We start from the raw sequence: 57,671 nt of genomic DNA, 5'->3' as shown, positions 1-57,671 counted from the left end.
GAAGTGAACCGCCTGGACCTGGAATCGATGACGTTTCATAACAAAGTGCGGGAGGGTTACTTGCAAATTCTCCGTCAGTTTCCGGAACGTATCGTACGGGTGGATGCGGAGCGGGAGTTGGACAAGGTACTCGAAGATATTGGGCAAATGCTGAACCAAAAGCTACCTAGGCGAGTATGATATAATAGATACATTCCTTCTACAGATGTTTATATATAAATAAAGGAATTTTTCAATCGCTTGTCAAATATTTAAGATAGGAAGACGGATAACATTCCTTTGGCAAAGGAGGCTGGATGCATGAAGTTGGTTATCGCCGTTGTGCAGGATAAGGACAGCAACCGTTTGTCGAACGCACTGATTAAAGAGGGCTTTCGCGCAACCAAGCTAGCGAGCACGGGAGGATTCCTACGCGCCGGGAACACGACCTTTATGATCGGTACGGAAGATGAGCGTGTCAACGAAGCGCTGCAAGTCATTAAAGCGAACTGCAAAATCCGAGAGCAAATGGTCACCCCGGTATCCCCGATGGGGGGAACGACGGATTCGTATATTCCTTTCCCTGTCGAAGTTCAGGTTGGCGGGGCGGCGGTATTCGTGCTTCCGATCGAGCGGTTCGAACATTTCTAGAAACGAGGTCGAGCCGAGTGAAAATCAACCCGGGTTGGCGCCCTTTCGGTAATGAGGTCGTCCGCAACGAGAATACGTCATCCCAGCAGCTTCAAAAAATGTCGTTCTCCGATACGATGCAGCACCAGGAAGAAAGAGCAACCCGGGAGCAGCTTCAGCGCATCCTGCAGCAAATTGACCTGCAAGGTCAACGGCTGGCCAAGTCGATGACGGTACGCGAGCTTCGACAGTATAAGCTGCTCGTGAAGCAGTTTCTGGAGGAGACGGCACGACGGGGAGTTCAGCTTCGCGATACGCGAGGTTGGGACCGCAGAGGCCGAACGAAGCGGTACAAGCTACTGGAGGAAATCGATGCCGAGTTGCTCGGCCTGGCGGACGAGCTGGTGGAAAGCGAACAGGGACGCATTGAGCTGCTGCAAAAAATCGGTGAAATTCGCGGAATGCTGATTAATTTATTTTTTTAGCGAAGCAGCCGATCTGGAAAGGAAATGCAGACCGTCATGTCTTTTCAATCGATTACAGGGCAGGAGCGAGTCAAACGAATGCTGCAAAACAGCCTTCGGACCGACAAAGTTTCGCACGCGTATATATTTACGGGGGCGCCCGGGACCGGGCGGAGAGCAATGGCCCGGGCGTTCGCCCAAGCTATCTATTGCAAGGTGCTGCCGGACGATGCCTGCGGGGAATGCCTGGATTGCCGCAAGGTAGAGCATGGAAATCATCCTGATCTGCATTGGATCGTACCGGACGGCGCCTCCATCAAAATCGACCAGATTCGCGAGCTGCAAAAGCAGTTTGCTTATCGGGCCTCCGCCTCTAACATTAAAATGTATATATTGGAGGATGCCGATAAGCTGACTGTTCAGGCGGCGAACAGTCTGCTGAAATTTTTGGAGGAACCGACCTCGCAGGTTGTGGCTATTCTGATTACGGATAACGGACAAGCCCTTCTGCCGACCATCCGGTCGCGGTCCCAGTGGATTCCTTTTCTGCCCATGGGGCGAAGCGGCATGAAGGAGCTGCTTTTGCAGGAAGGACATCCGCCCGTACTGGTTCAAGCGGCGGTGAATTTGGCCGCAGGACCAGAGGCGGCGCGTGAGTTGATTCAAGGAAATGGGTTTGCAGAACTCCGAAATTTGGTGATACAATTAGCTAGGGAGAGTTTGTCCCGATTGCCGTCTGCAATGCTGACCGCTCAGCAGAAGCTGGCAAAGGGCGAATTTTCCGAACAATTGCCGCGCTTCATGGATATGCTGATTTTGTGGCTCAAGGATATGGTGCAGCTCAAGCTCGGCAGCCGCGAAGAATTGGTCTATACGGATCAACTGGACTGGATGTCGCAGCAAGCGTTGTCTTATTCGATGGAGCACTGGATCGCCTGCCTTGAGCAGGCGGTGGAGACGCAAAAACGTTTGCGATCCCATGCCAATCCCCAGCTCGCGCTGGAACATATATTAATGCGGCTCAAGGGGGTGTAAGATTGTTCTCCGTAGTAGGTGTCCGCTTCAAGAAGGCGGGCAAAGTGTATTACTTCGATCCGAGCGATCTGCCGATTGATCAAGATAGTGCTGTCATTGTCGAAACGGCGCGCGGAGTCGAGTACGGCCGGGTAGTTATTGGCCGAAGGACGGTAGGCGAATCGGATGTTGTGCTTCCGCTGAAAAAGGTCATCCGCATCGCGGACCAGCAGGATGCACAGCTTGTTGAGGATAACAAGCAAGCGGCCAAAAATGCGTTTGCTATTTGTCAGGATAAGATTAAGGATCACCAGTTGCGGATGAAGCTGGTCGACGTTGAGTATACATTTGACCGGAACAAAATCATTTTTTACTTTACGGCCGAAGGCCGGGTCGATTTCCGGGAATTAGTCAAGGATCTGGCCAGCATTTTCCGGACGCGGATCGAGCTTCGTCAAATCGGCGTACGGGACGAAGCCAAGATGCTTGGGGGCATCGGGCCTTGTGGACGTATCCTGTGCTGCTCTTCCTTTCTGGGGGATTTCGAGCCGGTTTCGATCAAGATGGCCAAGGACCAGAACCTGTCGCTCAATCCGACGAAAATTTCCGGATTGTGCGGACGATTAATGTGCTGCCTCAAATATGAGCATGATAATTACGAAAGCGCCAAGGACGATCTTCCCCGCGTAGGCAGCGAGGTCATTACGTCGATCGGCAACGGACGCGTGGTGTCGCTGAATGTCGGGGAGCGTACGGCGAAGGTGCAAATTTTCGATTTGAAAAAAGTGATGGATCTTCCTTTGGATGATGTAGTGGAGCAGCACTAAAAGCCAGTCGCTGCTTCTGCAGCTTGAGGTGAGAGAGAAGCGTGGATAAAAGAGATATATTCGTACAAATCGATCAAATGGAAGAACAGATGGGCGCGTTGTATGCCGAGCTTGGCGAAATCAAACGGCAGATTATCGAGCTGCTGGAGGAGAACAAGCGGCTGGGCATCGAGAATCAGCAGCTGCGCAAGCTGTTGAAGAAAGATACCGAACCGATGCTGCCTTTGCTTCAAGCAGCCGGGGCGAGCGTTCCTGTTTCGATCAAAGAAACGACCGGTGAAGGCCACGACAATTTGGCACGCATCTATCACGAAGGCTTTCACATTTGCAACGTCTATTATGGACATTTGCGTACGGAAGGCGACTGCTTGTTCTGTATGTCGTTTTTGAATAAATAACGATGCGCCGTAGAGGAGAATGACTCTTCTACGGTTTTTTTTGAAGAGCAAAGAAAGTTAAACTTACTTTAGACGATGAAGTACATAATAACCGGCAGAAAGAGGTATACGCTTGGAACGAGTCCCGATCTATGAGCGGGAGCGAATCGACGATTTGCTTACGCACGATTTAAAAATCATTCAGAGTGACGAAGTGTTCAGCTTTTCGATGGATGCGGTGCTGATTGCGCGCTTTTGCTCGGTGCCGCCGAGAGGGCGCATTGTCGATCTGTGTTCCGGCAACGGCGTCATTCCGCTACTGTTGACCACCCGGACGAAAGCGCACATTATGGGTGTAGAAATTCAAGCCAGATTGGCAGATATGGCCCAGCGGAACGTGCAGTTGAACGGGCTAGAGGAACGAATCGCCATCCGGCACGGCGATTTGCGTCAATCGCCCGCCGAGCTGGGGAACGGCGTTTTCGATTTGGTGACGGTCAATCCTCCGTATTTGCCTGTTCCGAATGGGGATCAGAACGTGAATGAGCACGTGGCTGCGGCCCGGCATGAGCTGTTCTGCACTTTGGATGATGTGGTTCGGGTGAGCAGTAAGTTGGTGCGCAGCGGCGGCAAAGTCGCCATGGTGCACCGGCCGAGCCGCTTGGTCGAAATTTGCTGCACGATGCGGCAGTACCGGCTGGAGCCGAAACGCATCCGGTTCGTTCATCCCCGGGCCGATGCTGAAGCGAATATGGTACTCATCGAAGCGCTTCGCGACGGGAAACCGGAGGTTCGCATGCTTCCGCCGCTAATTGTTTATAAGAATGAGACGGAATACACGGATGAGCTGATGGAGGTCTATTACGGCCGCCGCGCTGCGCTCGCCGATCCGTCCAATACTTCACTATAGAAGGAATCGATGTCCCGTGAACGTTCAAAAAAGCTACGTCAACGACAGCCGCCGTCAAGGCAGCCTTTATCTGGTAGGCACGCCGATCGGCAATCTGGAGGACATGACCTACCGTGCCGTTCGGATTCTGGGCGAAGTACAGTGGATTGCCGCTGAGGATACCCGGCAAACGCGCAAGCTGCTCACGCATTTCGACATTTCGACCCGGCTCGTCAGTTACCACGAGCACAACAAGCAAGCCAGCGGCCCGGAGCTGATCCGGCTCATGCAGGAAGGCGATTCCATCGCGCTCGTCAGCGACGCCGGCTTGCCTGCGATCTGCGATCCGGGCGCGGATCTGGTCCGCCTCGCCATCGAAGCGGATATCCCTGTTATCCCCATTCCCGGGGCGAACGCCGCGTTGTCCGGGCTGATCATGTCGGGGTTACCTACCGAGCGGTTTACCTTCGTCGGCTTCCTGCCGCGCGATAAAAAGCCTCTCGAACGGGAGCTTGCGTCCTTGAAGCGGGAGCTTGACACGATAATTTGCTACGAGTCTCCGCACCGCTTAATTAAGACGCTAACGGCTATGGCCGAAACGATTGGCGAGACCCGGGAAATCTGCTTGGTCCGCGAGCTGACCAAAAAATACGAGGAAGCCGTCCGCGGCACGATCCGCGAATGCTTGGACCATCTGAACGAGCACCCGCCTCAAGGCGAGTATGTGCTCATCCTCCGCGGCGTCAGCCCGGAAGAAGCCGAGGCAACCGGCGAAGCCTTGTGGTGGGCCTCTTTATCTCCTGCGGAGCATGTCGCCCGCTACGAGGCCGACGGCCTCGACCATAAAGAGGCTTTGCGACGTGCCGCCCAAGACCGCGGCGTCCCGAAGCGTGAATTGTATAACCTGCTTCATCAAGGGAGCTAAAAGGAAATAGTTTACAACGATCGCACCTGCTATATAATAGAAAAAGACAAGATGTTAGACCCAAGGTGAAATCGGGTAATAAGACTTATATGTGTTGCGCGAATCGATGAGAAGGGAACGTAAGCGTCCTAAGAGCAACTTATATGTCGTGCGCGTTATAACGAGCGGTGATGGATATTAAAATCTGGGTATTTGGTGAATTGGTGTTCATAATCGGATAATCGTGCTGCGTTGGTAAAATTTTCGGACCCTCTGCCGTTTGTGGTATCACGCTTGCAGTATCGTGCTTGTGTTCCAGCGTCGGTGATCTTTCAAGTAACCAGCGCTTTGGGCGATGCTGCTTTGCAGCGAGCCTCTCCGACGCACGAGCGGTCGAGTGCGTCCCGGCCCTGCTCGAACAAAAGCTGTCGAGGCTTGCCTCGATGCGGGCATAGCGGGGCGTTCCAACACCAAACGCCGCCGTATGCGCATGCAGCGCTTCGAAAGAGCGCCGACGTAAAGCGTGTCTTCATGCCGAGCCCGCAGGGTTCGCATGAAGACGGACGCGCTCTCTGCACCCAAGCTGCGTCGAAGCGCCTGCGGGGTCCAGGGGCCGCGGCCCCTGGGGTCCCCCTTAGGAAGGGGGATTTAGGGGGATGGCCCCACCGTATAAAAAAAATCCCCGATTCGGACAACCACGAATCAGGGATATAGAGGAGATATGAAAAAGGTTAGAATTACCAAAGTTAAATGTGCTATCTCTATTATAACCTATTTTTTTTATTTTGTCACAGGTATTGGCATTTCAGATAAGCATTCATGGCAAACAATTTTTCCTTTGAAGTAGGAAACATTCTCAGCATTACCGCAGAAGATACAGGCTGGCTCATATTTCTTCAACATGATGCGCTCGCCGTCAACGTAAATTTCCAAAGCGTCTTTTTCGCCAATGCCTAAAGTACGGCGCAATTCGATCGGAATAACGACCCGACCCAATTCATCTACTTTTCTAACAATACCGGTGGATTTCATCATAAAAAAATTCCCCTCTCTAAGAAGTTACATAATGATAAGTTAGTGTCTCAAAAGATTAATCGTCATGTTTCGACATTTCTTTACACATATGATACCAACCATTCCCAAAATAGTCAACCAAAAAATTTGATTTTTCTTTGTTATTTTATGGTATACAAGGGGTGTTATGCAAAATTCATTAAAAACAAACGTTCAAAAGCGAGAAAATCGTTGTTTTTTATAAGACACACCTCACTAAGAAAGGGATTGTCACCAGATCATTGAAGTATAGATAAAAAAAGAAAAAGTAATAATGCAAGTTTATATTCGACATATTTCGACAAAATCCTTCTTGTATTTAAGAAATAATTGTCGAAAAAATAGCCGGAGCCGATAGGAGGATGTTCATGATCACTCCCCTTCAAGAAGAGAAAGTATTTAAGGATCCCGTACACAAATACATCTACGTCCAAGACCAAACGATCTGGGACCTGATCAACACTAAGGAGTTTCAACGCCTCAGACGAATTCGCCAGCTTGGCACCTGCTTTCTGACGTTTCACGGCGCGGAGCACAGCCGGTTTTCGCATTCGCTCGGCGTTTACGAGGTTACCCGCAAAATCATTTCGCAGTTTGAACGCAACAAGTACGAGGACTGGCCGCGAGAGGAGCGGCTTCTGTGCCTCTGCGCCTCGCTGCTGCATGATGTCGGGCACGGGCCGTTCTCCCATTCGATTGAGAAAACGTTCGGGACGCACCACGAGGAATGGTCATGCCGCATCGTTCTGGGAGATACGGAAGTGAACCGCATCCTGCGGCGCGTATCGCCTACGTTTCCACAGCAGGTGGCCGGCGTGATCGCTAAGACGTATAATCAGGAAATCGTCGTCAGCCTCGTCTCGAGTCAGCTTGACGCCGATCGGATGGATTACCTGCTGCGGGATGCCTATTTCACCGGCGTAAATTACGGCACATTCGATTTGGAACGCATCCTGCGCGTCATGCGCCCGTATCAGGGCCATATCGTTGTAAAGGAAAGCGGCATGCATGCGGTGGAGGATTACTTGATGTCCCGGTACCAAATGTATTGGCAGGTCTACTTTCATCCGGTGACCCGCAGCGCCGATGTATTGCTTCACAACATTTTTCAAAGAGCGAAGCACCTTCATGAGGAAGGCTTTGCCTTCCGCTTCTTATTACATCCGCTACCGAACCTGTTCCGGCAAAAAATGACGGTACACGACCATTTTTTAATGGACGAGGCGTTCATGCAGACGGTGCTGATGCAATGGTCCTTTGAAGAGGACCCGGTGCTTTCCGACTTATGTACCCGGTTCCTGCAACGGCAGTTGCTCAAATATGTGACGCTCGAGAAAATCGATGCCTGGCAGATCGAGCGGCTGCGGGATCAAATGCGCAGCTTCGGCATCGATCCGGACTACTACCTTGACATCGATTTTCCTTCCGACCTATCGTATGATGTGTACAGGCCCGGCGAACAGGATGAGAAGCTGCCTATTCTGCTGCTTGACTCGCAGGATACCCTGACGGAAATATCGCGGAAATCGGAAATTGTCCGATCCATCAGCGGCATTCATATGGGGAAATACCATTTGTATTACCCGCGGGAGCTGCTTTTGAATCATGCCGACAAGTTGGATAAAAACCTCCGAAAACTGCTCGATCTTTAACGGTCATGACCTGCTCTTGCAACCAGATCACATAAAAGGAGAACACGATGATAATCGATACACATGCACACTTGAACGCGCCGCAGTTCGATGAAGATCGACAGGAGGTCATCGAGCGCGCACGCGCAAGCGGAATAAGTCGAATCGTTAATGTCGGATTTAACCGGGAGACGATTCCAAGCTCTATCGCTTTGGCGGAACAGTACGATTTTATTTATTCGACCGTAGGCTGGCATCCGACCGATGCGAAGGACATGACGCCGGAGGATCTCGAATGGATCGAGTCGCTGTGCGGACACGAGAAAGTTGTCGCCATCGGGGAAATCGGCCTGGATTATTATTGGGATACGTCTCCCAAAGACGTGCAGGACCGCGTGTTTCGCCAGCAAATTTGGCTTGCGAGGAAGGTTGGCCTGCCAATCGTTATCCATAATCGCGACGCCCATCATGATGTCGTGCAAGCGCTTCGCGAAGAGAAAGCGGCGGAAGTCGGAGGGGTCATGCATTGCTACTCCGGCAGCTGGGAGACGGCAAAAATGTGCCTGGATATGAACTTCTATATTTCGTTCGGCGGTCCCGTCACGTTCAAGAATGCAAAGCAGCCGAAGGAAGTGCTTGAGAAGGTGCCGCTCGACCGTTTATTGATCGAAACCGATGCGCCTTATCTGGCTCCTCACCCGTATCGGGGTAAGCGAAACGAGTCTTCCTATGTGCGCTTGGTCGCCGAGATGGCTGCCGAAATTAAAGGGATATCACTGGAAGAATTGTGTGAGATAACCACAGCAAACGCCGTCCGACTTTTTAAGCTAACGTGAATAAATACACGGATTCGGACAAGCTTATTTTCTTTCGAATCGAGATAATCGAAGAAAAATATATAAAAACATAAGACTTACGAAGAGAAAGATGGTTCTTGTGGGAGATTTAGCTTAAATCGGCTGGAATCGATCCAAAACCATCCTTTTTTTCGAAGTTTGTATACTTTACAACTTTGGTCCTCCCATCGTAAACTCAATAATAACTTCATAACGATTACCAAAATCCAACATCGCTGAGTTTCCGAAAGGGAAACGGGGGAACCGCATCGCGGCAGTTAAGGCGTAGCTTTGACCGTTGTGGTGTTTTTTTAGGGGTGAATCCTCATCGTGCATGCAAAACATGCACTGGGGTAGGGCGACTCTCAAGTCCGAATCCGTCAGCTAACCTCGTAAGCGTTCAGAGAGAGGTAACGATTGTCGTGAGCTTTTATTTCATTTTGGCCAAAATGAAAAAGTCACGGGAAGGTTCCTCTTCTCCGCTGACTTTTTTTGTGTTCTCCCGTTCATTTGGGATATTAACCGGAGCCGGTTTAACCAACACAAGTTAAAGGAGGTGGCCGCCGCAGGCAAGTAAGTTCTGATGGCAGCAGATACAATTGTTGGAATGGAAATCAAACCATTTTACCATAGTCGCGTCAGATTAAATCATGCATAACACTCGGATGGCGGGGCTTTAAGGAGGACCGAACAAGTGGGCGCTGTGAACCATGAGCAACCCCATGTAAGACGATCATCCAGCATGTCCTTCGCATTGCGATGGAAGCATGAAAACTTGCGTATGATATCGATTATTGCCCTCATTTCATTCGCTATGACTTTCATGTTCTTACTGATGTATCACGGTACGGCCACCAAGCGCGTATCAGTCGTTGTAGACGGACAGGAACGTACGTTCCAGACCAGGCAAGGTGTTCTACAGCGCATACTGGATGAGCAAGGCATCGCTGTAGGAGAATACGACCGGGTGTCGCATTCCCTTCAAGCTTCGGTAAAGTCTGGAGATCGTATTATGATCGACAAGGCGAAGCCGTTTCAGTTGACAGCAGATGGAGAGACGAAGACCGTTTATACGACAGGGAAAACGGTGGAGGCCGCACTGGCGGATTTGAAAATCTCGCTCGGCGACCTCGATAAGGTAACTCCCGCTTTGACGACGGAAGTCGCGGACAACGCGCCGATCAAAGTGGTTCGTGTGAAGAAAGAAACGGAAGAAGTAAAAGAACCGATCCCGTTCGAGACGGTGAAGAAGAACGAGCCACAGCTGCTCAAAGGCAAGGAACAGGTTGTTCAAGAGGGGCAAGAGGGCACTCTGCTCAAGAAAAAGGAAAAGCTGTTCGAGGACGGGGCGCTCGTCGCCGAGAATGTCGTCGATCAACAAGTGCAAACGAAAAGCATTAAGAAAATCGTAGCTGTCGGAACAAAAAATCCGGTTGTCATTTTATCCTCTTCTTCTCCGAACGTTGACGAATTGACCAAAAACGGGGTTAAGTTCGGATATAAGCAAGTGATTAACAATGTGAAGCTTACAGCGTACTCGGCTGATGCCGACTCGACAGGAAAGAGCAGCGGGCATCCGCAGTACGGGGTAACTTCTTCAGGCACGAAAGTAACGGAAGGTCGCACAATTGCCGTAGACCCTAAAGTAATCCCGATGGGCTGGTGGGTGTATATCGAAGGAATCGGCTTCCGCCGAGCGGAAGACACTGGCAGCGCGGTAAAAGGGAATGTGATCGACGTATATTTCGACAGCAGCGACTACGCCAATCGTTTCGGTTCGAAGAAGGGCCACACGGTGTATGTCATTGGGCCGAAAAAACCGTCGGTCGATTAAGGATGCGCAATTAGGGCAGACTCATCATATATAGAACGGATGAAGAAGAGGTACAGCGATGTCCCTCTTCTTTTTCTCTTGTTTACGAAAGAAGGTACGTCGAAGAGACATGATTAAGGAAATCATCGTTGTGGAAGGAAAAGACGATACCGTCGCTATTAAGCGTGCGGTGGAAGCAGAGACGATCGAAACGGGCGGCTCCGCCATTAATAAAGAAGTATTGAGACGGATTCGGCTTGCCCAGGAGCGGCGCGGCGTCATCGTATTTACGGACCCGGACCATGCAGGGGAGCGCATCCGTAAAATCATCGCCAAAGAAGTACCGGGCTGCAAGCATGCTTTTTTGACGCAAGAAGCCGCAACGAGCCGCGGAGACATCGGCGTCGAGAACGCCTCCGTCGAAGCGATTCGCGAGGCGCTGGTGAGCGTGCGGACGGATGGGATGAGGGGCGAATCCGCCATCGCTTGGGAAGACCTGATCGAAGCAGGGCTCATCGTTCATCCGGAAGCGGCTTCGAGACGGCTCGCCATGGGTAAGCAGCTTGGGATCGGGTACTGTAACGGCAAACAATTTTACAATCGATGCCGGATGTTTCAAATTTCGCGCGAAGAGTTCGAAGCGGCCCGGCGGCATTTGGATGAAGAAGAGGGTGCAAGCTCATGATGACAGAACATCGCGGACAACGGTCCGGACAAGCTGCCGAGGATATCGCTTCGCCGAAGCGAACCAAGGAGCTCATTCAGAAGTACGGCCTCACGCTCAAAAAAAGCCTGGGGCAAAACTTTTTAATCGATCAAAATATTTTAACCAAAATCGTATCAGCCGCTGAGCTTGATTCGAGCAAAGGGGCCCTGGAAATCGGTCCGGGGATCGGTGCGCTCACTCAACAGCTGGCCAAGACGTCCGGACGGGTCGTAGCGGTCGAAATCGACCAGCGTCTTCTGCCGATGCTGGAAGAAACGCTTAAACCTTATCCTCACGTTTCCGTCGTCCACGGCGATGTACTGAAAACGGATCTTCCCGCGCTGTTCGAAGCTTATTTTCGCGACGTCTCTAAGGTCAGCGTAGTGGCAAACCTGCCGTATTACGTGACGACCCCCATCGTGATGAAGCTGCTGGAAGAAAAGCTTCCGCTGGAGCATATCGTCGTAATGATCCAGAAGGAAGTAGCCGACCGGATGGCGGCGAAGCCTGGGGGCAAAGATTACGGGAGCTTGAGCATCGCCGTACAGTATTATTGCGAGCCGGAAGTCGTCACTATTGTGCCCCACACCGTATTTATCCCGCAGCCGAATGTCGACTCCGCCGTGATTAAGCTTAAGGTACGCGAGCAGCCGCCGGTGGAAGTGGAGGACGAAAGCTTTTTCTTCGATGTCGTTCAAGCCAGCTTCATGCAGCGCCGCAAGACGATTTATAACAACCTGGCCGCCAGGTATTTTACGAAAGAGACGAAGGGGCAGCTGGAGGGAATTCTTCGAAATGCCGGCATCGAGCCGTCGCGTCGCGGGGAAACGCTGTCGATCGAAGAGTATAGCGTGCTCAGCCGACATTTGGCCGCCGCGTTGAAAGGGGATGGCTAGCCGGCTCGGACGATAGCGGGCGGTTGTCCCTGCACCATTTGCCCATATCCGCCATACGATAGTCGAGGAGGCGATGCAGCCATGAAGCAGGGAGACCTGGTCACTCGGAAGTCGTATGGCGGTGACGTTGTATTCAAAATTCATGAATTCCGGCAGCAGCAGGCCATATTACGCGGGGTGGAACTTCGCTTGCTGGCGGATGCCCCATTCCGGGATTTGCAGATGGCCTCGCAGATCGATCCCCTTGAAGCGACGGGAGCGATGCGCCCCAAATGGCTGGAAGCTATGAGACGATCGGGAGCCGGAGCTGCCCCGCAGGCGCAGTCGGACGGATGGCAAAACACGGAGCAGCCTGCGGACTCTTCCAAGCCACGTCCGGCTTACTTTGAATTGCCTGGCAGGGTCCTGCATTTGGACGGCGACCCGAACTACTTGCGCAAATGTATGCTTCTCTACAATGAGCTCCGCGTTCCGGCGGACGGCTACTATGTAGCGGAGGCGAATATGGCCGATGCGCTTTACCGCCTGCTGCCCCAGTTGCAGCCGGATATCGTCGTAATTACGGGTCACGACGGGCTTCTGAAGCATCGCGGGCGAACCTATGGGGATATTACCCAGCTCACCAGCTACAAAAACTCGCATAATTTCGTCAATGCCGTTCGCATAGCCCGTCAGTTCGAAAAAAACCGCGATGCCCTGACGATCGTCGCAGGAGCGTGCCAGTCGCATTTTGAAGCGTTGATGCAAGCCGGGGCCAATTATGCCAGTTCGCCGGCCCGCGTGTTGATTCACGCGCTCGATCCCTTGTGCATTGCGGCAAAGGTAGCTTTTACCCCCATTAAGGATACGGTGAATATCGTCGATGTCATCGGTTTGACACACAGCGGATTGGAAGGGCTGGGCGGTATCGAATCCCGCGGGAGCTATCGCCGGGGTGTTCCCCGAATGGAATACGCGATTCATAAATAAGCGCCGAAAGGTGCTTTTTATTTTTGCCTCGCGTAGAAAGTTTTTACAATTCTGTGAACGGAGCACCCTCGATCTTTTTGGAATACCGCATCACATTAAGGAAAAAATCCGTTGACAACGGGTTTGTATGGCTGATATAATATTCGTCTTAAATTGACATACTACTGTCGTTGCGTTATAATTGTTAAGGAAAGAGGTGGTAGTAGTCAATGGCAAAAAATTCGCTGTTGGAGATCAAACGTAGTTTGGAACCTCATGTCGGACAGAAGATTATGTTAAAAGCGAATGGTGGTCGCCGTAAGACAATCGAACGATCCGGTGTATTGGAGGAAACCTACCCTTCCGTTTTTATTGTCAAGCTGGATCAGGAGCAGCATGCATTCAAGCGTGTTTCTTACAGCTACGCAGACATCCTGACAGAATCCGTCGAAGTTACTGTGCATGGCGATGACGGTGAAGTGCGGATTACGATACATCAATAAGTACATAACGGTTGGCCGTAATTGCGGTCAGCCGTTTTTTTAATGGGAGGTAAGATTCTCACCTTTCCTTGGAAAAGACTGTGACACCGTATGATTTGCTGCGTCAGGCGCATAATAGATATTGTACGGATACCATCATCCTTTGAGGGGGGACGCAATATGGGACGCAGAAGTCGGGGCGTCATGTCGGAATCATTCAAGTACGAGCTGGCCAAAGATTTGGGCTTCTATAAGACGGTTCAACAGGAAGGCTGGGGCGGTATTCGTACGAAGGATGCGGGCAATATGGTCAAGCGCGCGATCCAAATCGCCGAGCAGGCTTTGGCGAATCAGCATTCGGCGGCTGCCCCGGTACGCGAATCGATCGGCAGTCAGCCGGCGCCGATTGGTTCTCACGCCTACGCGCCTTATGGTCAACCGCCTTACGCCGGGCTGCCGCCTGCTTATGCGATTGCCCCAAATCCGGTTCAAACGGGCTACAACTCCTTTGCGCCTTAAGGATGGACATTCATTTCCGGAGAATCCTCAAGCTAGAGCGCCCGTTATGGAGCTTTAGCTTTTTTTTATAGCGCTTTTGGTATAGTATTAGGATGAACGGCATCATGCCTTCGATTAACGCGATGACAGACAGGTGCAAAGAAGGTGTCGACATGAAAGTGTTTGAGAAAGCGCCGGCAAAAATCAATTTGTCGCTGGATGTTTTACATAAGCGTGAAGACGGTTATCATGAGGTCGAAATGGTGATGACCATGGTCGACTTGGCGGACCGTATCGAGATGCAGGAGCTGCCCCGCGATACGATCATTATTTCCAGCCAAGCCGGGTACATCCCGCTCGACGAAAAGAACCTTGCCTTTCAGGCCGCCCGGCTCATTAAAGACCGGTACGACGTAAAACAGGGCGTATACATTCATTTGGACAAAAAGATTCCCGTTGCCGCGGGCCTGGCCGGAGGGAGCAGTGACGCCGCAGCGACGCTGCGCGGCTTGAACCGGCTGTGGAAGCTTGGGATCGGAACGGACGAGCTGCAGAAGCTTGGAGCTGAACTTGGCTCGGACGTGCCCTTTTGCGTGACGGGAGGGACAGCCATTGCGCGCGGCCGCGGAGAGAAGCTGGAGCCGATCGAATCGCCGCCCCAGTGCTGGGTCATTTTGGCCAAGCCACCGATCAATGTGTCCACCTCGGAAATATACGGCAAGCTGAAAGCTGCGGGAATCCGCAAGCATCCATCGACGGAAGGCGTCCTTCGGGCGATTCGCGAGAAACGATTTGATCTTCTGTGCGGCGAGCTGAGCAATGTGCTGGAGGAAGTGACGTTGGACCTGTATCCCGAAGTGCGCCAGCTGAAGGAAGTTATGGTCAAGCTGGGCGCCGAAGGTGTGCTGATGTCGGGCAGCGGTCCGACAGTATTCGGACTCGTGTCCAAGGAAACGAAAATTCCGCGCATTTACAACGGGCTGCGGGGATTTTGCAAGGATGTGTTTGCTGTCCGCCTGCTTACGTAAAGGAGCCATGAATGTCACGTTTGTGTCATCACCTTTGCTTGAATGAATACGTATAAAAATGGTATATTCACAATATATTATTCGGGTTTATAGCTATTTATCCGACGTGTAGGGGGAACGCTCATGAAGAAATTAAAAAGAAGCGCAAGATTGGTCGAGATGACCCAATACTTGCTGATCCGCCCCCATACGCTGATTCCTTTGACGACATTTGCAGACCGATATCATTCCGCCAAATCGTCCATCAGCGAAGATTTGGCCATCATTAAAGAAGTGTTTGAAGAGGAAGGCCTTGGGGAGCTTCTGACGCTTGCAGGTGCAGCCGGCGGCGTCAAGTTCATACCGAAAGTATCGAAATCGCATTCATTGCAATTTATCACCCAGTTATGCCGCCAGTTGGAGCAGCCCGAACGCATCCTGCCGGGCGGGTATTTGTATATGTCCGATATTATGGGGCAGCCGATGATTCTGAATGAAGTGGGCAAAATGTTCGCTTCCGCCTTTTCGGGCAACGATATCGATGTGGTCATGACAGTGGAAACGAAAGGCATTCCGCTGGCCTACGCCACGGCTACTTATTTGAACCTGCCGGTCGTCATCGTGCGCCGCGACAATAAAGTGACGGAGGGTTCCGCTGTCAGCATCAACTACGTATCCGGCTCGAACAAACGCATTCAGACGATGTCTTTGTCCAGACGGGCGCTCAAGGAAGAAGCCAAGGTGCTGATCATCGACGATTTCATGCGGGTGGGCGGAACGATTCACGGTATGATGGATTTGCTGCAGGAGTTTAAAGCCACGGTCAAAGGCGTCGGCGTATTCGTCGAGTCGGGCGAAGTCGAGGAGCATTTGGTCGAGGATTACGTCTCGCTCGCCAAGCTGTCCGCCGTCGATCCGAAAACGCGGCAGATTACGGCTGAGCCGGGCAATTATTTTCAAGAAGAGGTTTCTAATCTAATTGAGGAGTGACAAATACATATGACATTAGAACGTATCTCTACGGACCGGGCGCCTGCCGCTATCGGTCCTTATTCACAAGCGATCAAATTCGGCAATCTGTTATTTACCTCCGGTCAAATCCCGCTCAATCCCGAAGGCCAAATCGTCGAAGGCGGCATTGCCGAGCAGACGCACCAAGTTTTCCTCAATTTGAAGGCGGTATTGGAGGAAGCGGGGGCAACATTCGAGAGCGTGATCAAGGCAACGGTGTTCATCAAGGACATGAATCAGTTCGCTCAGGTCAATGAAATCTATGCAGCCTACTTCGGAGACCACAAACCGGCGCGTTCGACTGTCGAAGTTGCACGATTGCCGAAGGACGTTCTTGTCGAAATCGAGCTTATTGCGGCGTTAAATGTCGAATAATTTCAAATTTATAAAGTATTTATAAAATTGCTCAAAAACTTTAGAGATTTAGCAGGAATTTGCCCTAAAATGTGGAATTTATAGTTCACGTCTCCAAGATGGAAAAAGGTGGTGAATCAGAAGTGCAAATTACAGACGTCAGACTTCGCAGGGTGAACTCCGAGGGCAGGATGAAAGCCATTGCTTCCATTACCATCGATAACGAATTTGTAGTCCATGACATTCGTGTGATTGACGGTAACAACGGCATGTTCGTGGCCATGCCTAGCAAGCGGACCCCGGACGGAGAATTCAGAGATATCGCTCACCCGATTTCCTCTTCAACCCGCGAGAAAATTCAAGCGGCCGTGTTAGCGGAATACGAGCGTGCCGCAACGGAAGAGGAAGTCATCGAAGAAGGAGCTTAATACGATCAATGGAAGAGGGCCAAAAGGCTCTCTTTTCTTTTATAACAGAGCAGGATATATTGGGACTGGCGTTTCACGGACAGAAACCGTATCATAAAAAGAAAATAATACATTGGATCAAAGGGGATGGACGAAACTTGAACATCATGGGGATCGTACTGGCTGCAGGTCAGGGGAAACGGATGAAATCGAAACTATATAAAGTGCTGCACCCGGTATGCGGTAAACCGATGGTCGATCATGTGGTCACCGCATTGGAAAATATACATGCTTCTCGTACAGTCGTCGTCGTCGGTCACGGAGCGGAAGCTGTTCAAGCGTATTTGGGCGACCGGGTCGAGTATGCGCTACAGGACCAGCAGCTTGGGACAGGCCACGCCGTGCTTCAGGCCAAGGATCTGCTGGCAGCGGAGGACGGTTTGACGATTGTCATCTATGGAGATACGCCGCTGATTTCGGATAGCACCCTTGAAGGAATGATCAAGCTGCATCGGGAGAAAGGAGCGGCGGCCACGTTGCTGACGGCGGTTGTTGACGATCCTACCGGCTACGGGCGGATCATCCGGGATGAGCGCGGGCATGTGACGCAAATCGTGGAGCAGAAGGACTGTAACGAGGCGCAGCGCTTGGTCAAGGAGACGAATGTCGGCACCTACTGCTTTGATAATCGGAAGCTGTTTGAAGCGCTGGCCCTTGTGAAAAACGATAATGCGCAGAATGAATACTACATTACGGACGTGATCGGCATCCTGGTCGGTCAGGGGCAAATTGTCGAAGGCTACGTGCTGGAAGACGAGGCGGAGTCGTTCGGCGTCAACGACCGTCTGCAGCTGTCCGTAGCGGAGCAAACGATGCGCGAGCGGATTAACCGCCGCCATATGCTCGCCGGCGTGACGATGATCGATCCGGTAAGCACATATATAGAAGCGGACGTGCAGATCGGAGCGGATACGGTATTGCTGCCGGGAACGGCGCTTCGGGGAAAAAGCGTGATTGGCGAAGACTGTGTCATCGGACCGCAAGCGGATATTACGGATAGTACGATTGGTAGCGGCGTTACCGTTAAATACTCCGTGCTTCAGGATGCGGTCGTCGGCGCCGGATCGTCCGTAGGACCATATGCTTATTTGCGGCCGGGAACGGATCTTGGCCAAAACGTAAAAATCGGCGATTTCGTCGAAATCAAAAATGCCAAGCTCGCAGATGACGTGAAAGTGTCGCATTTAAGCTACGTCGGCGATGCGGTCATCGGCCGGAACGTCAACTTCGGCTGCGGAGCGATTACCGTCAACTATGACGGCTTCAACAAGCAGCTGACCGAAGTGGAGGAGGATGCGTTTATCGGCAGCAACGTCAACCTCATCGCTCCGGTCAAAATCGGCAAAGGAGCCTATGTCGTGGCCGGTTCCACCATTACGCACGAAGTAGGGGACGGCGACGTGGCGATTGCCCGGGAGCATCAGGTGAACAAGCACGGTTACGCTGACAAGCTTCGCTCCAAATTTGCAGCGAAGAAGGCGAAGCAGTAAGAGCGGGGCGGCTTAACGAACGAAGGAACTTGCCGCAAATCTTATGCAGCGATGTTTCGGACCTCCTTTCATTGGGTAAAGTAGTAAGAAGCTAGGGCTTCACCCAAATTGAAGGAGGTTTTCTTATGGCTACATCGCTCAAAGCGGAAGCTCGGACAGGCCGGACGAAAGGCGACCGCAACCGGCTCCGGGCCGAGGGAAAAGTCCCAGGCGTCGTCTACGGAAAAAAAGTGGCGCAGACGTCGATCGCCATCGACCAGAAGGAGCTGCTTGCGCTGCTGAAGACGAATCCGCATGCGGTTATCGATATGGACATTCCGCAATTTGGCAAACAGCCGGTCATGATCAACGAAGTGCAGCGGGATGCGCTGAGCCGCCAGCTGCTGCATGTCGATTTTCATCAAATCAACATGGACGAGCCGGTTCAGACGACGGTTCGGCTGGAATATATCGGAGACCCGGAGGGGGTTAAGGTCGGCGGGATTCTGCAAGTTCAGCACCACGAAATCGAGATCCGCTGCCTGCCGCAGCATATCCCAACCTCCATCGAAGTCGACGTCAGCGGGCTTGAGATCGGACAAAGCATGCTCGTATCCGAGCTCAAGCTGCCGGAGGGCGTCGAAGTGAAGACGGACGTGCATGACGTGATCGCCACGATCCTGACGCCGCAGAAAGAAGCCGAGCCGGAAGTGGAAGCACCTGCCGCCCAAGCCGGGAATGCCGCCGAGACGGCGGAGAAGGCTGAGGCATAATTTAGAGAGAGCGTGTCGGCTTGGATCGATGCGCTTTTTCTTTATGCCCGGCGGACGCTGCACCTGCCGATTATCGCGATATTGGCGCGGGACGTTGTTTTCGGTTATGATAAGTTGAGGGTATCGTCTCACCCTATGGCGTTGAAAGGGGCAGGTCAGGTTGAAGTGGTTTGTGGGTCTCGGCAATCCGGGACGGCAGTACGAAGCGACGCGGCATAATATCGGTTTTATGGCGCTGGACCGTTTTGCCGATAAGCACGGCATCAAAATTACGCAAAGCAAATGCAAGGGACTGCTGGGAGAAGGCCATGTCGCGGGACAGAAGGTGTATTTGCTGAAGCCGCAGACGTACATGAACTTATCGGGGGAGTCGATCCGCGCCTTTATGGATTTCTACAAAGCGGCCATCGAGGATCTTATCGTCGTGTATGACGATCTGGATACATCCTACGGGCAAATCCGGCTGCGCTATCAAGGAAGCGCGGGGGGGCACAACGGGATTAAGTCGACCATCGCCCACTTGGGCACGCAGTCGTTTCAGCGCATTCGAATGGGCATTTCGCGGCCTGCGCCCGGCAGAGACATCGCCGATTACGTGCTGAGCCCGTTCAGCAAAGAAGAATATCAGGAGATGCCCAAGCTGCTCGACAAGACCGTGGATGCCATGGAGCATATCCTGGAGCATCCGTTCGAGAAGACGATGGCCAAATTCAACGGCTGAGCCGTTTCCTTCTCGCCAAGAAAAAGCGTCAGCCTAGAGGCTAATCTCCTCCCATCCCGGCCATAATAAGTAAAAACGGCGCTTGGCATAGGCAAGCGGGAGGAGGAAGTCCGATGGCTCTGAAATATGTTTGTCGTTATTGCCAGACCTTAATCGGAGAAATCCGGCAAGGGGAAGTGAGCGAGTTTCAGCTCGGGTTCCATTTCTTGACCCCTGAGGAGCGGAGAGATATAATATCGTATAACCCGAATGGGGATGTCACCGTCAAGGTGGTTTGCGATTACTGCAAGGAAGCGCTGGATGCCAATCCGGAGCTCTCGCTCCTGGCGAATCCTCTGCAATAGGGGTTGTTCGCATTTCGGCTATCCGGCTTTGTGGTTGAGATCGGCCTAAAGTCCGGTGAATAAGAGGCCGCTGCGCGGGTGGATCGTCCTTCCGATTCGCTGCTTCAGAAGCGATTGCGCCCGCACTGCTGCTTATTCACGGGACTTCTAGGCTTTTTTAGTGTTACGCGGTTGAGAGGGGTGTCCTGTTTTGCAGGCTTTGATTCAGGCGTTCTCCACGGACAACGATTTTCAAAGCGTCGTGTCCGGCCTACGTTCGGGGATGAGAGAACAGTTAATAGCCGGGTTGACCGGTTCTTCACGGCAGGTGATGCTGGCTTCGCTTTACGAGGAGCTGCAGCAGCCTCTATTTGTCGTGACCCACAATATGTTTTCTGCGCAAAAAATGTTCGAAGATTTGGCGGAGCTGCTGCCAGAAGGCCAAGTTCTGCTATTTCCGGCCCAGGAGCTTCTGGCGGCCGAAGCGGCCATCGCAAGTCCGGAAATGCTGGCGCAGCGGATCGACGCGCTGTCCAAGCTGGCAGATAGCTTTCGCGGGATCGTCATCGTGCCGTATGCCGGGATGCGGCGACTGCTGCCGGACCAGACGTCGATTGCGGAAGCCCGGCTTCGCGTCGCCGTCGGCGATACAATTGAGCTGGAGTCGTTCATCGGCCGCATGGTCGAGCTTGGATACGAACGGGTAGAGCGTGTCGAGAACAAAGGGGAGCTGAGCGTTCGCGGAGGCATTATTGATTTTTATCCGCTCACTTCGCCGAACCCGTACCGGATTGAGCTGTTCGATATTGAGGTGGACTCCATTCGGACGTTCGACCCGGCCGATCAGCGATCGATCCATAAATGCTCCGAGCTTGTCATTACGGCCTGTCGTGAGATCGTAGTCGACCGTAAACGGTTACAAGCGGCGGCGCAGCATGCGTATGAGCTGCTTCAGGAACAGATCGGTAAAATGTCGGACCGCGGGGCGAAGGACCGGCTGCTCGAAGGCATCGGCCACGAGATCGAGCTGCTTCGCGAGGGGCAGAATTTTCAAGGGATGTTCAAATACGTCTCTTTGCTGTTCCCGCAGCGTCAGACACTGCTCGATTACATGCCCAAGGACTCCGTTCTTATCGTGGACGAACCGGCTCGGCTGCTGGAGACGGCAAAGCAGCTGGAGAAGGATGAGGCCGAATGGATGACGATGTCGCTGCAGGACGGCAAATGTTTGCCGCAGCTCGTGCTGTCGAAGCCGTACGAGACGCTGTTGCACCGCAGACCGTATCCGACCTTGTACATGTCGCTGTTCCTGCGGCAGGTGCCGCAGACGTCGCCTCAGAACATCGTCAACTTCATGTGCCGCCTGATGCAAAATTTCCACGGGCAGATGAACCTGTTGAAAAGCGAAATGGAGCGTTGGAAAAAGTCCGGCGCGAAGGTGATGATGGTCGCAAGCGGCGCGGAGCGGGTCGACCGCATCAAGCGCGTGCTGGCTGACTACCACATCGACGAGCCGCAAATCGTGGACGGCAATCTGCAGACCGGCTTCGAACTGCCGAGCATTCATCTGGTCGTCATCACCGAAGGCGAGATGTTCACGCAGAAGCAGCGCAAAGCGCGCAAGGTGGACAAAAAGATCGAAAACGCCGAGCGGATTAAAAATTACCAGGAGCTCAAAATCGGCGATTACGTCGTCCACGTCAACCATGGGATCGGTAAATTTGTCGGCATCGGCACGCTTGAGGTCGGCGGCATTCATAAAGATTATCTACACATCATGTACGCCGGCGGCGACAAGCTGTCGGTGCCGATCGACCAGATCGATCATGTGCAGAAATACGTCGGCTCGGAAGAAGGCAGGGAACCGAAGGTCTATAAGCTCGGAGGCGCCGACTGGAACCGCGTGAAAAGCAAGGCTCGCGCGTCCGTACAGGATATTGCCGACGATCTGATCAAGCTGTATGCGGAACGTCAAGCGACGGCGGGATACGCCTTCAACCAAGATTCGAACTACCAGCAGGAATTCGAAGGCATGTTCCCCTACGAGGAAACGTCGGATCAGCTTCGGGCCATTGAAGAAATCAAGATAGACATGGAGAAAGCCAGACCGATGGACCGCTTGCTGTGCGGCGATGTCGGATACGGAAAAACCGAGGTGGCAATCCGCGCGGCGTTCAAGGCGGCGATTGACGGCAAGCAGGTAGCGGTGCTCGTGCCGACGACCATTTTGGCGCAGCAGCATTATGAGACGTTCCGGGAGCGCTTCTCGGGCTATCCGTTTAACATTCAAGTGCTCAGCCGCTTTCGCTCCAAGAAGGAGCAAACCGAAACGATGAAAGGCATCAAGAACGGCACCGTGGACGTGGTGATCGGGACGCACCGGCTGTTGTCCAAGGATGTGCAATTCAAAGATCTGGGACTGCTGATCGTCGACGAAGAGCAGCGCTTCGGCGTATCGCACAAGGAGAAGCTGAAGCGGTTGAAGACGAACGTGGATGTGCTGACGCTGACTGCGACGCCGATCCCCCGTACCCTGCATATGTCCATGCTCGGCGTACGGGACTTGTCGGTCATCGAGACACCGCCGGAAAACCGTTTTCCGGTGCAAACGTATGTCGTCGAATATAGCGCCTCGCTGGTCCGGGAAGCCATCGAACGGGAACTGGCGCGAGAAGGTCAGGTCTATTACCTGTTCAACCGCGTGCAGGGAATTACCCAGATGGCCGATCAAATCTCGATGCTCGTTCCCGACGCCCGGGTGACAGTCGCGTATGGCCAGATGTCCGAGCAGGAGCTGGAGAAAACCATTCTTGACTTCCTCGACGGCGAATACGACGTGCTGGTCAGCACCAGCATCATCGAGACCGGGGTCGATATCCCGAACGTCAATACGCTGGTTGTCCACGACGCCGACAAGATGGGCTTGTCCCAGTTGTATCAGCTTCGCGGCCGGGTCGGGCGCTCCAACCGGATCGCTTACGCTTACTTTACGTACCAGCGCGATAAGGTGCTAACGGAGGTGGCGGAGAAGCGGTTGCAGGCGATAAAAGAGTTTACAGAACTTGGTTCCGGGTTTAAAATTGCGATGAGAGACTTGTCCATCCGCGGTGCGGGCAACCTGCTCGGCGCGGAGCAGCACGGATTTATCGCTTCGGTAGGCTTTGATCTGTATTCGCAAATGCTTGCCGAGGAAATTCAGAAGCGCAAGAAGGAATTGGGCGGCGAAGCCGTGCAGGAGACGAAAGTATGGTCAACGCAGCTCGATATCCAATTGGATGCTTACATTCCCGGTGATTACATCTACGATAGCGTGCAAAAAATCGAGATTTACAAAAAAGTAGCGGCCATTCAAACCTTGGATGAAGCGATGGAGCTTGAGGACGAATTGGTCGACCGATTCGGCGATCTGCCGGAGGCGGTGCAAAATCTGTTGACCGCCGCGCGGCTGAAAGTGTACGGTGCCTTGTACGGTATCGAGATCATTTCGCAGAAGGGGCTCGATTACGAGTTCAAAATTCACTCCGATCAGAATGGCAATCTGGACGGACAGAAGCTGTTCCAGTTGTCGGGGGAATTTGAGAATCGGGTCAAGCTGATCAGCGGACCGCAAATTCACATCGAGCTTAAGGGAAAAGGGTTGAAGCCAGAAGAAACCATCGCTTTGCTGGAAAGGTTTCTGGTACAATACAAGCGTGTGTTGAAATCGAAGGGAGAGCTGCAAAATGTGGCAAAATAAACGGAAACCGTTACGAAGAGGGCTTATGGCTCTTTGTGCGCTCGTATTGGTCGCGGGCGTCGCTGCAGGTTGCGGCAAGAAAAAGGACGAGGCGGCAACGGCTGCTGCCGATAAAGGCAAACCAACCGAGGTGCTTGTGACGTATAAGGACGGACAAGTCACGCGCGGCGAATTCGATACCTTTTTGAATGTGAGCACGTTCTTTAATAAGCAATTTGCGCAATTCAAAGACGACCCTGGCTTTCAACAAAATATGATGAAGCAGCTCGTCACCTTTAAAATTTTGTCCTCCCGCGCGGATGATAAAGCCAAAGAGGAAGCCGAGAAGCAGTTTACCGAACAGTTCGAGAAGATCAAGGGCATCATGAACGCTCAGGAAGGCGGCATGGAGAAACTGCTCAAGGATGCGAAGCTGGAGCAGAAAGACGTCGAAGAGTTCATGAAGCGCAGCATCACGGGAATTGTTTCCGAAGAGAGCAAAGTGACCGACCAAGAGGTTCAAGCCGCTTATAACACCAAACTGGAACAGGACAAATCCGCTTTTGTGACGGCGACGGTCAGGCATATTCTGATCGGAATTAAAGATTCGGCGACAGGCAAGGAAACCCGTTCCAAGGAAGATGCGCTCAAGCGGGCGAAGGAAGTCCAGGACAAATTGAACAAGGGCGGCGACTTTGACGCGCTGGCGAAAGATTATTCCGACGATCCTGGTTCGAAAAACGATGGCGGCAGGTACATGAACGCGGACATTTCTATGTGGGTACCTGAATTTAAGAAAGCGGCGGCGGAGCTGCCGATCGGGAAGATCAGCGATCCGGTGGAAACGTCGTACGGCTACCATGTGATGAAAGTCGAATCCCGCAAAACGAAAACGCTCGACGAAGTCAAGCCGGAGCTGCGTTCCGAGGTGGCCGAGCCGAAGATATACGATTTTGTGGAGAAAGAACTGCCAGGTTTGATTAAGACGAACAATCTGCCGAAGCCGGAGGAGAAAAAGCCGGCCGAAGCTCCGAAAACCGATGCGCCTAAAACTGAAGCTCCGAAGACAGAAGCTCCTAAAACGGACGCGCCTAAGACGGAAGGCGGCAAGTAACAATTACCAGGGTACCCGATGGGGTGCCCTGTTTTGTTTTCATTTTTTTGGACATAATGTAAACAGCGATGGCTTAAGCGTCCGACCAAGCGTTTGCAACCGTGCCGGGGTTGGACATGCATAGGCCGCCGGGAATTGAAGAATACTAGGGTCAGTCGAATTCCCTCCATTTTGCATACAGGGTCACATCCAGTCTGTATCCCATTCTTCTTGGAAAGCGAGGCATCTAGAAACATGAAAGCAACTGGAATCGTTCGTCGTATCGACGATCTTGGCAGGGTCGTAATCCCGAAGGAGATACGCCGCACCCTGCGTATTCGGGAAGGGGATCCGCTTGAAATTTTTGTGGACCGGGACGGGGAAGTCATATTAAAGAAATATTCTCCTATCGGCGAGCTTGGAGATTTTGCCAAGGAATACGCTGAATCGCTCTATGAGAGCACGAACCATATCACGATGATATCCGACCGCGATACAATCATTGCCGTGGCTGGCGGCTCGAAAAAAGATTTTTTGGAGAAGCAGATCGGTTCGCTGGTCGAACAAAGCATGGAAAACCGTAAAGCAACGCTGGAAACCGGCGGTGGCTCTTTTGAAATCTGCAAGGACGTTACCGAGACGTACAGCTCGTATGTGATTGCGCCGATCGTGGCGGGGGGCGATCCGATCGGTTCGGTGATCATGCTGAACAAGGACGAGAATGTGAAGATGGGTCAAATGGAACTGAAGATGGCGGAAACGGCCGCCGGCTTTCTGGCAAAGCAGATGGAGCATTAGCTCCGCCGATGGACAGCGATGCGCAGCTTCCTGATAGGAATCCCTTGGAGGGAAATCGGGAAGCTTTTTGCGTTTTTGGAAAAGGATTGCGAATTGCGGTATAATGAGGCTGCAAAATCTGTCCGAATGGTCTCTCGCCGGACGGATGAGGGACCGGTCGCGGGAACGAAGGGGAAGCGTCATGAAAGAGCGATCGGAGCGGATGGAGGCAGGCGGGGCTGAGATTGCGGACAGCAAAGACCGGTCTGGCGGAAACGGCTCGGCGCTGCTGCAAGGGGCGGCGCTGCTCGGTCTGGCGGCCGTCATTTCGAAGCTGATCGGCACGCTGCAAAAAATTCCGCTGCAAAATCTGGCGGGCGATGCGGTCTTTGGCATATACAATGCCGTGTATCCGTTGTACATATTGATTTTAGTTTTGGCCACGGCCGGATTTCCTCTGGTCGTATCGAAGTTTGTGTCGGAGTATGCTGCCGAACGGAAGTATCACGAGGCCCGGCGCGTACTCCGGGTGGCTTCCTTATCGCTGATGGGCACCGGCATCGTCTTTTTTTCGCTGCTGTATTTCGGGGCGGAGACGCTTGCGCGGTGGATGGCTGCGCCGCAAACGGCTCCGGCGATACGAAGCGTGTCTTATGCCCTGCTTATCGTGCCCCTTATGTCTGCACTGCGCGGCTACTATCAAGGCTATCAGGATATGCGGCCGACCGCTTGGTCTCAGGTGGTGGAGCAGACGGTTCGGGTGGCGACGATGGTCGTTTTGCTGCTCGTGCTGATGCGGCTCGGCCTCGGGCCGGAACAAATCGCCGCAGGCGCAACGTTCGGCTCGGTAACGGGCGCGTTGGCGGGACTGGCGGTCATGCTGTGGTACTGGCGTAAGGAGCGGGGAAGTGAGCCTTTTCGGGCGCAAGCCCCGGTTGGAGGGGACGGCGGCGGCTGGCGGCGCGACTGGGCGCTGGCGAAACGGTTGTCCGCCTATGCGCTGCCCCTCTGTCTCGGCTCCGTGGCGATGCCGATCCTCACGCTCGTCGATTCGTTTACGATGCCTCGGTTGCTTCGTTCGGCTGGCTTCGACGAGAACGAGTCGTTGTATCAGTTCGGGCTGTACAATCACGGCTTGCCACTCGTACAACTGGTCGCGATGATTGCATCCTCGATGTCCGCGGCGCTTGTTCCGGCCATCGCCGAAGCGCTCCGGCGCGGCGATGCGGATGCGGTGCGCGCACGCGCGGGCTTGTCCCTGCGGCTGACCTGGCTGATCGGACTTGCCGCTTCGTTCGGGCTCGCTCTGCTGGCGGAGCCGCTAAACGTGATGTTCTTCAAGAGCGCCGAAGGCACGGCGGCGATGGCGGTTTTGGCGTTCACTGCCCTGTTCTCGGCGGTGAACATCGTCGCGGGAAGCGTGCTGCAGGGCCTCGGCGCCGTGCGCGCGCCGGTGCTGTACCTGCTGCTCGCCGCCGCGGTGAAAATCGCCGCCAGCGTGGCGCTCGTGCCGCGCTACGGCATCGACGGCGCCGCCTGGGCGTCCGTCGCCGCCTACGCGCTCGCCGGCGGCCTCGCGCTTGCGCACGCGCTGCGCGCCGCCGGCGTCCCGGCCGCGGGCGGCCTCGCCGCCATGAAACCGATGCTCGGCATCGGCTTCATGGCGCTCGGCCTGCTGACCGTGACGCACGGCGTCCCGCCGCTGCTCGCGCGGCTGCCCGCAGCCCTGCCCCCACGGGGCACGGCCGCGGTCATCGCGCTCGGCGGCGTCGCCGTAGGGGCGCTCGCTTACGCGGTGGCCCTGCTGCGCCTTGGCGTCGTCACCGCCGCCGATCTGGCGCTCGTACCGCAGCTGGCGGGGAAGCCCCTCGCCTGGCTGCGCCGATTCCGGCTGCTCCGCTGACGGAGCGCCCCACCTCAAAACCAAAAGGAGGCGGTTCTGGGCTATGTCCACTCAACCGCAAATTACGGTCGTCGGTCTCGGAACCGGCGACGAAAACCAACTGACCCTTGGCGTCTGGCGCAAGCTCGAAGCCGTCGGCGCGCGAGGCGGGGCGATATTTCTCCGCACCCGGGAGCACCCGATGGTCGCGATGCTTGACCATCACAGCCTTCGCTACGAGACGTTCGATGCAGTCTATGAAGCGCACGAGGGCTTTGACGCCGTCTATGAGCAGATCGCTTCGCAATTGATCGAGCGGGCCAAAGCCGCGAGCACCGGGGAGGTGCTCTACGCCGTACCTGGCCATCCGATGGTGGCCGAGCGGACCGTGCAGTTGCTGCGCGAACGTTGTCCGGCCGAGGGCGTGCTGCTTACGTTGATGGGTGGCGAAAGCTTCCTGGATCAAGCGTTTCTGCGGCTCGGCTTCGATCCGATTGAAGGCTTTCAATTGCTCGACGGCACTTCACTGACGGCGAGCGGGCTCAATCCGCAGCTGCATACGCTGATCGGGCAAGTATACGATGTCTACACGGCGTCCGACGTGAAGCTGACGCTGATGGAGCTGTATCCGGACGATTATCCCGTCGTCGTCGGCCATGCGCTTGGTGTGGCCGGAGAAGAGCGCGTGCGCGAGGTGCCGCTCTATGAGCTGGATCGGGTGGAGGGTTACGGCAATTTGTCCTTGGTCTGGGTACCGCGCACCGACCGCGAGGACGTGCGGAGCCGCACCTTTACCCGGCTGCATGAGATTGTGGCTATCCTCCGCAGCCCCGAGGGCTGTCCGTGGGACCGCGAGCAGACGCATCAATCGCTGCGCAAAAACCTGATCGAGGAAGCGTACGAAGTGCTGGAAACGATCGACGAGGACGATCCCGACCATATGCGCGAGGAACTCGGCGATCTGCTGCTGCAGATCATGCTGCACTCGCAGATCGAAGCGGAGGACGGGATGTTTAGCGTCTTCGACGTCATCCGCGAGCTCAACGAGAAGCTCGTCCGTCGTCATCCGCATGTCTTCGGAACGGCGCAGGCGGAAGATGCCGACGAGGCGCTGGGCAACTGGCAGCAGATCAAGGAGGAGGAGAAGCGGAAGAAGGGGATCAACCCCGACGAACAGCCGCTTCTCTCCGGCGTTCCCCGCGAGCTGCCGGGACTGATGAAGGCGTACAAGCTGCAGAAGAAAGCCGCTTCGGTCGGCTTCGATTGGGGCACCAAGGAAGAAGTGCTGCCGGTCGTCGAGTCCGAGCTGGCCGAAGTGAAAGAAGCGATCGAGCGTTTCGGCAAAGCGGAGCAGCAGGAAGAGTTGGGCGATCTGCTCTTTTCCGTCGTCAATCTGGCGCGGTTTCTCAAGGTGGACCCCGAAGAAGCGATGGCGGACGCCAACCGCAAATTTTTTGAACGTTTTGGGTATATCGAGGCGCAATTGCGTTTAAAGGGCAAATCATTTGACCAAACTGACTTGCAAGAGATGGAATCTTTGTGGCAGGAAGCAAAAAAAGTTCTGAAAAAATAAGAGGCTTTGCAGGATTTTCCTAACGAACAAAGAATACTTTAGTTCAGCGTCACTTTTAAGAGGAGGATATTAAACTCATGAACAAAACCGATCTTATCAACAACATCGCAGAAAAAAGCGGCTTGACTAAAAAAGACGTGGAATCCGTATTGAACAGCTTCCTTGGCGAAGTAACGGAAGCATTGTCCAACGGTGACAAAGTACAATTGATCGGCTTCGGTACGTTCGAAACCCGCAAACGCTCGGGCCGTACGGGTCGCAACCCGCAAACGGGCAAAGAAATCACCATCCCCGAGTCCAAGGTTCCCGCATTCAAAGCAGGCAACAAGCTTAAAGAAGCGGTGAAGTAATGCGGCTTGATAAGTTTCTTAAGCTTTCCCGTCTGATCAAGCGGCGTACCGTCGCGAAGGACGTGTCCGAGCAGGGCCGCGTCTGGATCAACGGACGGGAGGCGAAACCGAGCAGCGCGGTGAAAGTGGGCGACGAGCTGACCATTCAGTTTGGGCAAAAGCTGGTGACCGTGCGCGTGGAACTGCTGTCTGAGTCGACCCGCAAGGAAGACGCGGCCAAGATGTACACGCTGCTCAAAGAAGAAATGAATAAACCCGAGCCTTTATTTTAAAGGCTCGCCGAAGAGACCGGCATGGGCCCGGTCTCTTTTTTAGTTGCCCCAACCTACCCTTACGGACTTCGCTTTTACATTTCCCTTTCCCAGTCGTGGTTCTAAACCTTGGACGACCTCCATATTTTTAAGTAAACAAGCTTTGTGCGCACGTTGTCTTTTCCATATAGCGAAGCGTAGAGCTGTGTCATGGCCGGAGAGTTTACGTGCCGCCTTTGAAAACGGGTTATTTCCCTCTGAAATTTATATTAAGATAACCCGTTTTCAAGAGCGGCCGCAGGCCATGAGCACAGCTCGAAGCGCCAGCGCATGGATGAAGTCGGGCTGCGCCAAAGCGTCCAAGGAGGATGAACCAAGCCATGGTAGAACAGCCGGGGAAGGTGAAACGGCAGGAGATCAAGATGCTCAACCGCAAGCTGCTCGAGGTATCCGGCGTGTTGAATGTGGAGAGCTTCGACAGCGAAGAATTTTTGCTTGAAACCGAATGCGGATATTTGATGATCAAAGGGCAAAATTTACATATTAAAAACTTGAGCTTGGAGCAGGGTCTTGTTGCCATTGAAGGGTACGTGAACGAGCTGGCCTATGTTGACGCAAACTCCCAAGGGAAAACCAAGGGATTCCTGAGTAAGCTGTTCAAGTGACGCTGCATATCCAGTTCATCACCTTGGGGATGATGTATGCGGGAGGTCTGGCGCTCGGGGGATTGTATGACGTGTACCGGGTGCTTTCCGGCCAGCTGAAAGTCCGGGCATGGCTCCGGGCAGTTCTGGACCTTCTTTACTGGCTCATGGGCACGCTTCTCGTATTCGCCATGCTGTATGAGAGCAATTGGGGCGAAGTTCGCCCGTTTATATTTTTGGGTCTTGGCATCGGGATAACCTTTTACTTTTTGGTGTTTAGCCGGACGATGATTCGGGTAATACGGTTTATGATCCGTGCCGTGCTGGCTGCGATCCGGGTCGGCAAGCGTACGGTTCAGTTGTTGATCATAAAGCCGGCCTTGGTGATGTACCGCATCGTTGTGATCTTTTTGGGATTTTTGGGTGCGATGGCTATATTCCTGTACAAAATTGTGTTACAATTACTTTATCCTGTGTGGAAATTGCTGTTATGGCTTCTTAAGCCTTTCGGTCGATGGATCCGTTTTCGCGTTTCCGTCCCCGCATGGGTTCTGAAAACCGGTCAAAGCATCGCGGCATGGCTCCGTCGACTCTTTTGATCGTACGTAGGAGGATTTCTGGTACATGCAGGCTGTCTCGAAAACCAATCCGATGCAATCGCATAACAAAGGCTCCTTTCGCCGACGCCGTTTGGTCATGCTGATGCTGGCTTGTTTTTTGAGTTGGGCCGGCGTCACACTTTGGAATCAGGTCGATAAAATCAGCGAGCGCAGCCAGAAGCTTAGCGCAGTCCAGCAGAAAGAAGCGGAAGCGCAGCAGCAGAACGCAACCTTGCAGCGTGAGATCGCGCGTCTGAATGACCCCGAGTACGTAGAGCAAAAAATTCGCAAAGAGCTGCATTATGTCAAGCAAGGGGAAACGTTGTTCTATGCCCCGAAACCAGCCCAATAGTAACACGGCAAAAGATGGGCACAGCCTTGTGTTGACCGTATTTTCTCCATAAGTTATAATCGGCATAGCTTCAATTTCTCATTGTTTCTTAACTATTTAAGGGAGGATTAGTTTACTTTATGGCAATTGAAGTGGGCAGCAAGCTGCAAGGAAAAGTGACAGGCATTACTCACTTTGGGGCGTTCGTTGAGCTATCTGAGGGGGTTACCGGCCTTGTGCACATCTCGGAGATTGCGGACAACTATGTCAAGGATGTCAATGATCATCTGAAGCTTAACGATATCGTGACCGTAAAAGTGATTAATGTCGACAAAGACGGCAAAATCGGATTATCGATCAAGCAAGCGGTCGATCGCCCGGTGGATGCCGCTCCGACAAGGCCCGCTCGTTTTGACAGACAAGGCGACCGCGGCGGCTTCGGCCGAGGGGACCGTGGAGGCCGTGGTGGTGGTAGACCTCCCGCCAACAAGCACGTTACCTTCGAAGATAAAATGGCGCGTTTTCTGAAAGACAGCGAGGATCGCATCTCTTCCTTGAAGAAAAATACCGAGGGCAAAAGAGGCGGACGCGGCGCGCGTCGTGACTAATAAATAGACGGAACCGGATGGGCCGAGGTCCATTCGGTTTTTTTGCGGGTGCTTGACAAGCCCTTCCCCGCTGTTATATACTCATGCTTGTTGCGGCGGCATAGCTCAGCTGGCTAGAGCGTACGGTTCATACCCGTAAGGTCGGGGGTTCGATCCCCTCTGCCGCTATAATTTTAAAGGCAGTGAATAAACCTGAGGTCCGGCGGTGAAAATCGTCAGACGATCAGGTTTTTTGTTTGTCCATTTTCCGCTGGTTTGGCGGGAAAGCCATGTCTTTGTCACAAGTCAGGGCGGGCCGGACTTTTTTTGTCGTATCTTTCGGGCGGTCCCGGCGAATCGACAGGTTGTAACGTAAAGGACAAAGGTCCGCTGCGAACAAGTTCCGAACATAAAGTGACGTGTACGAAACCGTAATTTATGATAGCGCTTTCAATTTCTGTTCACTCGCTGGTTCAGGGCGATTCGCGGCGGCAACTCATTTTGTCGGAAAAAACTTTGGACCAGCCCCCGCATTCTGACAAACTTTCCGATGGACAGCTTATATACTAAGACCACTAATAGTTTATGGGTGGTGTGATGAAAATATGCAAAAACGTCAAAGTATGAATGCAATGGGAACGACAGCGTCGGGATGGGTGCTTCGGATTAAGCAAGGCATGATTGCGTTGGTCGTGAAAAACCGGTTGGTGCAGTGGTTCGTCGCCAAGAAATGGTCGATATTGCTGCTGCTGATGGCGTTTTTGCTGGGCCGGGCGATGATTCTCGATCAGCTCGCGCCGTTCGCGGTCGCCTTTTTCGCAGTCATGTATTTTTTGCGGCGGGAGCTGCTCTATTGGACCGGTGTATTTCTGGCTGCGGGCGGTCTGTTCTCCATCGATCCGAAGCATACGGGATACCTGGTTGGGCAGATGCTGGTCTTCCTGCTGATCCAAAAAGGCGTAGAGAGGTTCGAGCGGTCCGACATCTCGTTTGCTCCGGGAATCGTGTTCGCCGCCACGTTTTTCGTTCAGCTTTTCTCCCATTTGGCCTCTGCGGAACTGAGCTGGTATACGCTGATGATGACCGGCATCGAATCGACGCTGAGTCTCATTCTGACACATATCTTCCTGCAAGCGATTCCCGTGTTTACGCTAACCCGCAAAAATTACAATTTAAAAAACGAAGAAGTCATCTGTCTGATCATTCTGCTTGCTTCGGTGATGACGGGAACCGTGGGCTGGTTCATCGGGCCGGTTACGCTGGAGCACGTGATGTCGCGGTACTTGATCCTGCTGTTTGCGCTCGTAGGCGGGGCGCCGCTCGGGGCTTCCGTGGGGGTCATCTCCGGGCTCATTCTAAGCCTCGCCAATGCAAGCGCCATTTACCAGATGAGCTTGCTGGCGTTTGCGGGGATGCTTGCCGGGCTGCTGCGCGAAGGCAATAAAATGGCTGTAGCGCTCGGCATGCTGATCGGTTCTTCCATTCTTTCCTTTTATCTGGGCAATTCGTCGGAGGTGATTTATTCCACATGGGAATCGGTGGCCGCGGTCTCGCTGTTTCTGATGACGCCGAAGGGAGTCATTCAGATGCTGGCCAAATACGTGCCGGGAACACAGGAAAATCTGAAGTCACAGCACGATTACGCCAAGCGGGTGCGGGATGTGACCGCCAGCCGCGTCGAGCAATTTTCCGAGGTGTTCAAGCAGCTTTCCCGCAGCTTTAAGCAGGTGACCGTCGATGCGCAGTCGGCGCGCAAGGAGGAGGAAGTCGGCCACTTCATGAATTCGGTGGCGGAGAAGTCGTGCGCGAACTGCTGGAAGAGGAAGCAGTGCTGGGACGGCAAGTTTTATCAGACGTATAAATTTATGACCGATATGATGACGGAGGTGGAGCTTCGGGAAAATATGTCGCGCAAGGATATCCGGCCGCAGTGGAAGAAGCAGTGCATTAAGCCGGATCAAGTGCTGGAGGTGATGAAGCAGCAGTATCAATTGTACAAGCACGATCAGCATTGGAAGAAGCAGATCGTCGATAGCCGCCAGATCGTAGCGGATCAATTGTCCGGCGTATCGCAGGTGATGGAGGACCTGGCGAAAGAGATCAAACGGGAAGGACATGAGCTCTTCATGCAGGAAGAGCAGATCCGCAGCGCGCTGGAGGAACTGGGACTCTCCATACATAGCATCGACGTCATCAGCTTGGACGAAGGCAATGTCGAGATCGAAATCGTTCATCAATATACGAGGGGCTTTGACGAATGCCGCAAAATCATCGCGCCGCTGCTTTCCGAGATTGTCGGGGAGAACATTGCCGTCAAGAACGAGCAGGCGATGGAGCGGAAGGAAGGCTACAGCACGGTGTTGTTCGGCTCGGCGAAGGAATACGAGGTCGAAACCGGAGTGGCCGGGGCGGCCAAAGGAGGGGATTTGCTGTCGGGCGACAGCTTCAGCACCGTGGAGCTTGGCAACGGCAAGTTTGCGGTGGCGCTGAGCGACGGCATGGGTAATGGCGAGCGGGCCCGGGCGGAGAGCAGCACGGCGCTGTCGATATTGCAACAGCTGCTGCAATCCGGCATGGACGAGAAGCTGGCAATCAAATCCGTCAATTCGGTGCTGATGCTTCGCTCGTCGGACGAGATGTTTGCGACGGTCGATGTGGCGCTGATCGACTTATACAACGCGCAGACCACCTTTTTGAAAATCGGATCGACGCCAAGCTTTATTAAGAGAGGGGATGAGGTATTCCCGGTTTCGGCCAACAATTTGCCTGTAGGGATCGTGCATGATATCGACGTCGATCTGGTCAGCGTGCCTTTGCGGCATGACGATATTTTGATCATGATGACGGACGGCATTTACGACGCGCCGGGGCATGCGGTGAATAAGGAGTTGTGGATGAAACGGATGATCAGCGAGATCGAGGCGGACAGTCCGCAGGATTTTGCCGACATTTTATTGGAAAGGGTGGTGCGGTATCACCATGGGGATATTTATGACGACATGACGGTGGTCGTCGCGCGGATCTCGAAGTTCCAACCGGAGTGGGCAACGTTCCGCTGGCCCGGCATGCAGCGCGTCGACCGTCCGAAGACGGTCAGCTAATGCAGGTGCGAAATCAGCCGCAGTATCTATGGGGGGGAGCTGCGGCTGTTCCATAATCACCCTTCTGGCGATCCGACGCCAAGCGAGAGGATATCGAAATCGTGCAGAGGATTGTCGAAGCTGGCAATCTGATGCTGATCGAAGTGCTCGATCATATCATAACAGGCGATGGGAAGTATTGCAGCATGGCTGAGCAAGGATTGCTGAACAAGGGCCAGTCTGAACCCGAAAAATGAATCCGATCTGCTTATTGTTAAGCGGGGTCGGATTTTTTGTTTTTTGCATTGTTCAAAATGTAACACTGGAGGGCAAGTTTAGAATTCTCCCAACTGGAAAAACTGGGTAATAGATAGATGGGAGGATGAACAGATGAAGCAGATCATACTTATGACCGACGGCTGCTCCAATGTCGGAATCAGCCCGGTCGTCGCGGCGGCGGAAGCGAAAGCGAAAGGGATTATCGTTCACGTCATCGGGGTGCTGGACGCCGGGGAGATCGGCGAGCTGGGCGCTTCCGAGATCGACGAGATTGCCGCTGCGGGCGGCGGCATGAGCCGGACCGCGCAGCCGTCGCAGCTCTCGCAAACGATGCAGATGATAACGCGCAAAACGGTTGTTCAGACGATCCAGCAGGTGGTTGGACAAGAGCTGCGGAGCATTCTGGGCCAGACGACGAAGCTGGAGGCTCTACCGCCGGAGCAGCGGTCCGAAGTGGTGCGGGTTATTGACGATTTGACGGAAACGGCGGATTTAAAGGTCGCTCTGCTGATCGATGCCAGCGCCAGCATGAAGCCGAAGCTGCCCGCCGTCAAGGAAGCGATCTACGATCTTCAGCTCAGTCTGCAATCGCGAATGGGCGAGAGTCTGCTGTCTGTCTTTCATTTTCCGGGCAACGTATCGGGTGATCAGGAGGTCGAGATGGACTTCGATTGGACCCGTGACCTTGCAAATTTGAAACGGTTGTTTTATAAATTAAACATGAAGGGTACGACGCCGACAGGACCGGCGCTGCTCAAAGTCGTTGAATTTATGAACGGCCCGGCCGATGATACATGTAGAAGCAAGCATAATGCAGCGGGGGATCGGCGGACGGCCGATAGCCGTATGAGATCAAGCGAGGATGGGATATTCGGTGACTACGTCGTTTAGGCCCGCTTTTCCGGCGGGAACCCTCGTAAACGGCAAATGGAATCATAACGCATACCGTGTGGAGCGGCTGCTTGGCGAAGGAGCCAACGGCAAAGTATATCTGGTCTCCCAAGGGAAGCGGTATTACGCGCTTAAGGTCGGTTTTGACGCCGTGGATCATCAGTCCGAGGTCAATGTGCTGAAAGCGTTGTCCCAGTCGTCCACATCGTTTCAACAGACGCTGATTGATGTCGACGATTTTTCATGGGAGGGTACGGATTATCCTTTTTGCGTCACAAAGTATATCAAGGGAAAGTCCTTGACGGAATACATGAAGCAGTACGGCAGCGATTGGATTCATCTGATCGGCCTGAACCTGCTGCGGAAGCTGTCCGAGCTGCATGCGAGCGGCTTCGTCTTCGGCGACCTGAAAGCCGAGAATATGATCATATCGGGCTACGGCGATGTGGCCTTGATCGATTTCGGCGGTGTAACGGCCAAAGGGCGCGCGGTGAAGCAGTTTACCGAGGTGTACGACCGCGGCTTCTGGAATGCCGGCACGAGGATGGCGGACGATGCGTACGATTTGTTCTCCTTCGCCGTGCTGGTGCTCAGCGTGACGGACCGGGAACGCCGGTTTCATTCCGTGAATTCGCTGCTGCCGCAAAATCGGAGCGTCGAGTGGCTGCTCGATATGCTGAAGGATAATGCGCTGCTCGCGCCGTCGGCTCCTGTGCTGCGCAAAGCGCTGATGGGCCGCTACACGAGCTCCAAGCAAGCGCTGGCCGACTGGCGCGCGCGCGGCTCGGCTTACCGTCCGGTGCGTAAGAAGCCGGTCAAAGGGGGCTGGATTAAGCTATGTTTCGCCGCTTCCCTGGTGTTGTTCGGCGCGGCTATTTATTTCGTATTCCAATAAAATGTAGATAAAGGCAATTCAAGACGGGCCGGATCGGGTAATAGTCAAACGAAACGAGAAGGCACGTCAGACGAGAGGTTGTTCATTCATGGAGACGGCAGGAACATTATCCGCGCAAGTGGAGCGGTTCATACAACACGAAGCATTGATCGAACCGGGGGACGGCGTAGTCGTGGCGGTATCGGGCGGACCCGATTCCGTTGGGCTGCTGCACCTCCTTTTTGCGTTATCCGGCCGTTATCGTCTTCGGCTCACCGTCGCACACGTGAATCACGGCTTCCGGGGCGCCGAAGCGGACCGGGAGGCGGAGCTGGTGAAATCGCTCGCCGAGCGATGGGGCCTCCCTGTAGAAATGGGCTTCATCGATATGCCCCGTATTATAGAAGAAACGGGTCAGAATCCCCAAGCCGCCGCCCGGGACAAGCGGTACAAGTTTTTGTTCGACGTAGCGAGGCGAACGGATTCCCGTCGAATCGCGCTCGCCCACCATGCGGACGATCAGGCGGAGACAATGCTGATGCGGCTGCTGCGCGGAACGGGGCCTTCGGGATTGTCAGGTATTCCGGTGCGCAGAGTGGCAGAAAATAATTTGGAACTCATACGCCCCTTGCTGCGTATATACAAAGCGGATATTATCCGGTACTGCGAAGCGGAAGGACTGCCGTATTGTACGGATAGCAGCAACTTGGAGAGAAAGTACGCTCGCAATCAGGTTCGAATGGACGTGCTTCCCTTTCTGTCCCGCTACAACGAACAGCTGCCTGCGGCGTTGAATCGGCTGGCGGAGACGATGGCCGGAGAAGACGATTTTATGGACCAGGAAGTCCGACGGATCTGCGAGCGGCACGTAACCCGAAAAAACGACGGTTACAGCTTTTCCGCAAAATGGTTTACGGGGGTACATGTTGCTTTACAAAGGCGGTTGATTAAACTAATATTAAATTATCTTGCTTCTGACCCGGACTCCATGGATTTCCCGAAAGTCGAACAATTTCGGACGGCTGTTCTCCGCGAACGACCGTCCAATTTTCGATTGGAAATCGGGCAGAACATCGCGCTCAGCAGGGAATATGATCGTATCGCGGTTCATACTATGGTGTTACGACCTCTCCCTTACGCGTACATGCTGCGCGAAGGCCAGACGGAGCTTGCGATTCCTGAGACGGGAGTCCGCCTTACGCTCCGCTCCTTGGACAGCGAAGAGGTGCACCCTGAATGTACCGATGCCTGGACCGCCTGTTTCGATGCGGAGGAACTTGCCATGCCTCTCACGGTCCGAAGCCGCCTTCCGGGAGACCGGATGAAGCCGCTCGGACTAAACGGGACGAAAAAGGTAAAAGATATGTTCATCGATGCGAAAGTACCTCCTACTTTGCGCGAGACGATTCCGATTATTGCGGACGCCGGCGGCAGCGTGCTTTGGGTACCGGGCGTTCGGCGGTCTTCGGCCGCTGTGATTACCGGTCGGACGAAGCGAATGCTACATATTGAAGTGGAACATGGCAAAGATTTTTATTAAGTGGGAGGACCTCTCTTGCAAAACGACATTCAAGAAGTACTGTACAGCGAGCAGCAAATTCAAGACAAAATCAAAGAAATGGGCGAGCAGATCAGCCGAGATTTCGAAGGACGCAACCCGTTGGTCATCTGCGTGCTGAAGGGCGCATTCATCTTTATGGCCGATTTGGTCAAGCAGATCACGATTCCGCTTGAGCTCGATTTCATGGCCGTGTCCAGCTATGGCGCATCGACGAAATCGTCGGGTGTGGTCAAAATTATTAAGGACCTCGATATTTCCGTGGAGGGACGCCACATTGTGATCGTCGAGGATATTATCGACAGCGGCTTGACGCTAAGCTATTTGATCGACGTGCTTGAACGCCGCAACGCCCTTTCCATTACAGTCGCCGCATTGTTCGACAAACCGGCGCGTAGATCGGCCGAGTTGGACGCAGACTATAAAGGCTTCGTGATCCCGGACGAGTTCGTGGTGGGATACGGTTTGGACTATGCGGAGAAATACCGGAACCTGCCGTATGTCGGCGTACTGAAGCCCGAAGTTTACTCCCAATAGCATTTCTTGAGATGCCAAGACTTGCTGTGGTACAATATACAAAGTTGCCGTTGTTGAGAGGAGGTAGGGGATGAATCGCATTATTCGCAACACAGGCTTTTATCTGCTCATTTTTTTGGTCACCGTCGGAATCGTTCATTTTATCAGTACGCAGAATGAACAGAAAGACACGATCAGCTATGATAAGCTCCGCGTGGCCTTAATCGAAAAGAATGTCGAATCCATCATCGTAAAATACGATGCTCAAACGTATCTGGTTCGGGGGAAATATAAGAACGCTACTACGGATAAGAAAAATTTCGAATCTCGTGCGCCTTATGAACCGGAAATCTTCCGTTTGATTGAAAAAAGCGACATTCCCACAGGTAACGTTTACATCGAGAAAATGGAAGGGGACAATGTTTGGATCAGTTTCCTTACCTCCATTATCCCGTTTGTGATCATCTTCATCCTGTTTTTCTTCCTGTTGAATCAGGCGCAGGGTGGCGGCGGAAAAGTCATGAATTTCGGCAAAAGCCGGGCAAGGCTCTATAACGAAGAGAAGAAGCGCGTAACGTTCGAGGACGTTGCCGGAGCCGATGAGGAGAAGCAAGAGCTGATTGAAGTTGTTGAGTTTTTGAAAGACCCGCGCAAATTCGCAGCCGTAGGCGCCCGCATCCCGAAAGGGGTTCTGTTGGTCGGTCCTCCGGGTACCGGTAAAACGTTGCTTGCCAGAGCCGTAGCCGGTGAAGCTGGCGTACCGTTCTTTAGTATCAGCGGTTCCGATTTCGTGGAAATGTTCGTCGGCGTTGGTGCTTCCCGCGTACGCGATTTGTTCGAGAATGCCAAGAAAAACGCACCTTGTATCATATTTATAGATGAAATCGATGCAGTCGGCCGTCAGCGCGGCGCCGGACTAGGCGGCGGGCACGACGAGCGTGAGCAGACGCTCAACCAGCTTCTGGTTGAGATGGACGGCTTTGGCGCCAACGAAGGAATTATCATCGTGGCCGCAACGAACCGTCCGGACATTTTGGACCCAGCCTTGCTGCGTCCGGGACGCTTCGATCGTCAAATTACCGTTGATCGTCCGGATGTGAAAGGCCGCGAAGCGGTGCTGAAGGTACATGCGCGCAACAAGCCGTTGGCTAAAGATGTGAAGCTGGATCAGCTGTCCCGTTACACAACTGGATTTACCGGTGCGGACCTTGAGAACCTGTTGAACGAAGCAGCGCTCATCGCGGCACGTCGCAATCGCAAAGACATTTCGATGGATGAGATCGACGAAGCGTTCGACCGTGTTATCGTCGGTACGCAGAAGAAAAGCCGCGTCATCAGCGATCGCGAGAAAAGGATGGTCGCTTTCCACGAAGCCGGCCATACGATTGTTGGTGTTCATGTCGAAGACGCTGACGTTGTGCACAAGGTAACGATCATTCCGCGCGGCCGCGCTGGCGGCTACGTCATGATGCTGCCGAAGGAAGGCGAAGACCGGATGATGCAGACAAAGAACGAGCTGCTTGACAAAGTCACCGGACTTCTTGCAGGGCGCGTCTCCGAGGAACTGTTCATCGGTCAAATCGGAACGGGTGCTTACAGCGACTTCCAACGAGCCACAGGCATCGTACGCCGCATGATCATGGAGTACGGGATGAGCGACAAGCTCGGACCGATGCAGTTCGGTACGACCCAGGGCCAAGTTTTCTTGGGCCGGGATATCGGACATGAACAGAACTACAGCGATGCCATCGCTTACGAGATCGACCAAGAGATGCAATCGATTATGCGCACCTGCTATGACCGGGCCAAAGAAATTTTGACCAAGTACAGCGACCAAGTGCACTTGATTGCCGAAACGTTGATCGAGAAAGAAACGCTGGAGAAAGACCAAATTCGCGAGCTTATCGAGACTGGCAAGCTTGGGCCCGTGAAAGAAGACGGGGAAGCGAAGCCGGAAGATGTGAAAGTGAACATCCAGGGGCAGCATCAAGAATCCGAAGCCAACAAGCTGGATTTCGTGAAAAACGAGCCGGATGGCGATAAAGAGGAAAATAAATAATTTTGCAAATAAAACCGGTGCCACATGGCACCGGTTTTTCCGTATCTGTACAGGTTAAAAAAGGACGCTGATTGAGAAACTAGCCTTAGGAAAGGGGAGCGGATCGGTCCATAATACGAAACCGGTATATTCCGGCCTTTTTTGTACCTATTTCAGCATTGACACCGCCCGGTCTGTTGTGTAAATTAAGTGTAAATCTTCAAACACTTTGTGAACATTTTCACCAGCGATTGCAGCACAGAGAAATGAGTCAGAAACATCAGGGTGGTCATACGAAAAAAAGGATGGTGCGTCATGGAAGCATTAGCGTTGGAGCGTAAAGCGGAGCAGCAAAAAGAGCTGAAAGAGCGGATCGTCCAGCTGAAGAAAGAACGGAATGCCATTATACTTGCTCATTATTATCAACGTGACGAGATTCAAGAGGTAGCCGATTTCCGCGGGGATTCGTTCCTGTTGGCTCAAAAAGCCGCTTCCACTGACGCCGATGTGATTGTATTCTGCGGCGTGCATTTTATGGGCGAAAGCGCAAAAATATTGGCCCCGAACAAAACGGTGCTCATCCCGGACGAGCGGGCCGGCTGTCCGATGGCCGACATGGTCAATGTCGACGGTCTGCGGGCGTTAAAGCAAAAGCATCCAAACGCTAAAGTCGTGGCTTACATTAATACGTCGGCGGAAGTCAAATCCGAAACCGACATTTGCTGTACGTCGGCCAATGCGATCAAAGTCATCAATTCGGTCGACTCCGATGAAATCATCTGGGTCCCGGATAAAAACCTCGGTGATTACGTTTCCAAATTTACCGATAAGAAAATGATTATTTGGGAAGGGTACTGCAACACTCACGACATGCTGACTGTCAAAGATGTTGAAGAGATGAAAGCTCAATATCCGAATGCCCAATTCGTCGTTCATCCCGAATGCCGCCCGGAGGTCGTCAAACTCGGCGATTTTGTCGGCAGTACAACGGCCATCATCAAATATTGCAGGGAATCCGATTGCCAGGAGTTTATTGTCGGTACGGAAGACGGTACGGGGTATCAGCTCCGGCTTGACAGCCCGAACAAAACGTTCCATTTTGCCACCAAATATTTGGTCTGTCCTAATATGAAGGTAAACAACCTGAAAAAAGTGGTCAAATGTCTGGAGACGAACCAACCCCAAATTTATGTACCACCGCAAGTGGCCGACAAAGCCAGAGCATCTTTGGAGCGCATGCTGCAGGTCAAGTAGCATGCGCTACTTCCTTGTTGAACGGGTGAGAGCTGATGATACCTCGTTATTTGGTTAATTTCGATGTGCGGCTGCTGCCGCAGGTACATACCGATGTCATTGTGATCGGCGCAGGAATCGCAGGTCTTTTCACGGCACTGCGTTCCGCAGAGAACCACAAAGTGCTGATGGTTACCAAAAAGTCGCTGCTTGACAGCAATACCCGGTACGCCCAAGGCGGAATTGCGGCTGTCATTTCGGACGAAGACTCGCCGGCCTATCATCGGCAGGATACGCTGATCGCGGGAGCCGGACTTTGCTCTTCTGTGGCCGTGGATGTTCTGGCGCACGAAGGGCCCGTCGGGGTTACGGATTTGATCCGGATGGGGACCGAATTCGATATGGAAGACGGACGCTATGCGTTGACGAAAGAAGGGGCACACAGCCAGAGGCGTATTCTTCATGCGCAAGGGGACGCTACCGGCGCGGAAATCGTGCGTGCGTTGTCCGAGAAAACGAAGCAGGACCCGAATATCGACATTTGGGATGACCATTTTGTAATCGATTTAATTACGGATAACGGCGAATGCTACGGCGCGCTGGTTCAAAGGCCGGACGGCAGCCGGGTGATCGTTCACGCGAAGGCGACCATCCTATGTACCGGCGGAGCGGGGCAATTGTTCCGTTATACGACCAATCCCGATATCGCCACCGGGGACGGCATTGCGATTGCTTACCGGGCAGGAGCGAATATTCGGGACGTGGAGTTTATTCAGTTCCATCCGACGGCTTTGTGCTATCCGGGAGCCCCGAGGTTTCTTATCTCTGAAGCGGTACGCGGGGAAGGGGCCGTACTGCGCAATATTAACGGTGAGCGGTTCATGGAACGGTATCATCCGCAGCTGGAACTTGCTCCGCGGGATATTGTTGCCCGGGCGATCGTCAGCGAAATGGAGAACACCAAGTCGACCTTCGTCTACATTGATTTTACGCACGAATCGGAAGAAACAGTGAAGCACCGGTTTCCGACGATTTACGAATACTGCCTGTCCTACGGACTCGATTTGTCGTCCGATTGGATTCCGGTAGCTCCGGCGGCTCATTACATGATGGGCGGTGTAGAGACCGACCTGCACGGAGAAACAGCTGTCAAGCGTCTGTTTGCGTGCGGGGAAGTATCCTCTACGGGGGTACATGGGGCCAATCGGCTGGCCAGCAACTCGCTTTCCGAAGCGATTGTGTTCGGGCGGCGGATTGTCGAGCGGATCGACCGCTTGTCGCCGATCGCAGAGCTTCCCCATATCCGGGAGGAGCGACGGTCCAAGGATAACGCCATTCAGCCCGTTGTCGAAAAGAAGCTGAAGCTGCAAAAGGTAATGCTCATATACGCAGGACTCAAACGGCACGCTCAAGGACTGGAAAAAGGGTACAACGAGCTGAAGCGGCACGTATCGATCTTCGATAGTTGTTTGGCCAAGCGGGAAGAATATGAATTTGCCAATCTGCTCATCTGCGCGCTTCTGACGACGCAGGCCGCTTTGATTAGGCAGGAAAGCCGCGGGGGACACTACCGGGAGGACTTCCCGGACAAAGATGACGCGGTCTGGCACAAGCATACCGTGTTTAATCGTGCAAACGGCATTACGGAAGGACGGATTGATGATGTTTGAGTTGAACCGGTCGAATTTGGAACGGAGCTTGCGAGCTTGGCTTGAGGAAGACATCGGGATGGGCGACGTCACGACGATGACGACGATTCCGGCGGAATCGCAAGCCAAAGGCATTATTCACGTCAAAGACGAGGGTATTATCGCCGGGCTCCCGGTGGCCGAAGCGGTCTTCGCATTGGTTGACCCGCAGCTTCGTTTCGAAGCGAAGGTGAACGACGGCGCGGCGGCTCGGTACGGCACCGTGATCGCGGAAGTATCCGGCAGCACCCGCAGCATTTTGCTCGGGGAACGTCTCGCGCTGAATTTGCTGCAGCGGATGTCCGGCATCGCTACGCGTACGCGCCAGTTTGTGAACCGGCTGGAAGGACTGCCGGTTCGTCTTGTGGATACGCGCAAAACGACGCCGGGCCACCGGATGCTGGAGAAGTATGCGGTTCGAGTCGGGGGAGGACATAACCACCGGTTCGGATTATATGATGCCGTCATGATCAAGGACAACCATATCAAGGGGGCGGGAGGAATCCATCAAGCCATTACGGCGGCCCGCGCTCAAATTCCGCATACGATGAAGATTGAAGTCGAAGTGGAAAACTTCGAGCAGCTGGAAGAAGCGTTAGCTTCCGGTCCTGACGTTGTTATGCTCGATAACATGTCGCCGGAGCAAATGTCGCATGCCGTACAGCGCATGAAAAGCCAGGCTCCGCATATCATGGTAGAAGCGTCGGGTAACGTTACGCTGGACAGTGTCCGCAGCATTGCCCAGAGCGGGGTGGACGTCATTTCCGTCGGCCGGCTGACGTATTCCGTTCAGGCGCTTGATATCAGCTTGGATTTGAACGAACAGAAAGGTTCCGCAGGAGAAAAGGTGGACCGGCCATGATCTTAGTGGTGGACGTGGGAAATACGAACATCGTGCTCGGGATCTATGAAGGGAAGCAGTTGCTTCACCACTGGCGGCTGAGTACCAACCGGTCCGCCACTTCGGACGAGTACGGAATGACCATGTACAACCTGTTCCGGCATGCGGGAATCGGCCTGGATCAAGTCGACGGCGTTATTCTTTCTTCCGTCGTGCCGCCGCTGATGTTTGTACTGGAACAATTGTGTTTAAATTATTTAAAGAAAGCGCCATTGATTGTAGGACCTGGTATCAAGACCGGACTGAATATCCGTTACGAGAACCCGAAGGAAGTTGGCGCAGACCGGATCGTGAACGCAGTCGCCGCTATCGAGCTGTACGGCTCGCCTTGTATCGTGGTCGATTTTGGAACAGCTACGACGTTCGACTATATTGACGAGAAGAGCCAATTCATCGGCGGTGCCGTGGCGCCCGGGATCAGTATCTCCACCGAAGCTCTGTATCAACGGGCGGCAAAGCTGCCCCGCATTGAGCTGGTGAAACCTAAAAGCGTCGTTGGTCGTAATACGATTGCATCGATGCAGGCCGGAATTATTTACGGCTTCGCCGGTCAAGTGGACGGAATCGTGGAACGGATTAAACAGGAGTTCCGGGTGGAGCCGAAAGTTATTGCAACGGGTGGACTGGCAGAGCTCATTGCAGGGGAATCGCGCACGATCGAATTAATCGATCCGCTTCTCACGCTGCAGGGATTGCAAATTATATATGAACGCAACATCAGCTAGAGAACTGCATATTCGCAGCAAGTAGGACTCCTTATTCCGGCTTCCGGGACCCTAACTTGTAGCGTCATTCGAACAGAAGGAGCTTTGTCATGCAAGATTATTTAATCAGGGCCACGGCCTATGAAGGAAAAGTGCGCGCCTTTGCCGTCCGCACTACCGGAATTGTCGAGGAGCTGCGCCGCCGCCATCAGACTGCGCCTACCGCGACCGCTGCTTTAGGACGTACGGCAACGGCTGCGCTGATGATGGGTATTATGCTTAAAGGCGAAGAGAAGCTGACTGTTCAAGTCAAAGGCGGCGGGCCGATCGGCCAGATTGTCGCGGACTCCAATGCTCACGGAGAAGTACGCGGGTATGTGGACAATCCGGCCGTCGATTTGCCTTTGAACCAGGTCGGCAAGCTGGACGTGACCGGTGCTGTCGGTACTGACGGTTTTTTGTATGTCATTAAAGACCTCGGACTCAAGGAGCCTTACCGTGGCAGCATCCCGATCGTTTCCGGTGAGCTCGGCGAAGATTTTACGTATTATTTTGCCAAGTCCGAACAGACGCCTTCGGCTGTCGCTTTGGGCGTGCTGGTCGACGTGGATTATACCGTGAAGACTGCCGGCGGATTCATCATTCAGTTGCTGCCGGGGTTAACGGATGACGAGATTACGCAGATTGAAAAGGAGCTTGGGGCTCTTCCGCCGATTACGTCCTTGCTTGACCACGGAGACCGTTTGGAGGACATCCTCGCTACGCTGCTTCCCGGAGCCGAAGTGCTGGAGAGACGAGACGATATTCGGTTCCAGTGCAAATGCTCGCGCGAGCGCGTAGAGCAGACCTTAATAAGTCTGGGGCGGGATGAATTACAGCAAATTGTGGAAGAAGACGGCAAAGCGGAAATCGTGTGCCATTTTTGCAACGAAGCCTATCGTTTCAGCAGGGAAGACCTTGAAGCGATTCTCAAGTCCATATAAAACGACGGGATGGCGAGCAGCCGCCCGGTCGATATAGAGAGTGATTATACGAGGAGATAGGGTATGCGAAACATTAAAGTATTATGGGGCATGATCGCTGTGTTGCTGGTCGCGGTAGTCATCCTATCCTCCGTATTAATGGCCCACTCCTTATCCCCATCCCCTACCGATAAATATCCGGACCCCCAGAAGCAGGACGGAGAGGCGCAAATTTTGGCCACGATCGGAGAGAAAAAGATTACGTTAGCCGAATTGGAAACACAGCTGCTGGCGGCGCATGGGCGCGAACTCCTGGACCGAATGATCGACCGGGAAGTGGTGCGCTTGGAGGCGAAGGCCTTGGGCATCGAAGTCGGCGACATCGAAGTGCAGCAGGAACTGAAGCGGATGAAGCAGGGGTACGAAAGCGAGCAACAATTTTTAGAAACGATGAAAAATCAGTTGGGTTTAACTCCCGAGAAGCTCAAAGAAGACATTTACCACAAGCTGTTAGCCGATAAAGTTGCCATTCACAACATTCGGATCACGGAGGAAGAAGTGCAGGCTTATATTGCGGCGCATCCGGATGAATTTCAGACACGCGTAGAGTTCCGCCTGCAGCAGATCGTGACGGCTAGCAAGGAGCAGGCCCAGCGGGCCTTGAACGACTTGTCCAAAGGAACCGATTTTGCGGAGGTAGCCAAGGAACGTTCCCTTGATGATGCGACGCGCGATAGCGGAGGAGACTTGGGCTGGCTGGAAGAGGGCGATCCGTTCGTTCCCACTCCGATCATGAAGACTGCCAAACAGCTGAAGCAAGGGGAAATCGGAAAACCTGTCGAAGTCGACGGCAAATATGTCATCGTGAAGCTGAGAGAGCGTAAAGAAACTTCCAAGGAAGACCCTGCAGTGGTTCGTGAGCGGGTCCGCAAGGATCTGGCCCTTCGGGAAGCTCCTCCGATGAAGGAGATGCTGCGCACGCTCCGAGACAAGTGGAAAGTATCGGTCCGGGCTAATTTCTAGAAAACGGCAGGGAATTGTATTGACAACCATCGTAGGGGTTGATAAGATTACAATATAATACCTACTAAATTACTCGGATATTTTGATGTGAACTTGAGGAGGAGAACGGAATGGCCAGATTAGTGCAAAGCGTTACGCAATTGATTGGGGACACGCCATTGGTCAAATTAAACCGTGTCGTGCCGGAGGGCAGCGCGGAAATTTACGTAAAGCTGGAATTCCAAAACCCGGGTGCCAGCGTAAAAGACCGGATTGCCATCAGCATGATTGAAGTGGCCGAGCAGGAAGGCCGTATCAAACCGGGCGATACGATCGTCGAGCCGACGAGCGGAAATACGGGAATCGGCCTGGCGATGGTCGCCGCGGCTAAAGGCTATAAGGCAATTTTGGTCATGCCGGAGACGATGTCCATGGAACGCCGCAATCTGCTTCGCGCTTACGGTGCGCAGCTGGAGCTGACGCCGGGTGCGGAAGGGATGAAGGGCGCCATCAAGCGTGCGGAAGAAATCTTGGCCGAAAATCCGGGTTACTTCATGCCTCAACAGTTCAAAAACCAAGCGAACGTCAAAATTCACCGCGAAACAACCGGTCCGGAAATCGTCGAAGCGATCAACGCACATGACGGCAAGCTGGACGCTTTCATTGCCGGAATCGGAACGGGCGGAACGATTACAGGCGCCGGTTCGGTGCTCAAGGAGAACTTCCCGAACATTAAAATTTACGCTATCGAGCCTGCGGCTTCTCCGGTATTGTCCGGGGGTAAGCCGGGTCCGCACCGCATTCAAGGGATCGGCGCAGGCTTTGTGCCGGAAATTCTGGATACCGCCATTTATGACGGCATCATTGCGGTAGAGAACGAGGAAGCGTTCGAAACGTCCCGCCGAGTAGCGAAAGAAGAAGGCATTCTGGGAGGCATTTCGTCCGGAGCGGCCATCTTTGCCGCACTGAAGATCGCCAAGGAACTTGGCCCCGGCAAGCGCGTCATTGCTGTCGTCCCAAGCAACGGCGAGCGCTACTTGTCCACCCCGCTATATCAATTTGAGGACTAAGCCTTTTTCAGAGGAAATCTAAGCTTGCTCATCCCATAAAGGTTGAGCAGGCTTTTATCTTTCTACCCCTCTTATGAAATTGGGATAGGAGTTGTTTTTGCTCGTGGAACAGTCGAAGGAGAAATCGCGTTTCGCGGCGAGTTTTTTGCTTCATCCCCTTCTACTTCCATAAAATTCTAGGGGGATGGAGCAAAACGTGTCTGAGCTGAAGCGAAACGCGATTTTTCCGCAGACTGCGCAAGGGGCCCGGGCTCTCCCGCTTCATCTCCGACTCCCTTCCCAATTTCGCCGCCCTTTTATTCCCCCGCAATTTCAAGTATACTAATCCCAACATTACACGACGAACGCAAAAGGAGGACGGAACATGCTCCTGACATCCTATCATCAATGGCAGCAGTGGGCTCAGGACTACACCGTGCTTCCATATGTTATCCGGTTTTCACTAGAGCAAAGCCGCCCGCTTTCCTGGGCGCCTGTATGGGAGGAAGCGGCTCCAGGTTCCTTCGTGCTGGAGAGCGGGAAGGGCGGCCGCTACAGCTTTTTTGGCATTCGGCCCGTTTCGGCTATTCAAGGCACAGCCTACGAGGCGACGGTCACGCAACAGGATGGCAGCGAAGAGAAGCGGCATGGAGCGCCGCTGGAGCTGGTCAAAAGCTGGCTCGCCCCTTCCCGCTCGCCGGTTGTAGAAGGGGCCCCGAAGTGGATAGGCGGATGCGTCGGATTCTGGGGCTACGATGTTGTCCGCACCATTGAACGGCTGCCGGTTCGGGCGAAAGCCGATTTGCCCGTGCCCGACTATGCTTTTGTTCGAGTGAACGAGCTTTGGATTATTGATCATGAAACCAATCAGCTGTTTTGCGCGGTCCACACGGAGCTTTCGCCGCAACAACTGGACGAGCCCGGTTGGCTTGAAGCCCGCTATAAGGAAGCGGAGCAGTCCGCGGCCTGGATGAAAGGCTTGTGGGATCGATTGACGGAGGCTGCCGCCAATCCGCTCTTGCAGGAAGAAGCGGCCCGGAAGCGGGTGCTAATAGAAGAAGACCGCCTTCAGGTGGACGTGGATGCCATTGAAGGGATGGCTGCCGATTTTCCGAGAGAAGCTTACATGGATGCGGTACGCAAAATCCGCGATTACATCAGTGCCGGAGACGTGTTTCAGGTGAATCTGTCAGTGCGCCAGAACAAGCGGCTTGAGGCCTCGCCTGAAGAAATCTACGAATGGCTGCGGCTGGTGAACCCTTCCCCTTATATGGGACTGCTGCGATTTCGTGATTTTCAGCTTGTATCGGGCTCCCCGGAGCTGCTGGTCCAGCTTGAACGAGGGACCGTCCGCACCCGTCCGATCGCAGGCACCCGTCCACGCGGCATGAGCCCGGAAGAAGACCGGCAACTGGAAGATGAGCTGATTCATCACGAGAAAGAACGGGCCGAGCATATCATGCTTGTCGATTTGGAGCGCAACGATCTCGGACGAATTTCGACATACGGGACGGTAAAGGTCAAAGACTTTATGGTCATTGAGTACTATTCCCACGTGATGCACATTGTGTCGGAAGTTGAAGGAAAGCTGGCCGAGGGACGCGATGTCTTCGATGTCATTGCCGCGACGTTCCCGGGCGGCACGATTACCGGCGCTCCGAAAATCCGCACCATGGAGATTATCGAGGAACTGGAGCCGGTGAGAAGAGGACCATATACCGGGTCTATCGGTTGGATTGACTATAATGGCGATATGGAATTTAATATAATCATACGTACGCTCATCGCAGCAGGCGGTACAGGATATGTTCAGGCCGGGGCGGGAGTTGTCATCGACTCGATTCCGGAGAAGGAATACACGGAATCGATTAACAAAGCAAAAGCCATGTGGAAAGCAATCCAATATAGCGAACGAAATCCATGTCCCACTGGAGGTAAAAAATCATGATTTTGGTCATCGACAACTACGATTCGTTTACGTACAATTTGGTGCAGTATTTGGGGGAATTGGGCGAAAAGATCGAGGTTCGACGCAACGACGAGATCGATCTGGAGGGGATCGAAGCGTTAAAGCCGGACCATATTTTGATCTCTCCGGGGCCTTGCACGCCCAACGAAGCGGGAATCAGCCTGTCGCTGATCGAACGCTTCAAAGGCCGGATTCCCATTCTCGGCGTCTGCCTCGGCCATCAATCGATCGGACAGGCGTTTGGCGGCGAAGTGATCCGCGCAGAGCGGCTGATGCACGGAAAAACCTCGGAAATACTCCACGACGGTCAAGGGGTCTTTAAGGATATGCCGTCTCCGTTCACGGCAACGAGGTACCATTCCTTGATTGTAAAAAAAGAAACGCTGCCCGATTGCTTCGTGATCACCGCCGAAACGGCCGAGGGCGAAATTATGGGACTGCGCCATAAAGAATACCCGATCGAAGGCGTTCAATTCCATCCCGAGTCGATCATTACCGATCATGGGCACCAAATGCTGCGCAATTTTTTGAACGAAACGGCAGTGAGCCAAGCGTGAAAATCGATTTAAACGGAAACGTCATAGAGGAACAAAAGGCCGTGGTCTCCGTATACGACCACGGTTTTCTTTACGGTATGGGGTTATTCGAGACGTTCCGCACCTACGGCGGACGTCCCTTTTTGTTGGAATGGCATCTCGAGCGGTTGGACGCAGGCTGCCGGGAGCTGGACATCCGCTACGTTCCTGATCCGGACGGCTTGTGTGCCCGGATTCGCAGACTGCTTGAAGCGAACGCCTTGACGGATGCCTACTTCCGCTTTACGGTTACGGCGGGCACGGACATTCTCGGTCTTCCGGCCGAACCGTACAAGCACCCTACGGAAATCCTTTATATAAAATCGTTGCCGCCTATCGATTCGTCGGTTTATAGCAGCGGCAAGCCGCTGCAGCTCCTCGAATCCCGTCGAAACTCGCCGGAAGGCACGATTCGACACAAATCGCTGCATTATATGAACAATATTTTGGCAAAACAAGAACTCCGGCGCTACCCTTGGGCGGCTCAGGCAGAAGGTCTCCTGCTGGATGCCCAAGGCTTCGTATCAGAAGGGATCGTCAGCAATGTGTTTTTTGTGCGCGGCGGAGAACTGCATACGCCTTCGGTGGAAACGGGGCTTCTGCCAGGCATCACGAGACGCTATGTGATGACGATGGCGCGAGAGACCGGATTATCCGTATCGGAGGGTTTGTACAGGTGGGAAGATCTTACCGGAGCGGACGAAGTATTTTTGACGAATTCCATTCAAGAAATCGTTCCTGTGACAAGGCTGTTGAACCGGGAAGGGAAGGAGCACACCGTCTGCGGCGGCACGGCAGGTCCTGTTACGGAAAGATTGCTGTCCAGGTATAGGAACGCTTGTTCCGGCATGGTATAATAGCTGAAGCTAGGGAGGAAAATGATGAACGCTAGCATGGCGAATTCTAACAAGCTCGAACAGCTGTTGAGCGGGTCGAGGTCAGTCGTGATGGGGATTCTTAATGCGACCCCGGACTCCTTCTCGGACGGGGGCCGGTACATTGATCCGATCGCTGCCGTTGCCCGGGCTTTGGACATGATCTCGCAAGGAGCCGATATCATTGACGTAGGCGGCGAATCGACGCGTCCGGGCGCTCCCGCCGTATCGCTTGAAGAAGAGCTGGAACGAGTCATCCCTATCATTCGCGCGTTGCGACAGGCAGGCATCGTTACGCCGATTTCCATCGACACGTACAAGGCCGAAACGGCAAGACAAGCGATGGCTGTGGGCGCAAGTCTGCTTAACGATATATGGGGATTACAGAAGGAGCCGGACATGGCCCGAGTAGCTGTAGAATACGGCTGTCCGATCGTTCTGATGCATAATCGTACCGAAGCGGTGTATGCTAACTTTATCCAAGACGTGATCGAGGATTTGCGGGAAACGGTTCGTCGGGCGCACCAAGCGGGGATTCGCGACGAACAGATTATTTTGGACCCTGGCATCGGATTTGCCAAAACGTACGAGAACAATTTGCAACTCATGAACTATCTGGACCGGATCGTTTCTTTAGGTTACCCTGTGCTGCTCGGCACATCGCGCAAAAGCATGATCCGCCGTGCGCTGAATTTGCCGACGGATGACGTGGTGGAAGGAACCGCGGCTACCGTTGCGCTTGGCATTGCCCAAGGCTGCCGGATCATCAGAGTGCATGATGTACAAGCCATGCGGCGTGTTGCCGATATGACCGATGCCATAACGCAGCACCGATGAAGCGGCTGCTTGCATGACGCGACCGCGACTTGAAGGAGGAAGATGAAGTTGGATAAAATGATGCTGAAAGGGATGGCCTTTTACGGATATCACGGTGTTATTCCGGAGGAAAACAAGCTAGGGCAGCGCTATTACGTGGATGTGGAGCTGTACCTTCCGCTGGACAGGGCTGGCCGCTCCGACCGGGTGGAAGACACCGTCAATTATGCCGAGGTACATGATTTGATCAAAACGATCGTCGAGCAAAAAACGTTCAAGCTGGTCGAGGCGCTGGCCGAGCATATTGCATCCGAGGTATTGCGAACTTATACTAGTATAAATGAATTGACCGTTCGCGTCGTCAAGCCGCACCCGCCGGTAGCGGTTCATTTCGACGGCTTCACGGTCGAAATTCACAGGAAGCGGGAAGCCCGCTAATGAACGATGGAGATATGCAGTCGACCGAAGCTTGGGAGAGGGCTTACATCGGGTTGGGCTCCAACATCGGAGACAGGGAGCGCTTCCTGACGGAAGCCGTTCACTTGCTTCAGGAGCATCCGCAGATTCGCGTTACAGGACAATCGGCCTTGTATGAGACCGATCCGGTTGGCTATACGGATCAGGCCCCCTTTTTGAATATGGCGATCGAGGTGACTACAACGCTCCCCCCGGAACAACTGTTGGAGCAGTTGATGGAAACGGAAAGGCAGCTTGGCCGCGTCCGTGATATTCGCTGGGGCCCTCGTACCATTGACCTTGATATGCTGATGTACGGCGATGTCAGGCGGCAGCAGCCTGAATTGACGCTGCCGCACCCGCGCATGCATGAGCGGGCATTCGTTCTGATTCCTCTTATCGAGGTATTGGAGCTTCATCACCAGCCGCAGGCCGAGCCTTTACGAGCGTTTTTGGAGCGTGCGGAAGGAAAGGAAGGAATTAAACTTTGGAAAAAAATGCAATAGCCCAGCGCATCCGCGCTTTTCGCAAATTAAAAGGATTTACTCAAAACGAGCTGGCGGAACGGCTGGAAGTTTCCATTGCCGTACTCGGTTCCATAGAGCGGGGAACGCGCAAGGCGGATCCGAAAATCGTCCGTAAAATATGCGAAACGCTGGGGATCGAGCCGGAGGAGCTTTATTTCCAAGCAAGCGGCAAATAAATCACCCTTCCCAGAAAGGAGAGATACGATGTTAACGATAGGCAATGTCACCGCTCCGAACAAAGTGGTCCTGGCCCCGATGGCAGGCGTCTGTAATCCGGCCTTTCGTTTGATCGCGAAAGAGTTCGGCTGCGGCCTCGTCTGTGCCGAGATGGTCAGCGATAAAGCCATCCTGCACGGAAATCATCGCACACTGGAGATGCTGTACGTCGACGAGCGGGAGAAGCCGCTCAGCCTCCAAATTTTCGGCGGCGACACCGAAACGCTCGTCGAAGCGGCCAAATATGTGGACCAGCATACGAATGCGGACATCATCGATATCAACATGGGCTGTCCTGTGCCCAAAATTACAAAATGCGACGCGGGGGCACGTTGGCTGCTGGACCCCGACAAAATCGAGCAGATGGTCTCGACCGTCAGCCGGTCCGTCAGCAAACCGCTAACCGTGAAAATGCGGATCGGCTGGGACGACGATCATATTTATGCGGTACGAAACGCGAAGGCCGTAGAGAACGGTGGCGGCGCGGCCGTATCCGTTCATGGGCGCACGAGAGTGCAGATGTATACCGGTCACGCGAACTGGGACATCATTAAAGAGGTCAAGGAAGCCGTTTCGATTCCGGTGATCGGCAATGGGGACGTCTTTACTCCCGAGGATGCGAAACGGATGCTCGACCAGACCGGCGTCGACGGTGTCATGATCGGCCGCGCGGCATTGGGCAATCCGTGGATGCTTTACCGGACCATCCAATATTTGACCAAAGGGGAGCTCCCTCCGGAACCGGGCCCGCAAGAGAAAATCCGCATCGCGGTGCTGCATCTGGACCGGCTGACGGCGCTGAAAGGCGAAGCGGTGGCGGTCAAGGAAATGCGCAAGCATCTGGCCTGGTACTTGAAGGGGCTGCACGGAGCGGCGCGGATCAAAGACGCCATTATGGAGCAGACGAAACGGGACGCCATGGTTCAACTTCTCACCGACTTTATCGAATCGTTCGACCAACGCGAGGCAACCGTTCACTAGCCCCATTCGGTGGGCGAAACCGGGGCGGTTGGCTTCAATTGACATTTGAATGGGGTTGCAATATAATCAGTCAATAGTCATTTGCGGCCGACGGTTAGTGGCATCAAGCAGCGTCGCGTTCATATAGTAATTATCAGTGAATTCATACTCGATTGGGCTCGAAATATGAAAATCTTTCACACGACGGGAGATAGGTAGTAATGGCGGAAAAAGAAGTCATTCTCACGCAGGAAGGTTTGAAAAAGCTCGAGGAAGAGCTGGAGCATTTAAAGTCGGTGAAGCGCCGCGAGGTGGCGGAGCGGATTAAAGTGGCCATCGGTTACGGCGATATCAGCGAGAACTCGGAATATGAAGACGCCAAGAACGAACAAGCGTTCGTTGAGGGCCGTGTTCTTACTTTGGAGAAGTTGCTGCGCAACGCGCGGATTATCAACAACGACGAAGTCGATACGGATGCGGTGAACGTCGGTTCCATCGTCATCTTGAAGGACCTCGAATTCGGGGACATCGTCGAATACTCCATCGTTGGTACGGCGGAATCCGACCCGTTCCAAAATAAAATTTCCAACGAAAGCCCGGTCGGCAAAGCCATTCTCGGCAAACGCAAAGGGGCAATCGTTGACGTCAGCGTACCGGCAGGCGTTATTCAATACGAAATTATCGATATCAAGAAGTAAACGGCGATAACAAAAGGAGCTTCCTCAGGAAGCTTTTTTGACTATAGAGCCGGGAAGCCTTACATACGACCAAGGAGCTGGAAACATGACTGTGGAATTGGAATTGAATGAATTGCTGCAAATTCGGCGCAATAAATTGGATGAACTGCGCGGCCTTGGGATCGATCCGTTCGGGCAAAAGTTCGACAGAACGCACCATGCCGGCGATATTTTCAAAGCCTACGAAAACAAGTCCAAGGAAGAGCTTGAAGCGCTTTCCCCCGAAGTAAGCATTGCCGGGCGGATTATGCAGAAGCGGGAAATGGGCAAAGCGGGCTTTGCCCATATTCAGGACATCACCGGCAAGATTCAAATTTATGTGCGCGCCGATGCGTTGGAAGAATCCAAGTACAAGGCGTACGAACTGCTCGATATCGGTGATTTGATCGGTGTTCGCGGCACCGTCTTCAAGACGAAAACCGGTGAGCTTTCCGTTAAAGCGCAATCGGTGGAGGTGCTGTCCAAATCGCTTCTGCCTTTGCCGGAGAAATATCACGGTCTTAAAGATGTCGAGCTGCGATACCGTCAACGTTACGTGGATTTGATCATGAACCAAGACGTTCAGCAGACCTTCATTTTGCGTTCCAAAATCATTCAGTCGATGCGCCGCTATCTGGATGCCCGCGGCTATTTGGAAGTCGAAACGCCAACCCTGCATGCCATTGCGGGCGGTGCGGCCGCTCGTCCTTTCATTACGCATCATAATGCGCTGGACATGCAGTTGTATATGCGGATTGCCATTGAGCTGCATTTGAAGCGTTTGATTGTCGGCGGGATGGAAAAAGTGTACGAAATCGGACGGGTCTACCGTAACGAAGGTATTTCGACACGCCATAACCCGGAATTTACGATGATCGAGCTGTACGAAGCGTATGCCGACTATAAAGACATCATGAAGCTGACAGAAGAGATGATCGCGCATATTGCTCAGGAAGTGCTGGGCACGACCAAGATTACGTATCAAGATCAAGAAGTTGATCTCGCGCCATCATGGCGTCGCGTCTCGATGGTCGATGCTATTAAAGAAGTGACGGGCGTTGACTTCAGCGTTCAGATGACGGACGAGGAAGCGCATCGATTGGCCAAAGAACACAATGTGCCGGTTGAGCCGATGATGACCTTCGGTCATATCGTGAACCAGTTCTTTGAGACGTTCGTCGAGGAGAAGCTTATTCAGCCTACATTCATCACGGGGCATCCGGTGGCGATTTCCCCGCTGGCGAAAAAGAACGAGCAGGACCCGCGGTTTACGGACCGTTTCGAGCTGTTTATCGTGGCGCGCGAGCACGCCAACGCGTTTACCGAGCTGAACGATCCGATCGATCAGCGGGAGCGGTTTGAAGCGCAGCTGGTGGAGCGGGAGCAGGGGAACGACGAGGCGCATGAAATGGACGAAGACTTCGTACGCGCTCTTGAATACGGCATGCCGCCGACCGGAGGTCTTGGGATCGGAGTCGATCGCCTGGTGATGCTGCTTACGAATGCGCCGTCGATTCGTGACGTGCTGCTTTTCCCGCTGATGCGTGAGCGTCAAGGCGAATAATTTCGGACAAACAAAAACATGTTTCGCCCTTTATGGGGGAAGCATGTTTTTGTTTGCTTTAGAATTAATACGAAAGGAAGAAAATAACAGTTGCAAAGTACATAAACGTTTGGTATATTAGTCATTGTCGCTTCTGCGGTTGAGCTCGAAAGAGCCGAGCATGAAAAAAGAAAATTAAAAAATAATGCTTGCAATCAGCTAGGCAGATGTGATATATTAAAGAGGTCGCTTTCGACGGATTGTAAAATGAAGTCGAAAGATGGCGAACATCATTGCCCTTTGAAAACTGAACATTGAGTGAGTGTCATAAAGAGAATGAAAATTCTCGTCAGTAGTAAATTTTGAGCT

General features: G+C 53.4%; 59 protein-coding genes, 1 tRNA gene, 1 pseudogene and 1 riboswitch (1 of these 62 running past the window's edge). Of the genes and pseudogenes, 60 read left to right on the top strand and 1 reads right to left on the bottom strand.

From position 1 onward, the window contains the following. The 8 genes from tmk to rsmI form a co-directional block, all read left to right on the top strand. Nucleotides 1-180 carry the 3' portion of a dTMP kinase gene (tmk, locus tag NLX71_RS19225; RefSeq protein WP_254365401.1) on the top strand. Its footprint begins 465 nt before the window's first position, so only the last 180 of its 645 coding nucleotides appear in the window; its start codon lies beyond the left edge, outside the window; its stop codon occupies nt 178-180. A 120-nt stretch (nt 181-300) separates the two neighbouring features. Continuing rightward, nucleotides 301-630 carry a cyclic-di-AMP receptor gene (locus tag NLX71_RS19220; protein WP_254365400.1) on the top strand — a complete coding sequence of 110 codons (330 nt, stop codon included), beginning with the start codon at nt 301-303 and terminating at the stop codon, nt 628-630. A gap of 17 nt (nt 631-647) precedes the next feature. Next, the gene (locus tag NLX71_RS19215) at nt 648-1,094 is read left to right on the top strand and encodes a YaaR family protein (RefSeq protein WP_254365399.1); all 447 of its coding nucleotides are present in this window, start codon (nt 648-650) and stop codon (nt 1,092-1,094) included. A gap of 36 nt (nt 1,095-1,130) precedes the next feature. After that, nucleotides 1,131-2,108 carry a DNA polymerase III subunit delta' gene (holB, locus tag NLX71_RS19210; RefSeq protein ID WP_254365398.1) on the top strand — a complete coding sequence of 326 codons (978 nt, stop codon included), beginning with the start codon at nt 1,131-1,133 and terminating at the stop codon, nt 2,106-2,108. A gap of 2 nt (nt 2,109-2,110) precedes the next feature. Then, the gene (locus NLX71_RS19205; RefSeq protein ID WP_254365397.1) at nt 2,111-2,914 is read left to right on the top strand and encodes a PSP1 domain-containing protein; all 804 of its coding nucleotides are present in this window, start codon (nt 2,111-2,113) and stop codon (nt 2,912-2,914) included. A 41-nt stretch (nt 2,915-2,955) separates the two neighbouring features. Continuing rightward, the gene (gene yabA / locus NLX71_RS19200) at nt 2,956-3,312 is read left to right on the top strand and encodes a DNA replication initiation control protein YabA (RefSeq protein ID WP_254365396.1); all 357 of its coding nucleotides are present in this window, start codon (nt 2,956-2,958) and stop codon (nt 3,310-3,312) included. A gap of 112 nt (nt 3,313-3,424) precedes the next feature. Beyond that, nucleotides 3,425-4,201, top strand: coding sequence for a tRNA1(Val) (adenine(37)-N6)-methyltransferase (locus tag NLX71_RS19195; RefSeq protein WP_254365395.1), 777 nt, complete (start codon nt 3,425-3,427; stop codon nt 4,199-4,201). A 16-nt stretch (nt 4,202-4,217) separates the two neighbouring features. Further along, on the top strand, nt 4,218-5,105 hold the full coding sequence (rsmI, locus tag NLX71_RS19190; RefSeq protein ID WP_254365394.1) for a 16S rRNA (cytidine(1402)-2'-O)-methyltransferase: 888 nt from the start codon (nt 4,218-4,220) through the stop codon (nt 5,103-5,105). 759 nt (nt 5,106-5,864) lie between these two features. Here rsmI and NLX71_RS19185 read toward each other — a convergent pair. Then, the gene (locus NLX71_RS19185; protein ID WP_010501678.1) at nt 5,865-6,119 is read right to left on the bottom strand and encodes an AbrB/MazE/SpoVT family DNA-binding domain-containing protein; all 255 of its coding nucleotides are present in this window, start codon (nt 6,117-6,119) and stop codon (nt 5,865-5,867) included. A gap of 386 nt (nt 6,120-6,505) precedes the next feature. Between NLX71_RS19185 and NLX71_RS19180 the strand changes: the two genes are divergently transcribed. From NLX71_RS19180 to lysS, 52 genes and pseudogenes are all read left to right on the top strand, one after another. Next, complete coding sequence (locus NLX71_RS19180; RefSeq protein ID WP_254365393.1) at nt 6,506-7,789, top strand: HD domain-containing protein; 1,284 nt, start codon at nt 6,506-6,508, stop codon at nt 7,787-7,789. Nucleotides 7,790-7,836: 47 nt separating this feature from the next. Continuing rightward, nucleotides 7,837-8,604, top strand: coding sequence for a TatD family hydrolase (locus NLX71_RS19175; protein WP_254365392.1), 768 nt, complete (start codon nt 7,837-7,839; stop codon nt 8,602-8,604). Nucleotides 8,605-8,828: 224 nt separating this feature from the next. After that, nucleotides 8,829-9,019, top strand: a riboswitch (cyclic di-AMP (ydaO/yuaA leader). A 327-nt stretch (nt 9,020-9,346) separates the two neighbouring features. After that, nucleotides 9,347-10,438, top strand: coding sequence for a resuscitation-promoting factor (locus NLX71_RS19170; protein WP_254365391.1), 1,092 nt, complete (start codon nt 9,347-9,349; stop codon nt 10,436-10,438). 109 nt (nt 10,439-10,547) lie between these two features. Then, nucleotides 10,548-11,102: a ribonuclease M5 gene (gene rnmV / locus NLX71_RS19165; protein WP_254365390.1), complete on the top strand. Its 555-nt coding sequence runs from the start codon at nt 10,548-10,550 to the stop codon at nt 11,100-11,102. Then, complete coding sequence (rsmA, locus tag NLX71_RS19160) at nt 11,099-12,019, top strand: 16S rRNA (adenine(1518)-N(6)/adenine(1519)-N(6))-dimethyltransferase RsmA (protein WP_254365389.1); 921 nt, start codon at nt 11,099-11,101, stop codon at nt 12,017-12,019. The genes rnmV and rsmA overlap by 4 nt, the downstream gene beginning before the upstream one ends. A gap of 81 nt (nt 12,020-12,100) precedes the next feature. Beyond that, the gene (gene yabG / locus NLX71_RS19155; RefSeq protein ID WP_254365388.1) at nt 12,101-12,988 is read left to right on the top strand and encodes a sporulation peptidase YabG; all 888 of its coding nucleotides are present in this window, start codon (nt 12,101-12,103) and stop codon (nt 12,986-12,988) included. Nucleotides 12,989-13,197: 209 nt separating this feature from the next. Continuing rightward, nucleotides 13,198-13,470, top strand: a complete 273-nt coding sequence (gene veg, locus NLX71_RS19150) for a biofilm formation stimulator Veg (protein WP_090674585.1) — start codon at nt 13,198-13,200, stop codon at nt 13,468-13,470. 159 nt (nt 13,471-13,629) lie between these two features. Further along, nucleotides 13,630-13,803: pseudogene (locus NLX71_RS19145) on the top strand (small, acid-soluble spore protein, alpha/beta type); the annotation flags it as partial. A 317-nt stretch (nt 13,804-14,120) separates the two neighbouring features. Continuing rightward, complete coding sequence (gene ispE / locus NLX71_RS19140) at nt 14,121-14,975, top strand: 4-(cytidine 5'-diphospho)-2-C-methyl-D-erythritol kinase (RefSeq protein WP_254365407.1); 855 nt, start codon at nt 14,121-14,123, stop codon at nt 14,973-14,975. 123 nt (nt 14,976-15,098) lie between these two features. Then, nucleotides 15,099-15,944 (top strand): pur operon repressor, encoded by an 846-nt coding sequence (gene purR, locus NLX71_RS19135; protein ID WP_254365387.1) that lies wholly within the window; start codon nt 15,099-15,101, stop codon nt 15,942-15,944. 9 nt (nt 15,945-15,953) lie between these two features. Next, nucleotides 15,954-16,340 (top strand): RidA family protein, encoded by a 387-nt coding sequence (locus tag NLX71_RS19130; RefSeq protein ID WP_254365386.1) that lies wholly within the window; start codon nt 15,954-15,956, stop codon nt 16,338-16,340. 122 nt (nt 16,341-16,462) lie between these two features. After that, complete coding sequence (spoVG, locus tag NLX71_RS19125) at nt 16,463-16,747, top strand: septation regulator SpoVG (protein WP_010501706.1); 285 nt, start codon at nt 16,463-16,465, stop codon at nt 16,745-16,747. A 146-nt stretch (nt 16,748-16,893) separates the two neighbouring features. After that, complete coding sequence (gene glmU / locus NLX71_RS19120) at nt 16,894-18,276, top strand: bifunctional UDP-N-acetylglucosamine diphosphorylase/glucosamine-1-phosphate N-acetyltransferase GlmU (RefSeq protein WP_254365406.1); 1,383 nt, start codon at nt 16,894-16,896, stop codon at nt 18,274-18,276. 125 nt (nt 18,277-18,401) lie between these two features. Continuing rightward, nucleotides 18,402-19,028 (top strand): 50S ribosomal protein L25, encoded by a 627-nt coding sequence (locus tag NLX71_RS19115; protein ID WP_254365385.1) that lies wholly within the window; start codon nt 18,402-18,404, stop codon nt 19,026-19,028. Between the two features lie 160 nt (nt 19,029-19,188). Then, the gene (gene pth / locus NLX71_RS19110) at nt 19,189-19,749 is read left to right on the top strand and encodes an aminoacyl-tRNA hydrolase (protein WP_254365384.1); all 561 of its coding nucleotides are present in this window, start codon (nt 19,189-19,191) and stop codon (nt 19,747-19,749) included. 113 nt (nt 19,750-19,862) lie between these two features. Next, on the top strand, nt 19,863-20,093 hold the full coding sequence (gene fin, locus NLX71_RS19105; RefSeq protein ID WP_254365383.1) for an anti-sigma-F factor Fin: 231 nt from the start codon (nt 19,863-19,865) through the stop codon (nt 20,091-20,093). 190 nt (nt 20,094-20,283) lie between these two features. Further along, complete coding sequence (mfd, locus tag NLX71_RS19100) at nt 20,284-23,808, top strand: transcription-repair coupling factor (RefSeq protein WP_254365382.1); 3,525 nt, start codon at nt 20,284-20,286, stop codon at nt 23,806-23,808. Next, entirely contained in the window at nt 23,795-24,901 is a 1,107-nt protein-coding gene (locus NLX71_RS19095; protein ID WP_254365381.1) for a peptidylprolyl isomerase, read from the top strand. The genes mfd and NLX71_RS19095 overlap by 14 nt, the downstream gene beginning before the upstream one ends. Nucleotides 24,902-25,135: 234 nt before the next feature. After that, nucleotides 25,136-25,678: a stage V sporulation protein T gene (spoVT, locus tag NLX71_RS19090; RefSeq protein WP_254365380.1), complete on the top strand. Its 543-nt coding sequence runs from the start codon at nt 25,136-25,138 to the stop codon at nt 25,676-25,678. 181 nt (nt 25,679-25,859) lie between these two features. Next, entirely contained in the window at nt 25,860-27,560 is a 1,701-nt protein-coding gene (locus NLX71_RS19085) for a putative polysaccharide biosynthesis protein (protein WP_254365379.1), read from the top strand. Nucleotides 27,561-27,603: 43 nt separating this feature from the next. Beyond that, nucleotides 27,604-29,112 (top strand): bifunctional methyltransferase/pyrophosphohydrolase YabN, encoded by a 1,509-nt coding sequence (gene yabN, locus NLX71_RS19080; RefSeq protein WP_254365378.1) that lies wholly within the window; start codon nt 27,604-27,606, stop codon nt 29,110-29,112. A gap of 77 nt (nt 29,113-29,189) precedes the next feature. Beyond that, a complete protein-coding gene (locus tag NLX71_RS19075; RefSeq protein ID WP_010501443.1) occupies nt 29,190-29,462 on the top strand; it encodes an HU family DNA-binding protein in 273 nt (90 codons plus the stop codon). After that, the gene (locus tag NLX71_RS19070) at nt 29,462-29,734 is read left to right on the top strand and encodes an RNA-binding S4 domain-containing protein (protein WP_010501445.1); all 273 of its coding nucleotides are present in this window, start codon (nt 29,462-29,464) and stop codon (nt 29,732-29,734) included. The genes NLX71_RS19075 and NLX71_RS19070 overlap by 1 nt, the downstream gene beginning before the upstream one ends. A 359-nt stretch (nt 29,735-30,093) precedes the next feature. Then, on the top strand, nt 30,094-30,378 hold the full coding sequence (gene yabP, locus NLX71_RS19065) for a sporulation protein YabP (RefSeq protein WP_025846843.1): 285 nt from the start codon (nt 30,094-30,096) through the stop codon (nt 30,376-30,378). After that, the gene (gene yabQ, locus NLX71_RS19060) at nt 30,375-30,956 is read left to right on the top strand and encodes a spore cortex biosynthesis protein YabQ (protein ID WP_254365377.1); all 582 of its coding nucleotides are present in this window, start codon (nt 30,375-30,377) and stop codon (nt 30,954-30,956) included. The genes yabP and yabQ overlap by 4 nt, the downstream gene beginning before the upstream one ends. A gap of 25 nt (nt 30,957-30,981) precedes the next feature. Next, nucleotides 30,982-31,308 carry an FtsB family cell division protein gene (locus NLX71_RS19055; protein ID WP_254365376.1) on the top strand — a complete coding sequence of 109 codons (327 nt, stop codon included), beginning with the start codon at nt 30,982-30,984 and terminating at the stop codon, nt 31,306-31,308. 119 nt (nt 31,309-31,427) lie between these two features. Further along, entirely contained in the window at nt 31,428-31,895 is a 468-nt protein-coding gene (locus NLX71_RS19050) for a S1 domain-containing RNA-binding protein (RefSeq protein ID WP_054975013.1), read from the top strand. Between the two features lie 94 nt (nt 31,896-31,989). Then, nucleotides 31,990-32,063 (top strand) — tRNA-Met (locus NLX71_RS19045). A gap of 416 nt (nt 32,064-32,479) precedes the next feature. Beyond that, the gene (gene spoIIE / locus NLX71_RS19040; RefSeq protein ID WP_254365375.1) at nt 32,480-34,975 is read left to right on the top strand and encodes a stage II sporulation protein E; all 2,496 of its coding nucleotides are present in this window, start codon (nt 32,480-32,482) and stop codon (nt 34,973-34,975) included. A gap of 101 nt (nt 34,976-35,076) precedes the next feature. Beyond that, entirely contained in the window at nt 35,077-35,211 is a 135-nt protein-coding gene (locus NLX71_RS26665) for a JAB domain-containing protein (protein WP_309248969.1), read from the top strand. A gap of 133 nt (nt 35,212-35,344) precedes the next feature. Continuing rightward, nucleotides 35,345-36,124: a vWA domain-containing protein gene (locus NLX71_RS19030; RefSeq protein WP_254365374.1), complete on the top strand. Its 780-nt coding sequence runs from the start codon at nt 35,345-35,347 to the stop codon at nt 36,122-36,124. Then, nucleotides 36,108-37,019: a protein kinase domain-containing protein gene (locus tag NLX71_RS19025; protein WP_254365373.1), complete on the top strand. Its 912-nt coding sequence runs from the start codon at nt 36,108-36,110 to the stop codon at nt 37,017-37,019. Before NLX71_RS19030 ends, NLX71_RS19025 begins: the two co-directional genes overlap by 17 nt. Nucleotides 37,020-37,107: 88 nt before the next feature. Beyond that, nucleotides 37,108-38,538: a tRNA lysidine(34) synthetase TilS gene (tilS, locus tag NLX71_RS19020; protein ID WP_254365372.1), complete on the top strand. Its 1,431-nt coding sequence runs from the start codon at nt 37,108-37,110 to the stop codon at nt 38,536-38,538. 15 nt (nt 38,539-38,553) lie between these two features. Continuing rightward, nucleotides 38,554-39,093 carry a hypoxanthine phosphoribosyltransferase gene (hpt, locus tag NLX71_RS19015; protein ID WP_254365371.1) on the top strand — a complete coding sequence of 180 codons (540 nt, stop codon included), beginning with the start codon at nt 38,554-38,556 and terminating at the stop codon, nt 39,091-39,093. Between the two features lie 70 nt (nt 39,094-39,163). Continuing rightward, nucleotides 39,164-41,131: an ATP-dependent zinc metalloprotease FtsH gene (ftsH, locus tag NLX71_RS19010; RefSeq protein ID WP_254365370.1), complete on the top strand. Its 1,968-nt coding sequence runs from the start codon at nt 39,164-39,166 to the stop codon at nt 41,129-41,131. Between the two features lie 294 nt (nt 41,132-41,425). After that, nucleotides 41,426-42,364 carry a quinolinate synthase NadA gene (nadA, locus tag NLX71_RS19005; protein WP_254365369.1) on the top strand — a complete coding sequence of 313 codons (939 nt, stop codon included), beginning with the start codon at nt 41,426-41,428 and terminating at the stop codon, nt 42,362-42,364. A 35-nt stretch (nt 42,365-42,399) separates the two neighbouring features. Further along, nucleotides 42,400-44,013, top strand: coding sequence for an L-aspartate oxidase (gene nadB / locus NLX71_RS19000; RefSeq protein WP_254365368.1), 1,614 nt, complete (start codon nt 42,400-42,402; stop codon nt 44,011-44,013). Beyond that, a complete protein-coding gene (gene nadC / locus NLX71_RS18995; RefSeq protein WP_254365405.1) occupies nt 44,006-44,893 on the top strand; it encodes a carboxylating nicotinate-nucleotide diphosphorylase in 888 nt (295 codons plus the stop codon). Before nadB ends, nadC begins: the two co-directional genes overlap by 8 nt. Then, the gene (locus NLX71_RS18990; protein ID WP_254365367.1) at nt 44,890-45,657 is read left to right on the top strand and encodes a type III pantothenate kinase; all 768 of its coding nucleotides are present in this window, start codon (nt 44,890-44,892) and stop codon (nt 45,655-45,657) included. Before nadC ends, NLX71_RS18990 begins: the two co-directional genes overlap by 4 nt. A gap of 89 nt (nt 45,658-45,746) precedes the next feature. Beyond that, complete coding sequence (gene hslO, locus NLX71_RS18985; RefSeq protein WP_254365366.1) at nt 45,747-46,619, top strand: Hsp33 family molecular chaperone HslO; 873 nt, start codon at nt 45,747-45,749, stop codon at nt 46,617-46,619. A 63-nt stretch (nt 46,620-46,682) separates the two neighbouring features. After that, a complete protein-coding gene (locus NLX71_RS18980; protein ID WP_254365365.1) occupies nt 46,683-47,621 on the top strand; it encodes a peptidyl-prolyl cis-trans isomerase in 939 nt (312 codons plus the stop codon). A gap of 110 nt (nt 47,622-47,731) precedes the next feature. Beyond that, on the top strand, nt 47,732-48,670 hold the full coding sequence (gene cysK, locus NLX71_RS18975; RefSeq protein WP_254365364.1) for a cysteine synthase A: 939 nt from the start codon (nt 47,732-47,734) through the stop codon (nt 48,668-48,670). 364 nt (nt 48,671-49,034) lie between these two features. After that, nucleotides 49,035-50,597, top strand: a complete 1,563-nt coding sequence (locus NLX71_RS18970) for an anthranilate synthase component I family protein (RefSeq protein WP_254365363.1) — start codon at nt 49,035-49,037, stop codon at nt 50,595-50,597. Then, nucleotides 50,594-51,175, top strand: coding sequence for an aminodeoxychorismate/anthranilate synthase component II (gene pabA / locus NLX71_RS18965; RefSeq protein ID WP_254365362.1), 582 nt, complete (start codon nt 50,594-50,596; stop codon nt 51,173-51,175). The genes NLX71_RS18970 and pabA overlap by 4 nt, the downstream gene beginning before the upstream one ends. After that, nucleotides 51,172-52,050, top strand: a complete 879-nt coding sequence (pabC, locus tag NLX71_RS18960) for an aminodeoxychorismate lyase (protein ID WP_254365361.1) — start codon at nt 51,172-51,174, stop codon at nt 52,048-52,050. The genes pabA and pabC overlap by 4 nt, the downstream gene beginning before the upstream one ends. A 24-nt stretch (nt 52,051-52,074) precedes the next feature. Then, nucleotides 52,075-52,905 (top strand): dihydropteroate synthase, encoded by an 831-nt coding sequence (gene folP / locus NLX71_RS18955; RefSeq protein ID WP_254365360.1) that lies wholly within the window; start codon nt 52,075-52,077, stop codon nt 52,903-52,905. Between the two features lie 48 nt (nt 52,906-52,953). Beyond that, the gene (gene folB / locus NLX71_RS18950) at nt 52,954-53,322 is read left to right on the top strand and encodes a dihydroneopterin aldolase (protein WP_254365359.1); all 369 of its coding nucleotides are present in this window, start codon (nt 52,954-52,956) and stop codon (nt 53,320-53,322) included. After that, on the top strand, nt 53,322-53,846 hold the full coding sequence (gene folK / locus NLX71_RS18945; RefSeq protein WP_254365358.1) for a 2-amino-4-hydroxy-6-hydroxymethyldihydropteridine diphosphokinase: 525 nt from the start codon (nt 53,322-53,324) through the stop codon (nt 53,844-53,846). The genes folB and folK overlap by 1 nt, the downstream gene beginning before the upstream one ends. Further along, nucleotides 53,828-54,043, top strand: a complete 216-nt coding sequence (locus NLX71_RS18940) for a helix-turn-helix domain-containing protein (RefSeq protein ID WP_090674533.1) — start codon at nt 53,828-53,830, stop codon at nt 54,041-54,043. The genes folK and NLX71_RS18940 overlap by 19 nt, the downstream gene beginning before the upstream one ends. A gap of 28 nt (nt 54,044-54,071) precedes the next feature. After that, the gene (gene dusB, locus NLX71_RS18935) at nt 54,072-55,064 is read left to right on the top strand and encodes a tRNA dihydrouridine synthase DusB (RefSeq protein ID WP_254365357.1); all 993 of its coding nucleotides are present in this window, start codon (nt 54,072-54,074) and stop codon (nt 55,062-55,064) included. Nucleotides 55,065-55,264: 200 nt separating this feature from the next. Continuing rightward, nucleotides 55,265-55,741, top strand: coding sequence for a transcription elongation factor GreA (gene greA / locus NLX71_RS18930; protein ID WP_254365356.1), 477 nt, complete (start codon nt 55,265-55,267; stop codon nt 55,739-55,741). 85 nt (nt 55,742-55,826) lie between these two features. Further along, nucleotides 55,827-57,323 (top strand): lysine--tRNA ligase, encoded by a 1,497-nt coding sequence (gene lysS, locus NLX71_RS18925; RefSeq protein WP_254365355.1) that lies wholly within the window; start codon nt 55,827-55,829, stop codon nt 57,321-57,323. The last annotated feature ends 348 nt before the right edge of the window (nt 57,324-57,671 follow it).

The sequence above is a fragment of the Paenibacillus sp. MZ04-78.2 genome, from assembly GCF_024213375.1.
Lineage (GTDB): Bacteria > Bacillota > Bacilli > Paenibacillales > NBRC-103111 > Paenibacillus_G.
Note: the sequence above shows the minus strand (reverse complement) of the source record. Positions and strands in the feature narration are given on the sequence as shown.

What these genes read in the sequence shown, in the direction of transcription:
- NLX71_RS19220 (WP_254365400.1), top strand. Translation starts at nt 301, where the DNA reads ATGAAGTTGGTTATCGCCGTTGTGCAGGATAAGGACAGCAACCGTTTG.
- holB (WP_254365398.1), top strand. Translation starts at nt 1,131, where the DNA reads ATGTCTTTTCAATCGATTACAGGGCAGGAGCGAGTCAAACGAATGCTG.
- NLX71_RS19185 (WP_010501678.1), bottom strand. Translation starts at nt 6,119, where the DNA reads ATGATGAAATCCACCGGTATTGTTAGAAAAGTAGATGAATTGGGTCGG.
- NLX71_RS19180 (WP_254365393.1), top strand. Translation starts at nt 6,506, where the DNA reads ATGATCACTCCCCTTCAAGAAGAGAAAGTATTTAAGGATCCCGTACAC.
- NLX71_RS19175 (WP_254365392.1), top strand. Translation starts at nt 7,837, where the DNA reads ATGATAATCGATACACATGCACACTTGAACGCGCCGCAGTTCGATGAA.
- NLX71_RS19170 (WP_254365391.1), top strand. Translation starts at nt 9,347, where the DNA reads ATGTCCTTCGCATTGCGATGGAAGCATGAAAACTTGCGTATGATATCG.
- rnmV (WP_254365390.1), top strand. Translation starts at nt 10,548, where the DNA reads ATGATTAAGGAAATCATCGTTGTGGAAGGAAAAGACGATACCGTCGCT.
- rsmA (WP_254365389.1), top strand. Translation starts at nt 11,099, where the DNA reads ATGATGACAGAACATCGCGGACAACGGTCCGGACAAGCTGCCGAGGAT.
- yabG (WP_254365388.1), top strand. Translation starts at nt 12,101, where the DNA reads ATGAAGCAGGGAGACCTGGTCACTCGGAAGTCGTATGGCGGTGACGTT.
- veg (WP_090674585.1), top strand. Translation starts at nt 13,198, where the DNA reads ATGGCAAAAAATTCGCTGTTGGAGATCAAACGTAGTTTGGAACCTCAT.
- ispE (WP_254365407.1), top strand. Translation starts at nt 14,121, where the DNA reads ATGAAAGTGTTTGAGAAAGCGCCGGCAAAAATCAATTTGTCGCTGGAT.
- purR (WP_254365387.1), top strand. Translation starts at nt 15,099, where the DNA reads ATGAAGAAATTAAAAAGAAGCGCAAGATTGGTCGAGATGACCCAATAC.
- NLX71_RS19130 (WP_254365386.1), top strand. Translation starts at nt 15,954, where the DNA reads ATGACATTAGAACGTATCTCTACGGACCGGGCGCCTGCCGCTATCGGT.
- glmU (WP_254365406.1), top strand. Translation starts at nt 16,894, where the DNA reads ATGGGGATCGTACTGGCTGCAGGTCAGGGGAAACGGATGAAATCGAAA.
- NLX71_RS19115 (WP_254365385.1), top strand. Translation starts at nt 18,402, where the DNA reads ATGGCTACATCGCTCAAAGCGGAAGCTCGGACAGGCCGGACGAAAGGC.
- fin (WP_254365383.1), top strand. Translation starts at nt 19,863, where the DNA reads ATGGCTCTGAAATATGTTTGTCGTTATTGCCAGACCTTAATCGGAGAA.
- NLX71_RS19095 (WP_254365381.1), top strand. Translation starts at nt 23,795, where the DNA reads ATGTGGCAAAATAAACGGAAACCGTTACGAAGAGGGCTTATGGCTCTT.
- spoVT (WP_254365380.1), top strand. Translation starts at nt 25,136, where the DNA reads ATGAAAGCAACTGGAATCGTTCGTCGTATCGACGATCTTGGCAGGGTC.
- NLX71_RS19085 (WP_254365379.1), top strand. Translation starts at nt 25,860, where the DNA reads ATGAAAGAGCGATCGGAGCGGATGGAGGCAGGCGGGGCTGAGATTGCG.
- yabN (WP_254365378.1), top strand. Translation starts at nt 27,604, where the DNA reads ATGTCCACTCAACCGCAAATTACGGTCGTCGGTCTCGGAACCGGCGAC.
- NLX71_RS19075 (WP_010501443.1), top strand. Translation starts at nt 29,190, where the DNA reads ATGAACAAAACCGATCTTATCAACAACATCGCAGAAAAAAGCGGCTTG.
- NLX71_RS19070 (WP_010501445.1), top strand. Translation starts at nt 29,462, where the DNA reads ATGCGGCTTGATAAGTTTCTTAAGCTTTCCCGTCTGATCAAGCGGCGT.
- yabP (WP_025846843.1), top strand. Translation starts at nt 30,094, where the DNA reads ATGGTAGAACAGCCGGGGAAGGTGAAACGGCAGGAGATCAAGATGCTC.
- NLX71_RS19055 (WP_254365376.1), top strand. Translation starts at nt 30,982, where the DNA reads ATGCAGGCTGTCTCGAAAACCAATCCGATGCAATCGCATAACAAAGGC.
- NLX71_RS19050 (WP_054975013.1), top strand. Translation starts at nt 31,428, where the DNA reads ATGGCAATTGAAGTGGGCAGCAAGCTGCAAGGAAAAGTGACAGGCATT.
- spoIIE (WP_254365375.1), top strand. Translation starts at nt 32,480, where the DNA reads ATGCAAAAACGTCAAAGTATGAATGCAATGGGAACGACAGCGTCGGGA.
- NLX71_RS19030 (WP_254365374.1), top strand. Translation starts at nt 35,345, where the DNA reads ATGAAGCAGATCATACTTATGACCGACGGCTGCTCCAATGTCGGAATC.
- tilS (WP_254365372.1), top strand. Translation starts at nt 37,108, where the DNA reads ATGGAGACGGCAGGAACATTATCCGCGCAAGTGGAGCGGTTCATACAA.
- ftsH (WP_254365370.1), top strand. Translation starts at nt 39,164, where the DNA reads ATGAATCGCATTATTCGCAACACAGGCTTTTATCTGCTCATTTTTTTG.
- nadA (WP_254365369.1), top strand. Translation starts at nt 41,426, where the DNA reads ATGGAAGCATTAGCGTTGGAGCGTAAAGCGGAGCAGCAAAAAGAGCTG.
- nadB (WP_254365368.1), top strand. Translation starts at nt 42,400, where the DNA reads ATGATACCTCGTTATTTGGTTAATTTCGATGTGCGGCTGCTGCCGCAG.
- nadC (WP_254365405.1), top strand. Translation starts at nt 44,006, where the DNA reads ATGTTTGAGTTGAACCGGTCGAATTTGGAACGGAGCTTGCGAGCTTGG.
- NLX71_RS18990 (WP_254365367.1), top strand. Translation starts at nt 44,890, where the DNA reads ATGATCTTAGTGGTGGACGTGGGAAATACGAACATCGTGCTCGGGATC.
- hslO (WP_254365366.1), top strand. Translation starts at nt 45,747, where the DNA reads ATGCAAGATTATTTAATCAGGGCCACGGCCTATGAAGGAAAAGTGCGC.
- NLX71_RS18980 (WP_254365365.1), top strand. Translation starts at nt 46,683, where the DNA reads ATGCGAAACATTAAAGTATTATGGGGCATGATCGCTGTGTTGCTGGTC.
- cysK (WP_254365364.1), top strand. Translation starts at nt 47,732, where the DNA reads ATGGCCAGATTAGTGCAAAGCGTTACGCAATTGATTGGGGACACGCCA.
- NLX71_RS18970 (WP_254365363.1), top strand. Translation starts at nt 49,035, where the DNA reads ATGCTCCTGACATCCTATCATCAATGGCAGCAGTGGGCTCAGGACTAC.
- pabA (WP_254365362.1), top strand. Translation starts at nt 50,594, where the DNA reads ATGATTTTGGTCATCGACAACTACGATTCGTTTACGTACAATTTGGTG.
- folP (WP_254365360.1), top strand. Translation starts at nt 52,075, where the DNA reads ATGAACGCTAGCATGGCGAATTCTAACAAGCTCGAACAGCTGTTGAGC.
- folK (WP_254365358.1), top strand. Translation starts at nt 53,322, where the DNA reads ATGAACGATGGAGATATGCAGTCGACCGAAGCTTGGGAGAGGGCTTAC.
- dusB (WP_254365357.1), top strand. Translation starts at nt 54,072, where the DNA reads ATGTTAACGATAGGCAATGTCACCGCTCCGAACAAAGTGGTCCTGGCC.
- greA (WP_254365356.1), top strand. Translation starts at nt 55,265, where the DNA reads ATGGCGGAAAAAGAAGTCATTCTCACGCAGGAAGGTTTGAAAAAGCTC.
- lysS (WP_254365355.1), top strand. Translation starts at nt 55,827, where the DNA reads ATGACTGTGGAATTGGAATTGAATGAATTGCTGCAAATTCGGCGCAAT.